This is a genomic window from Exiguobacterium sp. s48, assembly GCF_018617395.1.
GTDB lineage: Bacteria > Bacillota > Bacilli > Exiguobacteriales > Exiguobacteriaceae > Exiguobacterium.
The window spans coordinates 115,344-172,719 of the sequence record NZ_JACSKC010000002.1 but is presented as its reverse complement, the minus strand read 5'-3'; the positions used below and the strand labels follow the sequence as shown (position 1 = coordinate 172,719).

The 57,376-nt window shown below is 46.9% G+C and carries 62 protein-coding genes (2 of these 62 only partly in view); 20 read left to right on the top strand and 42 right to left on the bottom strand.

The annotated features are described in order from the left end of the window. From aceA to KNO66_RS11225, 3 genes are all read right to left on the bottom strand, one after another. Positions 1-691 carry the 5' portion of an isocitrate lyase gene (gene aceA, locus KNO66_RS11235; RefSeq protein WP_214742557.1) on the bottom strand. The gene continues 578 nt to the left of window position 1, outside the view, so the window shows 691 of its 1,269 coding nt (coding positions 1-691); its start codon is at positions 689-691; its stop codon lies beyond the left edge, outside the window. Between the two features lie 75 nt (positions 692-766). Continuing rightward, the gene (locus tag KNO66_RS11230; protein WP_214742556.1) at positions 767-1,063 is read right to left on the bottom strand and encodes a hypothetical protein; all 297 of its coding nucleotides are present in this window, start codon (positions 1,061-1,063) and stop codon (positions 767-769) included. Continuing rightward, positions 1,060-3,243, bottom strand: coding sequence for a malate synthase G (locus tag KNO66_RS11225; protein ID WP_483299196.1), 2,184 nt, complete (start codon positions 3,241-3,243; stop codon positions 1,060-1,062). The genes KNO66_RS11230 and KNO66_RS11225 overlap by 4 nt, the downstream gene beginning before the upstream one ends. A gap of 181 nt (positions 3,244-3,424) precedes the next feature. Here KNO66_RS11225 and KNO66_RS11220 point away from each other — a divergent pair, with 181 nt between their 5' ends. Further along, positions 3,425-3,871 carry a MarR family winged helix-turn-helix transcriptional regulator gene (locus KNO66_RS11220; RefSeq protein WP_078146066.1) on the top strand — a complete coding sequence of 149 codons (447 nt, stop codon included), beginning with the start codon at positions 3,425-3,427 and terminating at the stop codon, positions 3,869-3,871. Then, a complete protein-coding gene (locus tag KNO66_RS11215; RefSeq protein ID WP_074036693.1) occupies positions 3,868-4,503 on the top strand; it encodes a nitroreductase family protein in 636 nt (211 codons plus the stop codon). Before KNO66_RS11220 ends, KNO66_RS11215 begins: the two co-directional genes overlap by 4 nt. 39 nt (positions 4,504-4,542) lie before the next feature. On the opposite strand, the gene KNO66_RS11210 is transcribed toward KNO66_RS11215, so the two are convergent. From KNO66_RS11210 to KNO66_RS11170, 9 genes are all read right to left on the bottom strand, one after another. Beyond that, positions 4,543-5,205 carry an NAD(P)H-dependent oxidoreductase gene (locus tag KNO66_RS11210; RefSeq protein ID WP_214742554.1) on the bottom strand — a complete coding sequence of 221 codons (663 nt, stop codon included), beginning with the start codon at positions 5,203-5,205 and terminating at the stop codon, positions 4,543-4,545. A gap of 16 nt (positions 5,206-5,221) precedes the next feature. Then, on the bottom strand, positions 5,222-5,833 hold the full coding sequence (locus KNO66_RS11205) for a class I SAM-dependent methyltransferase (protein WP_214742553.1): 612 nt from the start codon (positions 5,831-5,833) through the stop codon (positions 5,222-5,224). Next, positions 5,830-6,837: an ABC transporter permease gene (locus KNO66_RS11200; protein WP_214742552.1), complete on the bottom strand. Its 1,008-nt coding sequence runs from the start codon at positions 6,835-6,837 to the stop codon at positions 5,830-5,832. The genes KNO66_RS11205 and KNO66_RS11200 overlap by 4 nt, the downstream gene beginning before the upstream one ends. Next, the gene (locus tag KNO66_RS14955; RefSeq protein WP_214742551.1) at positions 6,834-7,508 is read right to left on the bottom strand and encodes an ABC transporter ATP-binding protein; all 675 of its coding nucleotides are present in this window, start codon (positions 7,506-7,508) and stop codon (positions 6,834-6,836) included. Before KNO66_RS14955 ends, KNO66_RS11200 begins: the two co-directional genes overlap by 4 nt. Positions 7,509-7,549: 41 nt before the next feature. Next, entirely contained in the window at positions 7,550-8,278 is a 729-nt protein-coding gene (locus tag KNO66_RS11190; RefSeq protein ID WP_214742550.1) for a GntR family transcriptional regulator, read from the bottom strand. Between the two features lie 79 nt (positions 8,279-8,357). Beyond that, a complete protein-coding gene (locus KNO66_RS11185) occupies positions 8,358-9,782 on the bottom strand; it encodes a glycoside hydrolase family 1 protein (RefSeq protein WP_483299195.1) in 1,425 nt (474 codons plus the stop codon). A gap of 37 nt (positions 9,783-9,819) precedes the next feature. After that, positions 9,820-11,127 carry a PTS cellobiose transporter subunit IIC gene (celB, locus tag KNO66_RS11180; protein WP_214742549.1) on the bottom strand — a complete coding sequence of 436 codons (1,308 nt, stop codon included), beginning with the start codon at positions 11,125-11,127 and terminating at the stop codon, positions 9,820-9,822. Positions 11,128-11,150: 23 nt separating this feature from the next. Then, complete coding sequence (locus KNO66_RS11175) at positions 11,151-11,495, bottom strand: PTS sugar transporter subunit IIA (RefSeq protein ID WP_353048568.1); 345 nt, start codon at positions 11,493-11,495, stop codon at positions 11,151-11,153. A gap of 5 nt (positions 11,496-11,500) precedes the next feature. Beyond that, positions 11,501-11,797 carry a PTS sugar transporter subunit IIB gene (locus KNO66_RS11170; RefSeq protein WP_015880368.1) on the bottom strand — a complete coding sequence of 99 codons (297 nt, stop codon included), beginning with the start codon at positions 11,795-11,797 and terminating at the stop codon, positions 11,501-11,503. Between the two features lie 133 nt (positions 11,798-11,930). On the opposite strand from KNO66_RS11170, the gene KNO66_RS11165 reads away from it, so the two are divergent. Continuing rightward, positions 11,931-13,718 (top strand): type I phosphomannose isomerase catalytic subunit, encoded by a 1,788-nt coding sequence (locus tag KNO66_RS11165; protein ID WP_214742547.1) that lies wholly within the window; start codon positions 11,931-11,933, stop codon positions 13,716-13,718. A 185-nt stretch (positions 13,719-13,903) separates the two neighbouring features. Beyond that, complete coding sequence (locus KNO66_RS11160; protein ID WP_015880366.1) at positions 13,904-14,341, top strand: hypothetical protein; 438 nt, start codon at positions 13,904-13,906, stop codon at positions 14,339-14,341. Positions 14,342-14,455: 114 nt separating this feature from the next. Here the strand turns inward: KNO66_RS11160 and KNO66_RS11155 are convergent, their stop codons facing one another. The 6 genes from KNO66_RS11155 to KNO66_RS11130 form a co-directional block, all read right to left on the bottom strand. Then, entirely contained in the window at positions 14,456-15,901 is a 1,446-nt protein-coding gene (locus KNO66_RS11155) for a glycoside hydrolase family 1 protein (RefSeq protein ID WP_214742546.1), read from the bottom strand. Between the two features lie 16 nt (positions 15,902-15,917). Then, positions 15,918-17,768, bottom strand: a complete 1,851-nt coding sequence (locus KNO66_RS11150) for a beta-glucoside-specific PTS transporter subunit IIABC (protein ID WP_214742545.1) — start codon at positions 17,766-17,768, stop codon at positions 15,918-15,920. A 102-nt stretch (positions 17,769-17,870) separates the two neighbouring features. Continuing rightward, positions 17,871-18,722 (bottom strand): BglG family transcription antiterminator LicT, encoded by an 852-nt coding sequence (licT, locus tag KNO66_RS11145; RefSeq protein ID WP_214742544.1) that lies wholly within the window; start codon positions 18,720-18,722, stop codon positions 17,871-17,873. A gap of 211 nt (positions 18,723-18,933) precedes the next feature. Continuing rightward, positions 18,934-19,677 carry an AAA family ATPase gene (locus KNO66_RS11140; RefSeq protein ID WP_214742701.1) on the bottom strand — a complete coding sequence of 248 codons (744 nt, stop codon included), beginning with the start codon at positions 19,675-19,677 and terminating at the stop codon, positions 18,934-18,936. Beyond that, positions 19,668-20,936: a sensor histidine kinase gene (locus KNO66_RS11135; RefSeq protein ID WP_214742543.1), complete on the bottom strand. Its 1,269-nt coding sequence runs from the start codon at positions 20,934-20,936 to the stop codon at positions 19,668-19,670. Before KNO66_RS11135 ends, KNO66_RS11140 begins: the two co-directional genes overlap by 10 nt. Then, positions 20,933-21,583, bottom strand: coding sequence for a response regulator transcription factor (locus KNO66_RS11130; RefSeq protein WP_214742542.1), 651 nt, complete (start codon positions 21,581-21,583; stop codon positions 20,933-20,935). The genes KNO66_RS11135 and KNO66_RS11130 overlap by 4 nt, the downstream gene beginning before the upstream one ends. Before the next feature lie 144 nt (positions 21,584-21,727). Here KNO66_RS11130 and KNO66_RS11125 point away from each other — a divergent pair, with 144 nt between their 5' ends. Next, positions 21,728-22,300: a hypothetical protein gene (locus KNO66_RS11125; RefSeq protein WP_214742541.1), complete on the top strand. Its 573-nt coding sequence runs from the start codon at positions 21,728-21,730 to the stop codon at positions 22,298-22,300. A 33-nt stretch (positions 22,301-22,333) separates the two neighbouring features. Here KNO66_RS11125 and KNO66_RS11120 read toward each other — a convergent pair whose 3' ends face one another. Both KNO66_RS11120 and KNO66_RS11115 read right to left on the bottom strand, forming a co-directional pair. After that, positions 22,334-23,041, bottom strand: coding sequence for a hypothetical protein (locus KNO66_RS11120; protein ID WP_214742540.1), 708 nt, complete (start codon positions 23,039-23,041; stop codon positions 22,334-22,336). A gap of 63 nt (positions 23,042-23,104) precedes the next feature. Further along, positions 23,105-25,021, bottom strand: coding sequence for an endonuclease MutS2 (locus tag KNO66_RS11115; RefSeq protein ID WP_214742539.1), 1,917 nt, complete (start codon positions 25,019-25,021; stop codon positions 23,105-23,107). Between the two features lie 458 nt (positions 25,022-25,479). Here KNO66_RS11115 and KNO66_RS11110 point away from each other — a divergent pair, with 458 nt between their 5' ends. Genes KNO66_RS11110 through nagE form a run of 3 tightly spaced genes read left to right on the top strand, consistent with a single transcriptional unit; the run spans position 25,480 to position 28,324 of the window. Beyond that, positions 25,480-25,968: a PTS sugar transporter subunit IIA gene (locus tag KNO66_RS11110; protein ID WP_214742538.1), complete on the top strand. Its 489-nt coding sequence runs from the start codon at positions 25,480-25,482 to the stop codon at positions 25,966-25,968. A 20-nt stretch (positions 25,969-25,988) separates the two neighbouring features. Continuing rightward, positions 25,989-26,831, top strand: a complete 843-nt coding sequence (locus KNO66_RS11105) for a PRD domain-containing protein (RefSeq protein WP_251128131.1) — start codon at positions 25,989-25,991, stop codon at positions 26,829-26,831. Positions 26,832-26,833: 2 nt separating this feature from the next. Further along, on the top strand, positions 26,834-28,324 hold the full coding sequence (gene nagE, locus KNO66_RS11100; RefSeq protein WP_214742537.1) for an N-acetylglucosamine-specific PTS transporter subunit IIBC: 1,491 nt from the start codon (positions 26,834-26,836) through the stop codon (positions 28,322-28,324). A gap of 15 nt (positions 28,325-28,339) precedes the next feature. Here the strand turns inward: nagE and KNO66_RS11095 are convergent, their stop codons facing one another. From KNO66_RS11095 to KNO66_RS11085, 3 genes are all read right to left on the bottom strand, one after another. Further along, positions 28,340-28,543 carry a hypothetical protein gene (locus tag KNO66_RS11095; RefSeq protein WP_214742536.1) on the bottom strand — a complete coding sequence of 68 codons (204 nt, stop codon included), beginning with the start codon at positions 28,541-28,543 and terminating at the stop codon, positions 28,340-28,342. A 69-nt stretch (positions 28,544-28,612) separates the two neighbouring features. Next, positions 28,613-29,500 carry a zinc metalloprotease HtpX gene (gene htpX / locus KNO66_RS11090; protein WP_214742699.1) on the bottom strand — a complete coding sequence of 296 codons (888 nt, stop codon included), beginning with the start codon at positions 29,498-29,500 and terminating at the stop codon, positions 28,613-28,615. Between the two features lie 18 nt (positions 29,501-29,518). Further along, positions 29,519-30,070, bottom strand: a complete 552-nt coding sequence (locus KNO66_RS11085; protein WP_353047833.1) for a LemA family protein — start codon at positions 30,068-30,070, stop codon at positions 29,519-29,521. A 125-nt stretch (positions 30,071-30,195) separates the two neighbouring features. Between KNO66_RS11085 and KNO66_RS11080 the strand changes: the two genes are divergently transcribed. Further along, positions 30,196-31,380: an amidohydrolase gene (locus KNO66_RS11080; protein WP_214742535.1), complete on the top strand. Its 1,185-nt coding sequence runs from the start codon at positions 30,196-30,198 to the stop codon at positions 31,378-31,380. Positions 31,381-31,389: 9 nt separating this feature from the next. Here KNO66_RS11080 and KNO66_RS11075 read toward each other — a convergent pair whose 3' ends face one another. The 7 genes from KNO66_RS11075 to KNO66_RS11045 form a co-directional block, all read right to left on the bottom strand. After that, positions 31,390-32,694 carry a hemolysin family protein gene (locus tag KNO66_RS11075; RefSeq protein WP_353048567.1) on the bottom strand — a complete coding sequence of 435 codons (1,305 nt, stop codon included), beginning with the start codon at positions 32,692-32,694 and terminating at the stop codon, positions 31,390-31,392. Positions 32,695-32,808: 114 nt separating this feature from the next. Then, complete coding sequence (locus KNO66_RS11070) at positions 32,809-33,282, bottom strand: DMT family transporter (RefSeq protein WP_214742533.1); 474 nt, start codon at positions 33,280-33,282, stop codon at positions 32,809-32,811. A gap of 11 nt (positions 33,283-33,293) precedes the next feature. Continuing rightward, on the bottom strand, positions 33,294-33,968 hold the full coding sequence (locus KNO66_RS11065; RefSeq protein WP_214742532.1) for a Crp/Fnr family transcriptional regulator: 675 nt from the start codon (positions 33,966-33,968) through the stop codon (positions 33,294-33,296). A gap of 14 nt (positions 33,969-33,982) precedes the next feature. Continuing rightward, positions 33,983-34,408 carry a DMT family transporter gene (locus tag KNO66_RS11060; RefSeq protein WP_214742531.1) on the bottom strand — a complete coding sequence of 142 codons (426 nt, stop codon included), beginning with the start codon at positions 34,406-34,408 and terminating at the stop codon, positions 33,983-33,985. Between the two features lie 107 nt (positions 34,409-34,515). Beyond that, positions 34,516-35,175 (bottom strand): type 1 glutamine amidotransferase domain-containing protein, encoded by a 660-nt coding sequence (locus KNO66_RS11055; protein WP_214742530.1) that lies wholly within the window; start codon positions 35,173-35,175, stop codon positions 34,516-34,518. Between the two features lie 309 nt (positions 35,176-35,484). Continuing rightward, the gene (locus KNO66_RS11050) at positions 35,485-35,952 is read right to left on the bottom strand and encodes a hypothetical protein (protein WP_214742529.1); all 468 of its coding nucleotides are present in this window, start codon (positions 35,950-35,952) and stop codon (positions 35,485-35,487) included. A gap of 55 nt (positions 35,953-36,007) precedes the next feature. After that, positions 36,008-36,226, bottom strand: a complete 219-nt coding sequence (locus KNO66_RS11045; RefSeq protein WP_074036747.1) for a hypothetical protein — start codon at positions 36,224-36,226, stop codon at positions 36,008-36,010. A 173-nt stretch (positions 36,227-36,399) separates the two neighbouring features. On the opposite strand from KNO66_RS11045, the gene KNO66_RS11040 reads away from it, so the two are divergent. Next, complete coding sequence (locus KNO66_RS11040; RefSeq protein WP_214742528.1) at positions 36,400-37,239, top strand: M15 family metallopeptidase; 840 nt, start codon at positions 36,400-36,402, stop codon at positions 37,237-37,239. 76 nt (positions 37,240-37,315) lie between these two features. Then, complete coding sequence (locus tag KNO66_RS11035) at positions 37,316-37,654, top strand: antibiotic biosynthesis monooxygenase (RefSeq protein WP_214742527.1); 339 nt, start codon at positions 37,316-37,318, stop codon at positions 37,652-37,654. On the opposite strand, the gene KNO66_RS11030 is transcribed toward KNO66_RS11035, so the two are convergent. Continuing rightward, complete coding sequence (locus KNO66_RS11030; protein ID WP_214742526.1) at positions 37,634-38,335, bottom strand: CBS domain-containing protein; 702 nt, start codon at positions 38,333-38,335, stop codon at positions 37,634-37,636. The two genes, KNO66_RS11035 and KNO66_RS11030, sit on opposite strands and share 21 nt — an antisense overlap. 114 nt (positions 38,336-38,449) lie before the next feature. Between KNO66_RS11030 and KNO66_RS11025 the strand changes: the two genes are divergently transcribed. After that, a complete protein-coding gene (locus tag KNO66_RS11025) occupies positions 38,450-39,181 on the top strand; it encodes an AzlC family ABC transporter permease (protein ID WP_214742525.1) in 732 nt (243 codons plus the stop codon). Next, on the top strand, positions 39,178-39,477 hold the full coding sequence (locus KNO66_RS11020) for an AzlD domain-containing protein (protein WP_214742524.1): 300 nt from the start codon (positions 39,178-39,180) through the stop codon (positions 39,475-39,477). The genes KNO66_RS11025 and KNO66_RS11020 overlap by 4 nt, the downstream gene beginning before the upstream one ends. Positions 39,478-39,510: 33 nt before the next feature. On the opposite strand, the gene KNO66_RS11015 is transcribed toward KNO66_RS11020, so the two are convergent. Beyond that, positions 39,511-40,989 carry an HD-GYP domain-containing protein gene (locus KNO66_RS11015; RefSeq protein WP_214742523.1) on the bottom strand — a complete coding sequence of 493 codons (1,479 nt, stop codon included), beginning with the start codon at positions 40,987-40,989 and terminating at the stop codon, positions 39,511-39,513. 103 nt (positions 40,990-41,092) lie between these two features. Further along, on the bottom strand, positions 41,093-42,844 hold the full coding sequence (locus KNO66_RS11010; protein WP_214742522.1) for a mechanosensitive ion channel: 1,752 nt from the start codon (positions 42,842-42,844) through the stop codon (positions 41,093-41,095). Positions 42,845-43,064: 220 nt separating this feature from the next. On the opposite strand from KNO66_RS11010, the gene mgsA reads away from it, so the two are divergent. The 4 genes from mgsA to KNO66_RS10990 all read left to right on the top strand — a co-directional run bounded on the left by mgsA (position 43,065) and on the right by KNO66_RS10990 (position 45,628). Continuing rightward, entirely contained in the window at positions 43,065-43,478 is a 414-nt protein-coding gene (gene mgsA, locus KNO66_RS11005; RefSeq protein ID WP_214742521.1) for a methylglyoxal synthase, read from the top strand. 44 nt (positions 43,479-43,522) lie between these two features. Next, the gene (locus KNO66_RS11000; protein ID WP_214742520.1) at positions 43,523-44,383 is read left to right on the top strand and encodes a hypothetical protein; all 861 of its coding nucleotides are present in this window, start codon (positions 43,523-43,525) and stop codon (positions 44,381-44,383) included. A gap of 111 nt (positions 44,384-44,494) precedes the next feature. After that, positions 44,495-45,010, top strand: coding sequence for a YflT domain-containing protein (locus KNO66_RS10995; RefSeq protein ID WP_214742519.1), 516 nt, complete (start codon positions 44,495-44,497; stop codon positions 45,008-45,010). Positions 45,011-45,022: 12 nt separating this feature from the next. Next, positions 45,023-45,628, top strand: coding sequence for a YflT domain-containing protein (locus KNO66_RS10990; protein ID WP_214742518.1), 606 nt, complete (start codon positions 45,023-45,025; stop codon positions 45,626-45,628). 35 nt (positions 45,629-45,663) lie between these two features. Here KNO66_RS10990 and KNO66_RS10985 read toward each other — a convergent pair whose 3' ends face one another. The 3 genes from KNO66_RS10985 to KNO66_RS10975 are packed head-to-tail and all read right to left on the bottom strand — an operon-like array spanning position 45,664 to position 48,949. Beyond that, on the bottom strand, positions 45,664-46,626 hold the full coding sequence (locus tag KNO66_RS10985; RefSeq protein WP_214742517.1) for a 2-hydroxyacid dehydrogenase: 963 nt from the start codon (positions 46,624-46,626) through the stop codon (positions 45,664-45,666). Between the two features lie 48 nt (positions 46,627-46,674). Further along, a complete protein-coding gene (locus KNO66_RS10980; protein ID WP_214742516.1) occupies positions 46,675-47,817 on the bottom strand; it encodes a YcjF family protein in 1,143 nt (380 codons plus the stop codon). A gap of 13 nt (positions 47,818-47,830) precedes the next feature. Continuing rightward, entirely contained in the window at positions 47,831-48,949 is a 1,119-nt protein-coding gene (locus KNO66_RS10975) for a GTPase (RefSeq protein WP_214742515.1), read from the bottom strand. Between the two features lie 80 nt (positions 48,950-49,029). Between KNO66_RS10975 and KNO66_RS10970 the strand changes: the two genes are divergently transcribed. Continuing rightward, a complete protein-coding gene (locus KNO66_RS10970; RefSeq protein WP_214742514.1) occupies positions 49,030-49,419 on the top strand; it encodes a VOC family protein in 390 nt (129 codons plus the stop codon). Positions 49,420-49,512: 93 nt separating this feature from the next. Beyond that, a complete protein-coding gene (locus KNO66_RS10965; protein WP_214742513.1) occupies positions 49,513-50,313 on the top strand; it encodes a formate/nitrite transporter family protein in 801 nt (266 codons plus the stop codon). A gap of 50 nt (positions 50,314-50,363) precedes the next feature. On the opposite strand, the gene KNO66_RS10960 is transcribed toward KNO66_RS10965, so the two are convergent. The 6 genes from KNO66_RS10960 to KNO66_RS10935 form a co-directional block, all read right to left on the bottom strand. Next, positions 50,364-51,836: an alanine/glycine:cation symporter family protein gene (locus tag KNO66_RS10960; protein WP_214742512.1), complete on the bottom strand. Its 1,473-nt coding sequence runs from the start codon at positions 51,834-51,836 to the stop codon at positions 50,364-50,366. A 267-nt stretch (positions 51,837-52,103) separates the two neighbouring features. After that, positions 52,104-52,271, bottom strand: a complete 168-nt coding sequence (locus tag KNO66_RS10955) for a hypothetical protein (RefSeq protein WP_015880321.1) — start codon at positions 52,269-52,271, stop codon at positions 52,104-52,106. Position 52,272: 1 nt separating this feature from the next. Next, positions 52,273-52,476 (bottom strand): YwbE family protein, encoded by a 204-nt coding sequence (locus tag KNO66_RS10950; protein WP_015880320.1) that lies wholly within the window; start codon positions 52,474-52,476, stop codon positions 52,273-52,275. 57 nt (positions 52,477-52,533) lie between these two features. After that, complete coding sequence (locus KNO66_RS10945) at positions 52,534-52,872, bottom strand: hypothetical protein (protein ID WP_214742511.1); 339 nt, start codon at positions 52,870-52,872, stop codon at positions 52,534-52,536. Between the two features lie 54 nt (positions 52,873-52,926). Next, positions 52,927-54,582, bottom strand: a complete 1,656-nt coding sequence (locus KNO66_RS10940) for a glycoside hydrolase family 13 protein (RefSeq protein WP_214742698.1) — start codon at positions 54,580-54,582, stop codon at positions 52,927-52,929. 132 nt (positions 54,583-54,714) lie between these two features. After that, on the bottom strand, positions 54,715-55,476 hold the full coding sequence (locus KNO66_RS10935; protein ID WP_214742510.1) for an alpha/beta hydrolase: 762 nt from the start codon (positions 55,474-55,476) through the stop codon (positions 54,715-54,717). A 373-nt stretch (positions 55,477-55,849) separates the two neighbouring features. Between KNO66_RS10935 and KNO66_RS10930 the strand changes: the two genes are divergently transcribed. Further along, positions 55,850-57,376: the start of a lamin tail domain-containing protein gene (locus tag KNO66_RS10930; RefSeq protein WP_214742509.1), read on the top strand. 1,980 nt of this gene lie beyond the right edge of the window; only the first 1,527 of its 3,507 coding nucleotides appear in the window; it begins with the start codon at positions 55,850-55,852; its stop codon lies off the right edge, out of view.

The following is a 57,376-nucleotide window of genomic DNA, read 5'->3' as shown; positions in this document are numbered from 1 at the left end:
TTGTGATCAAGTTCGCTGCGTGCGCATCTGTCCGCGCTACGATGATTGTCGGGACGCCCATGACGTCTGCCGCGAGTCGAGCCGAAATCAAGTTTTTCACAGCCGTCTGCGTCGGGAGTAATACCTTTCCACCAAGGTGACCACATTTCTTCTCAGACGAGAGCTGGTCTTCGAGGTGAACACCGGCAGCTCCTGCTTCGATCATCGCCTTCGTCAATTCGAATACGTTGAGCACCCCACCGAACCCTGCTTCCATATCCGCGACAATCGGTGCGAACCAATGCGTATCGCCTTTTCCTTCTGCCGTTTGAATTTGGTCGGCACGTTGAAGTGCCTGATTGATTCGTTTGACGACACTCGGCACCGAGTTGGCCGGATATAGACTCTGGTCCGGATACATATGACCTGACAGGTTCGCATCCGCCGCTACTTGCCAACCACTCAAGTAGATGGCTTCGAGTCCTGCTTTTACTTGCTGAATCGCCTGGTTCCCTGTCAATGCACCAAGTGCATGGACGTAGTCACGCTCGTGCATCAATTGCCACAAGCGTTCCGCTCCTTTTGTCGCAAGCGTTTGTTCAATCACGATAGACCCTCGTAATTTCATGACGTCTTCTACAGAGTACGGACGTTCTACACCTTCAAATCGTTCTGACTGCCAGCTGTTCAATAATTCTTCGCGTTGTTTCATCAATAAACCCTCCTGTATTATATTAATTTTGATAAATTTAATTTGTTATATAACAGATATTACAAACGAAATGACTTAATCGAGGTAAGCACAGCATTCCAATGCTGCCTTAAACGTCGAATGCTCCATCCCGCAACAACGACAGACGTTCTCTTCGTCCCGATCTTCCGGCTTGCGGAATACGACGACTTCATCGATCGGCTCTTTCATGATTTGAAGTGAACCGTCTGTCCGGTCCAAAACGAGGCGCATCAAGTCGTTACCATATACGAATGCTGTATTCGCAAGTGATGCAGTCGATTTTCCAGATACGATGCGGCGGACGACCCAACGTTCAATCAACTGTTCGCTTTCCATTTTTTTCGTTGTCATGATAAGGTTCCTCCTTTTAAATTGAACTCCACAGTTTGTCGTTTCATAAATTCACGGCGGCGGCGATGTAAGATTGGTTCCGTATACCCGTTCGGCTGTTTCAACCCATGAAACACGAGTTCGTGGGCAGCTTGATAGGCGATCGACTGATCGACGTTCGGCGTCATTGGTCGATAATTCGGATCTGACTCGTTTTGTTCGTCGACGACTCGTGCCATCCGATAAAGCGTGACCTCCACTTGATCCGCTGAACAAATGCCGTGATGTAACCAGTTGGCCACGTGTTGGCTCGAAATCCGGAGTGTCGCCCGGTCTTCCATCAGTCCGATATGGTGAATATCTGGCACTTTCGAACAACCGACGCCTTGCTCGACCCAACGAACAACGTATCCGAGCAACCCTTGCAAGTTATTCTCAAGCTCTTCTTTAATCTCTTCTTGCGAATAGATACGCGTCGCGAGCGGGATATCAAGGAGCTGTTGCCGCTCATGTTTCAAATGAGGCTGCTTGATCAATTCTCGCTGTACATTAAAAGCATCGAGTTGATGATAGTGCATCGCATGGAGCGTCGCTGCTGTCGGTGAAGGCACCCATGCCGTCGTTGCCCCGGAGCGTACGTGTGCCATTTTTTCACGCATCATGTCCTGCATCCGGTCGGGCATCGCCCACATCCCTTTTCCGATTTGTGCTTGATGATGGAATCCGCTCTCGAGACCGGTTGATACATTCAACCGTTCATATGCAGCGAGCCAAGGTGACGTCTTCATTTCTCCCTTCCGACGCATCGGTCCGAGTGTCATCGAGGAATGAATCTCGTCTCCCGTCCGGTCAAGGAAGCCCGTATTGATGAAGACGACTCGATCTTTTACTTGCGCGATGCAATTTTTCAAATTGAGCGACGTTCGTCTCTCTTCATCCATCACGCCGACTTTCAACGTATAGCGAGGAAGGTCCAGTAGATCTTCTACGGCGTCAAACAAGTCATTGGTGAATGCTACTTCTTCAGACCCGTGCATTTTCGGCTTGACGATATAGATCGACCCTTCCCGAGAGTTGAGACGACGATGGAGATGGCGACTTGCGATCAATGAAGTGAAGATGGTATCAACGATCCCTTCTGGCACCTCACGCCCTTCTGCATCAAGGATCAAATCCGTCGTCATCAAGTGTCCGACGTTCCGAATGAATAGAAGTGCGCGTCCTGGGAGCACGACTTCCGCCCCACCTTTTCCAATCAAACGCTTATCTTCGTTTAAACGTCGAGAGAGTCGCTTCCCATTCTTTTGGAATGAGGCTTCAAGCGTCCCATTCATTAGACCGAGCCAATTGCGATACAAATGAACTTTGTCTTCCGCGCAAACGGCTGCGACCGAGTCCTCACAATCCACGATTGCGGATAGGGCTGATTCGAGCTCGATGTCCATCAGTCCAGCAGGATCGACTTTGCCGACCGGATGTTCTCGGTCGAATTGAAGTTCCACATGTAAGGCATGGTGTCTGAGCATCAATGTCTTCAACTCGTTTGGTTCCCCGGTGTAACCGACGAAGAAATCATCTGCGAATGAATGCTCGTCGTCTCCAATCACCGCATAGGCGACATCGTCACGAACGACGTATCGTGTCACTTCCTCGTGCGATCCTGACGGCAGCGGGAACGTGTCATCCAAAAACTGTTTCGCCAACCGAACGACTTCCTTACCGCGAACGGGATTATATACTCGTCCCTTTTCCATACCGTCTGTCTCGTCAATCATGTCCGTCCCATAAAGGGCATCGTAGAGACTTCCCCATCTGGCATTGGCGGCGTTGAGTGCATATCTGGCATTATCTAACGGGACAACGAGTTGTGGTCCAGCTTGATGCGCGATTTCATGATCGACATGCGACACATCGATGTGAAAATCTTCGACGACCGGTTCGATATAGCCGATTGACGTTAAAAATGTCTCATATTCGATTGGATCGACTTCCTCTTGACGACTGTACCACTCCTGTAACAATCGCTCGTATGTCGTCCGTTGCTCTAGAAGTGTCTGATTCACTGGAATGAAACGCTCTAGAAGCGATTCGACGCCTTCCCAAAAAACGTTGATTTCATGGGGATCAAGAACGTTTTTATTCACAAGTTCAATCAGTTTCTCATGAATATGATACGTATTTAGTCGTTCATAGTGTTCCAAGCGTTCACATCCTCCTTTAATCATTGTTATATATCAGTTGATTACAATATAGTCTATTATATAACAGTTTGACAACCCATTTCTTAAAACTTTTTATTTGAAATCTCGTCACGATGGGTTTACTATACATTGTGTGACCCATCAATAATTGAGTCATCAATGATTTGAGGAGGCGATGTGCATGCGAGATTCTTGCTCGCTTCGTGATCAAATTCTCTATCACATCATCACCGTACAAAAAGAATTGGGGCAATTATTCGACTCGGAAATGGACGGACTCAGCTTGAGTCGCTACGACATTTTAAGCAACCTGTATCACGTCGGTCCATTGCGGCAACGTGAATTGCAGCAACGTGTCGATGTCGATCACGCCGCCATCACCCGACACCTGAAACAATTAGAGACACAAGGACTCATCACGCGGAGACGCTGCGAACAAGACAACCGTGTCATCTATGTCGAGTTGACAGACGATGGTCGTGAACAAATTGCACATTGGACTGAGCAAAAAGAGTGCTTAACGGACCGACTTTTTGTCAACATGAAGGTAGAGGATCAACAACAGTTACTAGCATCACTCACGATGTTACAAGATACTATTGACCATGAAAGGAAGACTACAATATGAACACTGCTACACAAAAAGACTTTATGGAGATTGTCAAAGGACGCCGTTCGATTCGTGTATACGATGAGAACGTCAAAATCTCAAAAGAAGAAATGACACAAATTCTTGAAGAAGCGACAACAGCTCCTTCATCACTTAACTTACAACCATGGCGCTTCGTCGTCATCGATAGCGCAGAAGGAAAAGAAACACTCCTTCCACTCGCAAGCTTCAACAAACGCCAAGTGGAAACATCTTCAGCTGTCATCGCCCTCTTTGCTGACTACCAAATGGCAGATTACACAGAAGAGATTTTTGATACAGCGGTAGAGCGCGGTATGATGCCGGCTGAAGTCCGCGACCGTCAAGTCGACATGATCAAAGGCATCTTCAAAGATGCACCGAAAGAAATGGTCAAAGACAGCATCATGCTCGATTCAGGTCTTGTTGCGATGCAACTCATGCTCGTCGCACGTGCGCACGGGTATGACACAAACCCAATCGGCGGATACGACAAAGCGAACATCGCTGAAGCGTTCGGTCTCGACAAAGAACGTTACCTTCCAGTCATGCTTCTCTCAATCGGGAAAGCAGCAGAAGAAGGGTATCCATCAGTCCGCTTCCCAGTCGACCGCATCACAGACTGGAAATAATTCAAAAGAGTCAATCGCCGAGGCGATTGACTCTTTTTTTCATCCGATATATTTGACGACTTCGTTAAAGTCACGACGTGTTTTCGGTGCGAAATCGCGCGCTCGATACCCAAATGCAACCATGACTGAAAGTGACCATTCGCCTCGTTCCATCACGCCTTCTGAGATGAGCAACTCATCGATTTCCTCTTGATTGAACCCTTCGATCGGGCATGAATCAATCTCGATTTGTGCGGCAGCCGTCATCATATTTCCGAGCGGGATATATGTCTGACGCTTGATCCATTCTTGGAAGACACGCTCATCACCTAAGAGACGGTAGTCGTTCTCCTGGAACTCTTGTACCCGTTTCACGCGCTGTGCGTATTCTTCTTCCGTACGGCCCTGTACACCCGTCACGATATGACGAATATAGTCCGCATCATAACGCATGGCTTTAGGGGTTCTTGCGAGGATCAACACGAAGTGACTGGCAGTCAGTGCCTGACCTTGCGCTCCCCATGCATGATCTTTAATTTTTTGGAGTAAATCTTCCCGACGCACCACGACAAATTGCCATGGCTCGAATCCGAACGAACTCGGCGAAAGACGTCCCGTCTCTAAAATGAACTCCATGTCCTCTTCTTTGATTTTACGATCCGCATCGAACGCTTTCGTCGCTTGACGCCAACGATACGCTTCTAAAATGTCTTTCTTTTTCATCGTGCTCACTCCTCCATTACCAAGATGACTCCATCATATCAAACCGATAAATCAAAAATCGCTCATGAAGATTCTTTAGCGGCAATCGCACCGTTTGTACGTACTGAAAAGGCGTATTGTCGTTCAAATAATGGAGATACTCATCCGCCGGATAATATAAAATCACATCGACCGGACGAGGGACCGTTTCAACAGATTCGATGATGTTGGCGATCACTTGACGGAAGACGTTCACCGAGAACGGATTAAAGAAGTAGAATCGATTCGCATCCGATGGAATCGTGAATTCTTCCGCGAGTCCCTGTTCCAATTGAACACTTCCCCGATTACGATGTTTCTTCGTATAGCTCATCCAATTTTGAAGTGCCTCCTCATGAAATCCACCGTCCATCTCGACACCGATTGCCCGCACGCGAAACGTATATGCTAAATAGAACGGCAGACGTCCTTTTCCCGAACCGAAATCCACGATGGTATCTGTGGACTCTAACGGAAACGCATCCCGAAGCAAATCGAGTGCCTCGTAAGGAGTCGGCTCATAACGGTGATATTCGGCTGAGGACGGGAATCCTTGCTGTGGTTTGGCCGTCTCGATTTGTAACAGTTGTTCATATTGCTGTTCGTTCATGATGAACCTCTTTCTTGAATAGATTGGAAGAATGGATGCCGCTCCATTTCTCTCGTGAACGACGTCTGTTCCTGATAGGCGACATATAACAGATAAATCGGAACCACTAGTTTGAACCAGCTCGGGAGAAGAATCACGCTCGTTCCCCCGAGTGGAATGAGTCGAAACCATAGATTCCGATGACTCGGCGTTCTAAAGTACATAAGGAGCGCCGTCGTTCGTCTGACGGTGCCGAAGCGGTTCGGTCTCGGTCGATACAGGGGACGTTTCCGTTCACTCGTCTTCTCGATGGCTCCTGACGTCGTCAGCAGGACACGGTCGAATGAGGCACGCTCACGTTCCCCGATTTCAATCTCGCGACCGATATTCGGATGTTTCGACACCCATCCTTCCCCTACATATAACGCAAATGTGACCATCATGCTTCCGATCAACACACTGAGTAACATCGAATCAATCAATAACGCATACACACCTACAAAAGCAAGGAGTATAATCAATAATCGCTTCATGAGATGGGCGTGTCGGAGACGAAATTGATACTGAATCCATGCATGGCACCAACCGAGTAGAAATAGTGCAGCCCCAAACGCGAGTATCTCGCCCACACTCCTGCCCTTTATGTATAGAATCGGTGCAAGCAACAGTAGATAACATCCATATTGAACCAGGTGTTGAGTCATCTGATATACGACGGAATACCATTTCAACTGTCGAATGAAATGACGATCAGCTACAAGGATGAGATCGGCACGCTCAATCCAGACAAACATGCGATCTTGCCACATGAACCATCCAATCAGAAGTGCCCAAAGAAAATAAGGGATGTCACCTAACCAGGGGAAGCTCCCTTCCCAGACTTGCCAGTAGGAATAACCTGCCCATATGAGAAGAGGAAGGACACCGTATAAAAAAATCGCCCAGTCGACAATCAATCGGATCGTCTTCCACTGTTGTTTTATATAACGGGAGACACGTATCCAAAACAATCGTTTCGCAATCATCGGAGCGCCACATCTTCCATCATATCGAACAACGTCATCCCCTCTGTGTCGAGCGCTTCACGAATCTCCGCTTTCGTCCCACTCGCCAGGAGTTGCCCGTCATCAATCCATACGAAACGATCACACAATCGCTCGGCCGTATCAAGAACGTGTGTGACTAATAAGACACTTGCCCCCCTCGTACGCTCCGCTTCTAACAGTCGAAGTAACTGAATGGTCGTCGTCGCATCCAATCCGATAAATGGTTCATCGACAATCAATACATGCGCTTCTTGAATGAGCGCCAATAAAATCATCGCCTTCTGTTTCATCCCTTTTGAATAAGAGGAGAGATACCGGTCGGTCACATGATCGAGTCGGAAAAGCTTTAGCAACTCCTCCGTTTTTTCTGTTGAATCGATTCCCGTTAATTCTTGGACGAGTGCGATATGTTCAGACAGCGTCAAATAATCATAGTAGACCGGTTGCTCCGGGATGTACGCATAGCGTTCCATCTCGATCGTTCCCTTCATCCAAGGAATCGTTCCGGTAAGACAGGCGATGGTGGTCGTTTTTCCCGCACCATTCGACCCAATCACCCCTAAAATCTCACCTGCCCGTACATCAAACGAGATGTCTTGAATGATAGGTTCGTTTATTTCGTATCCTGCTTGTTCAATTCTCACATCCACGATGGGTCCTCCTTACGAAAAAGTCGCCATCGCGGCGACTTTTACTTCACAATATTGACCGATGAAAACACAAATTTATCGTATCGGTGACGAGCAAACGAATACTCGAACGGTTTCCCGTTACTTAAATAGACGACTTGCTCGACTTCGATAATCGGTTCAGTGATATCATTCTTCAAGTAAGCCTGATCGTACTCATCCGGTTTATCTGCTCGAATCACTTTATGCGAGCTTGTAATCGTATAGCCTAAATCTTCTTGAATATACGCGTACACGGACTGTTCTAAAATTTCACGTGTGATTCCTGTAATGAGGTTAGCAACCATGTACGTCAATTCGATGACATACGGTTCCTCGTCTACGTAACGCACACGACGTATTTCATAGACTGGTTCTGTCAGCTCAATCATGAGATGATTGGCGACTTCCTGACTCGGAAACTTCACCTCAAAATTGAGGACTTCACTTCGTAACGAGCGATCTCCGATTACTTGAGTCAGCCCTCTCGTTTCTTTACTAATCACGTTGATACGATCTTTTTGGAAGCTCGACTGTAAAACGAATGTTCCTTTACCACGTTTACGATAGATTAGCCCTTCCATGACGAGAATCTCAAGCGCACGTTTCATCGTCATTCGGCTCACCCCAAACTCTTGGGCCAAATGGATTTCATCAGGTAATGCATGTTCTAACGGATAAACGTGTTCAATAATTCTTTTACGAATTTCATCAGCAATGGTTTCATATTTCGGTTTTTTCTTAGTAGACATATAGCACCTCATGTATAGACATATATGTACAATATATCAAAAAAAGCTGACAAAGAGTAGTCTTTGTCAGCTTACTTCATTATTCTGTAAAACCATTAGCGTCAATCAACTGTTTAAACCAGTGCCCTGATTTTTTTACAGTACGTTGTTGCGTATCTAAGTCAATACCTACAAATCCATAGCGATTTTTATAAGCATTGCTCCATGACCAATTGTCCATGAACGTCCAAAGATGATAGCCTCTCACGTTCGAACCCTCTTCAATCGCTTGATGCATCCATTTCAAATGTTCGCGAATGAAATCAATTCGATAATCGTCTTGGACACTTCCGTTCTCGTCACGATAACGCTCTTCACCCTCAACACCCATTCCATTCTCTGAAATGAAGCAAGGAATATTACCATAGTTTTCTTTTAGATTGATTAAAATATCATAGATTCCTTTTTCGTAAATTTCCCATCCACGATATGGATTCATTTTACGTCCAGGCATCTCATAAAAATCAAATAAGTTTTCCGGTAAGAATGGTGCGTCCGGATTCGGCAGTGATGCTTTTGCTTTCACGCGACGCGGCTGGTAATAGTTGATGCCAAGCAGGTCGACTGTATGTTCTCGAATGAGTTCAAGATCGTCTGTTTCCATCTGTGGCATCGCATCTTCAGACTTCAGCACTTCTACTAGTTCTTGAGGGAACGTGCCTAAAACAGATGGATCGAGGAACGAGCGATTGAACATCGCATCAGCAATACGCGCTGCGCTCAAATCAGCTGGGTGCTGGCTTCTCGGATATGAGGGTGTCAGATTTAAGATGATCCCGATTTGCCCTGATTGTCCCATGTCACGATACGCTTCGATTGCCATCGCACTCGATAAGATCGAGTGGTACGCTACTTGGACAGCTCGCTTGAAATCAACAACATTTGGATAATGAAAGTCATATAAATATCCACCCTCTACCGGTACAATCGGTTCATTATGCGTGAACCATTTCTCGACGCGGTCACCAAACAACTCAAAGCATGTCTTCGCAAAGGTGACATATGCCTCCACGACTTCCCGTGACTCCCAACCTCCTTGATCCTGAAGCGCCATCGGCATATCAAAGTGATACAGATTGATGAACGGTTCGATACCATGATCGATTAAGCAATTGATGACATTGTTATAAAATGTGACCGCCTCTTCATTTACTTCCCCGACACCTTGTGGAAAAAGACGTGACCATGAAATGGAGAAACGGAACGTATTATGTCCGAGTTCTTTCATCAATGCGATATCTTCTTCATACAAATGATAGAAGTTTGAGGCTTCTGTTGCGCTCACGCCATTGAAAAAGCGGTTCGGCTCTTGCATGTACCAGTAGTCCCAGATGTTCAATCCTTTTCCACCTTCAAAAGCAGCACCTTCCATCTGTGTAGCAGAAGAAGCCGTTCCCCACCAAAAGTCTGTCGGAAATTGATAGGTCTTTTGCTCTCTCATACGTGTTTGGGTCGGGTTCGTCATTATTTATCTCTCCCTTATTTCTATTTTCTCTATTTGTTTACACTGCTTCTTGTTGATCTGTTGATTCTTCTAATTCTTTTTTCAAATTCATTCGGTCGATAAATTTCAAGAACGGGAACCAAATCGCCAAAATGATGAAGAAGTTCACGATTTGAAGAAGACCTCCTGCAAGCGAGTTCGTCGCCATGACACCACTCAAGAACATCGGGACAGTCCATGGAACCGCGACACCCGTTGGTGGTGGGACTAAGCCTGTCGACATCGCGAAGTATGTGACCGTCACCGTCACGAGCGGTGCGACAATCCAAGGAATCATGATGAGCGGGTTCATGACGATTGGAAGTCCGAAGATGACCGGTTCGTTTACGTTAAATAGTCCAGGTCCGATGGATAGTTTCCCGATTTGTTTCAACTGTTTCGATTTCAAGAACAACAAGATGGCCACGACGACAGCAAGCGTAGATCCGGAACCACCAAGCCCTACTGTGTAAATTTCAATGAACTGTTTACTGATAATGTTCGAAACATCTCCAGTCGAGGTATAAGCCGTCAAGTTTTCCACAGATAATGTGTTCCAAATCGGGTCCATCACCGAGTTGACGATGACCTGACCGTGGAGTCCGAAGAACCAAAATAGCTGAACGAAGAAGATTGCAATCAATGTTGGAATGAGACCATTTCCTAATGTCACAAGCGGTTGCTGAACAACGTTGAAAATGACGTCATGAAGATTCGTATTGAATAAGTTCGTCACGATGATGTTGAAAGTTAAAAATACAGTCAAGGTTAATAATGCAGGAACAAGTGCTGAGAATGATTTCGCAACAGCTGGCGGTACCCCATCCGGCATCTTGATCGTCCAGTTCTTTTGAACGACAAATCGATAAATCTCACCGGACAGGAATCCTGTAATCATCGCAAGGAACATCCCTTTTGCTCCAAGGCGATCCAATGGAAGGACATTCCCGACTGCCTCTGACATGCCGTCCACTTCAATCAAGAACGGCGTTAAGAGAAGGAATGACACGAGCGAAATCGCTCCTCCGAACACAGCCTCGACTTGATAACTTTTCGATAGATAATACCCGATACCGAAGACGACAAAGATAGACATAATCCCCATCGTTGCAGATGGTGCGTTTCCGAGTGATGTTTTAAATACACTGAGTGTACTTTCGGACATGAAACGGTCGAGGAACGGCAGGTTTGCAATGACGACGATGATTGACCCAAACATGGTAATTGGGAAAGCGAGCATGAATGCATCTCGCAATACTTGTAAATAGCGACTGTTGTTTAAATAGGTCGCCATCGGCATGAGCAGTTTACTGATCATGTTGAACATTTTATTGTCCTGTGACATATGATTCACCCTTCTTGATTAGGATTTACAATCTTTTGTTCGACCATTTCGACCAAACCCGCTGTCAAATCAAGCATCGTTTGTGTAGACATTAAATGGTCCTCTGCATGAAGAAGTAATAACGAGACTTCTGTTTTTTCTCCATTCGCTTCTCTCTGAATTTGTGAAAAGTGTGTTTGATGTGCTTCTTTTAATTGTTCGCGTGCCTCGCCAATCTTTTCTTCGAACGTTTCATAAGAACTCGTTTTATACAGTTGAATCGCTTCCTGAATCGTACTTCTCGCATTGCCACTGTGCAAAATCATCATGAACGCCATTTGTTCCAAAGTTAACTCATCTACCTGTTCCACGTTGTTCACCCCATTAATTTCATGGCTTGCTCGTATGCAGCTTTTCCGTTCGCCGTGCCGTACGCCATCATATCGATTACTTCAATCGGCGTTGATGTTTGCGCTTTCAATTTATCCAATAGGAAACGCATTTGTGGACCAATCAAAATCACATCTGCCTCGTCCATCTCGGTTACAACCTGGTCTTGACCAACTGCCCAAATCTTCGCCTCATCCCCGATTGATGTGGCGTGATCCTTCATCTTCGTCACGAGTAAACTCGTCGACATCCCTGAACTACACGCTAATAAGATTTTCTTCATGTGTCCTCACTCCTTATTTGAAATCGTTTACATATTTTATTATACACATGATTTATTTCATGTCTATACTTGATTTAAACTTTGTTTAGTTTTTAAATTCATAAGTGTATATTAAACAATAGGAGGATGGAATATGAGCGCTATTCTTTTACAACCACACTATCAACACCGACTTTGGGGAGGGGAGCGTCTGAAGCGATTTGGTTTCGAATACAATGACCCTTCGATTGGTGAAGCCTGGACGGCTTCTGCATTAGAAAAAGGCAGTTCAGCAGTTGCTTCTGGACCTTACATTGGCCTTTCTTTGCATGAACTCTATCAACAACATCCAGAGTTGTTTCAAATTAGCTCGGATGTGTTTCCGCTATTAATTAAATGGATTGATGCAAACGATGATTTGTCTATTCAAGTTCATCCGAATGATTTGTTGGCAAACCGACTCGAAAATGAACCATATGGAAAAAATGAATGTTGGTACATTCTCGATGCTCCGGCAGATGCGACACTCATTTACGGTCACTCCTATACCACCTTGGAAAATTTCAACAAAGCGCTTGAAACAGGCGATTTGGAAAACGGCTTGATACGAAAACCGATTCATGCCGGTGATTTTTTCTATGTCCCAGCTGGAACGGTGCATGCGTTGACAAAAGGGGTATGCGTACTGGAAATTCAACAAAGTTCGGACACAACCTATCGTCTATACGATTACGAGCGAGTAGATGTGACGACCGGTCGTCCTCGTGAGCTTCACGTAGAGAAGGGAGTCCTCGCTTCTTTCGTCCCTCACCTTGGCTATAGCGAACCAATCCGTCAACTCGATCACTTTCGAACACGTTTGACGAAGAATCCATTCTTCTTCGTGGAAAAATGGCACGTTACAGTGAAAGAAAAGATTTCGACCGACACGTTTCGGTTACTATCTGTCGTGCAAGGAACATTAATCATTGATGAGATGGAAGTACCTACGGGAGGTACACTCCTTCTCCCGGCCAATGAGTCGTTCTTGATTGAGGGAGAAGCGACTTGTTTAGTGACTGGTGTTCCTTCCGATGAGAAGCAAGTCGTCCGAATCGGGATCGATTTAGGAGGGACGAACACTCGGATTGCGGCTGTTTCACTCAATGGTGAAGTACTAAAACAACTTACGTTTAACACGCAGCCTCACCTTCCTTTTGAAGAGGCATTACAATCTATCGAGACTGCGATTCATCAATTCAATGTTGAATTCGATATCCAGCATGTCGGGCTTGTGGCACCCGGTCCACTCGATTTGAAACAGGGAATGTTTTTAACTCCTCCAAATCTTCCGAATTGGCACAATCAAAAAATCGTTGAGCCTTTAACACAGCGTCTCGGCTATTCTGTCACCCTTGAAAACGACGCGAATGCGGCAGCTCTCGCAGAAGCCAAATTTGGGGCAGGGAAAGGATTCGATTCTGTTTTTTATGTAACAGTCAGCACAGGGATTGGTGGCGGATATGTCTATAAACATCAAGTCATTCGAGGGGCGAACGGCAGTGCCGGTGAAATCGGAAATATGATTATCCGTTCGAACGGACCAGCTCACCCTGTACTGAATCGAGGCTCTCTCGAATCACTCGCTAGTGGTACGGCGCTCATGAATCGCGCAAGCGAAAAGGGGTATACAAACGTCCCTTCGCTATTATTAGATGATGAGTACCGCCATCACTTCGTCGAGGAACTGGCCAGCGGACTAGCTAATATCATTCATACCGTCGATCCTGATGTGATTGTATTAGAGGGCGGCGTCATGATGTCGGCCTCATTATTTTGGAACGAATTACAACAAGCAGTTTCGAATAAAATGTATCCACATGCTAGTGGAAAAACGTGTCTATGCCTCACTCAATTGTCAGGAGATGCGGGCGTGATTGGCGCTGCCTTTGTCGAAGCATAATGAAATTTGAAAAACGGACGTTCATCGTGAATGTCCGTTTTTTCGTATACATAAATGAGAAATAAATCAACATTATACTTTACGAATCATTTGCGATTTCTTTTCTAGATTGAGTTAGATTCGTTTACTTTAGCGTGGTAACGTGAAATGATAATCATAACAACTCTTTAAAGCGAGGTGACGGTGTGTCTACCACAGAGCACGAACAAGCGACATCTATTTTGCATCACCTCTTTACCGCCTCTTCTTTTGTCGGAATCGATTTCGGTTCTGGCCCGAACCATCATCTTCTCTATTTCAGTCGTCAAGGACTGGAATCTTGGATCTCCATCGAGGGACCATGGCATGTCCATGCGACGCAAAGTACGTTTGACGAAGGTGAACAACTCGAACAGCTCATGCGCTTAAGACGAGAGCGCATCCATCACGTACGACTCGGTGACGAACACCCCCATCTCGAACTGGAATTTGAATCAGGTTCTCTCCTATTCATCAACGGATATCAAGAGCATTTTGAATGCTGGCAAGCGGGAGACGCACGACCACTTGGTGGAGACGCCTATCTTTTGGTCGCGATGCCGCAAGGGGAGCTCGCTGTATTTGCTGATGGGGACGACGAATGAGCACGTGGATGGAGATTCTCTTGTACATGTTGATTGCCGGGGGCGTTAGCCTTGCGATCATCTTATTGCGAAAAATCACGAAAACATGAAAAAAGGCGGCCGCGGCCGCCTTTTTCATTTGACTGATTCTTCTTCATACAAGCTTGCGCCTTGTGAACGAATCACCTCTTGATACCAGAAGAACGACTCTTTCCGTTTTCGCTCTAACGTACCGGTACCGTCGTCATGGCGATCTACATAGATGAAACCATAACGTTTGCTATACTCGCCTGTCGAGGCACTTACTAAATCGATACAACCCCAACTCGTGTACCCCATCACTTCGACTCCATCGTCGATTGCATCCATCATCCCTTTCAAGTGATCACGTAAGTAATCGATGCGATAGTGATCATGAATCGTTCCGTCCGACTCAACTTTGTCATATGCGCCTAGCCCATTCTCAACGATAAATAACGGAAGCTCATAACGCTCATATAATTTGTTTAAGATGACACGTAGTCCCGTCGGATCAATTTCCCATCCCCAGTCGCTCGCTTGTAAATATGGATTCTTCACCCCGCTCATGATATTTCCTTCCGCTTCATCCTGACCTTTTTCAGCCTTTTCAGTGCGCGACATATAGTAACTGAGTGAGAAGAAATCAACTGTATTCTCTTTCAGGATTTCAAGGTCTCCATCTTCCATATGGAGCTCAATTCCGTTATCTCGGAAGAATCGTTTCGCAAAGCTTGGATATTTCCCACGTACATGGACGTCCCCGCAGAAGAAGTTCATCATTCGTTCAGCATCGTGTGCATACCAAACATCGTCCGGGTTTGAGCTGTATGGATAAACCGGAGCTGCAATCAGCATACATCCGATTTGCATCGATGGGTCGATTTCACGGGCCGCTTTTGTCGCAAGTGCACTTGCGACCAGTTGGTGATGAAGTCCCTGGTACGTAAGTTGTAATGTGTTCTCTTCTTCTCGAACCGCAATTCCGAGACTGAGCATCGGCATGAATTGCGCTCCGTTGATTTCGTTGAACGTCAACCAGTATTTGACCTTTCCTTGATATCGTTCAAACAAGACACGACTGTATCGTTCGAAATATGTGACGAGACGGCGATCACGCCACCCTCCATAATGCTTTGCAAGATGTAAGGGCATCTCGTAGTGAGAGATGGTCACGAGTGGTTCAATGCCTTGGGCGACTAATTCATCGATGACACGATCATAAAATTGAAGTCCTTCCTCGTTCGGTTCTATTTCATCCCCATTTGGGAATATTCGTGACCACGCGATTGACATGCGGAACGTCTTGAATCCCATTTCCTTAAAGAGAGCGATATCTTCTTTATAACGATGATAGAAGTCAATTCCTTCATGGTTCGGATATGAATGTTCATCATGTAACTCAAAATCAAAGGCTGGATCATGAATAATTTTCATTCGCTGTTTCCCACCTGGCATGACGTCAGCAATCGAAAGTCCTTTTCCACCTTCTTGATAACCGCCTTCTAACTGATTGGCCGCAGTGGCCCCGCCCCATAGAAAATCACTTGATACTTGTTTCATATTGTCTCCTCCTTTGTTATACAATGACGCGCAATACGCCATGATTGGCTTCAACCACACCTGTGTAAACCGGTAAGACATCGAGATAGTGTTCGGTATTTGTCACGATAATCGGGGTGATGGTGTCATATCCCTCACGAGCGATGGCATCTATATCGAATCGGACGAGCAATTCACCTTCTGTCACTTTCTGCCCATCCGTAACGACCGTTTCAAAATACTGTCCTCTTAGCTTGACCGTATCTAATCCAATGTGAATCAATACTTCTACACCTGTATCAGATCGAAGACCGATTGCATGCTTCGATGGATAGACTGTGACGATTTCTCCATCAAACGGTGCATATACCGCACCTTCTGACGGCATAATCGCAATCCCTTTCCCCATCGCCCCGCTTGAGAACACTTCATCACGAACCGTTTCAAGCGACACGACTTCTCCTTTCAATGGAGCCGATACAGGAAAACCGACTTGTTCAGAGATTGATTGTGCGACCACTTTTTCTGTCGACTCGACCGTCGCTTCTTCTTTGTGGAAGACCATCGTCAAGACGAGCGCGACTAACGTCGCAACCGTCATTCCGATAAATGCGCCATAAAAGGCTAAATCGACTCCCGTTGGAGGAATCATGACCGGAATGCTGAAGATTCCGAGTCCTCCCATCGCATAAGCCGCCGTGCCGAACAAACCTCCTACGACACCACCAGCCGCTCCACCCACAACCCCAAACACAAATGGTTTTTTACGCGGAAGCGTCAAGCCATAGATAGCCGGTTCCGTGATTCCAAAGACACCCGCAATGGTGGAGGAAGTCCCTAAACCTTTCACTTTTGGATTTTTCGCCTTTAACGTGATTGCTAAAACAGCACCGACCTGACCAAATGTGGCCATCAACACTCCGACAACAATCGTATCCGTACCGACAACCGATAAGTTATTGATGATGATTGGCACAAGTCCCCAATGCAAACCGAACATGACGAGCACTTGCCAGAACGCACCGATGAATGCGATTGCGATGGTCGGACTTAAGTCATATAAGAATGAGTATCCGTTCGCCAACCCTTGACTCGCATACGTCGCAACCGGTCCAATTGCTAAAAACGTCAACGGGACAACGAGTAACAACGCCATCATCGGTGTTGTGAAGTTTCGTACAGCTTCATGCGTATGACGGTTAAAGAATGTTTCGACTTTTGAAGAAACGTATGTCGCCAAGATAATCGGAATGACCGAAGACGCATAACTCATCAAGACGACTGGTACATTGAGAAACGTTAATGACTCACCTGCTCCTTGAATCGCGACAATCGAAGGATAAACGAGCGCGCCACCGATAATCATCCCAATATACGGATTCCCACCAAATTTCTTCGCAGCTGAATGCCCCAAAATCACGGGGAGGAAGTAAAATAGCGCGTCTGCTGCGGCGTTTAAGACGACATACGTCCCCATCTCTTGCGTTAATAATCCGAGCGCGACGAGAATCGCAAGCAATCCTTTCAACAAACCACTACCTGCCATCGGTCCGAGGATTGGCGTAAAGATTCCGGCAATCACGTCAATCAGTCGGTTAAACACCCCTGTTTTTTCTTCATCGTCGGTCGAAGATGTCTGGAAACCACCAACGTCAACAACCTCTTTGTAGACGTACGGTACATTGTTTCCGATGACGACTTGAAACTGTCCGCCACTTTGAACGACCGTGATGATGCCATCTTGTTCCTTCAGCGTAGTCGCATTAGCCTTTGATTCATCTTTTAATTTGAAACGTAATCGTGTCGCACAGTGAAAGACGCTTTTAACGTTCTCCTTGCCACCGACATGTTGCACAATCGTTTCTGCCAGTTGTTTGTATTGGTCCATTTTGTTCACTCCTCATCATTTTGAATAAAAAGAAAAACCTAAATCACCACACAACAGGTTGTGTAGTCATTTAGGTTTGGCCTGCATCATCAGTAACCATCCTTAGGATCGTCGTTCTTTCATTAAGTTTTCGATGTGAATCATCATGTATAATCGTTCGTCCATCGACACGTCATAACGATATTTCGTCGCGATCAATCCAGCGATTTTTTCGACGCATTCAAACGCTTCCGGATATCGCTGTTTTACCATGAGAAATAAGGTTTCGTCACCCGTGGACTTGACCTTTTCTCCCGACGCGAGGCGCTGCACAAAATATTTTAAGTGGGTCAGGAATCGAGAATAGGCGTATGATTCTTCGTCCAATTCAATTTGAAAATGATACGTAATAATCGTTAAAATGGCTTGGGTAGCCCTTGTCATTTCCGTGACGAGATGCAAGTTTTCGGCTTTGACACCCGACATTGTCGCATTGACGAGGTGTAAGGCGATCGCAACGGCCTCGTCCTCATCTAACGTGACCTCATGTTGCTCATTAATCAGTTTCACTGCTTCTTTTCCAATGGCGAACTCTGGCGCATAAAACCGTTTCACTTCCCAAACGAGAGGATTTCGAATCTGGATTCCATCCCGATACCGACTGAGTGCAAAATGAAGGTGATCCGCTAGTGTCACATAGAGCGAATCATGGATTGGTTGATTCAATCGTTGTTCGGCCAACTTGACAATCTGTTTCACGGTCTCCATCTCAGCTGTCGGCATTTCATTTAAAAAGTGCACGAAACGTTCATAACTCTCTTTACTCTCGAGCGTAAAGATTTTTTCGATTCGCGTCTGATCAATCGCATCGCCCGGTCGTTTTTGAAACGCAATTCCACGTCCCATCACGACTTGTTCTTGACCGTTCGCATCAATCGCTACAACGTTATTATTGAACACTTTTGAAATCTGCATGGTCTCCTCACCTCACTCTCATTCCACTGAACTGAAAAGAAAAAAACCTAAATTCACACCAGTATCCAATATGGAGTCGTGGCGTCAATTTAGGTTTTGCCTGCATCACCAGTAACAATCCCAAAGTGGATTTTCTTCTTTTCGATATAAGCATACTCCCTAGAAATCTTGACGTCAACACAAAAAGTAAACCGCTTACATCGTGACCGTTTTACTCTTCAAATAAGATTCGCTGCATCCGCTCTGGCGCATCCAAATAGTCTCGCATCACACGTACATGTTCGAGGTCGTCAAACGACGTCGGAGTAAGTCCCGTCTCCACTTGTAAAATCATCGCACCTGGATACGACATCAAGATCGGTGAGTGGCTCGCGATGATGAATTGACTGCCGGACTGGACAAGTTCATGCATGCGTGCGAGCATCGTCAGTTGACGCATCGGTGACAATGCGGCCTCCGGCTCATCTAAAATATAAAGACCTGACCCACGGAATCGATGCAACATGAGGGAAAGAAACGCTTCCCCGTGAGACTGTTCGTGAAGGGAACGTCCTCCGTATGCTTCATAGAACCGCTCCATGTCAGGTCCAAGTTTCGCCATCTCATCTACGTAACTCGACAACTGATATGCCGTCTCCGCACGTAAGAAAAATCCGTCTTTCGGACGATACGGTCCTCGAATCGGGCGTAGCGCTTCATACAAAGAACTATGCGTTGACTCCGTTTCGAATTGGAAGGAAGGTGCTCCGCCTTCTGGGTTGAATCCAGCCGCGACCGCCATCCCCTCAATCAACGTCGACTTTCCACTCCCGTTCTCTCCAACGAGAAACGTGACCGGATGATGAAACGTCAGTTCATCGAGTGTCTGAAAGATGGGTAACGAGTACGGATAACCCGTTGATTGGATGCGGTCTTTCTCTAACCGCACCCCTCGTAAAAATAAAGTCATGTCCATCCGATCCAAAACGTCGCCCCCTTATCTGAATCGACTCCATATGAAAGTCCTTGTGCATCAAGAAGTAGTTTCGTGATGGCGAGACCTAAACCATGTCCGTTAGAGCGGTCCCCTTTCACATACATACCCCAAATGGAAGATTGGACGGCAGGGTCAATCCCTTCCCCTTCGTCTATCACGTCTAGTCGATTCGGTGTCAGTTTGATGGTAATGCGTCCCCCAATCGGGCTCGCCTCATACGCATTTCTCAAGAAGTTCGAAAGAACCCGTTCCATCGCTAGTCGATCGGCTTGTATCGTCACAGGTTCTAATTGTAAATCGAGCGTCACGTCTTTTTGTCGGAACCACTCGGACATGCGTGGCGTCAATCGACGAACCAATTCATCGAGTTGAATCGATTCCATTTCAAGCGGAATGGAACCTGCGGACAATTTGGAGTATTCAAGCATCTGATTGACGAGTCGGTCGATTCGGTCGACTTCCTCGGTAATACTTTTTCCGGTCGCTTCAATCTCTTTGTCGTTTACAACGCCAAGCTCTAATAGTTCCGCCTCATTTCGAACGATGGCGAGCGGTGTACGCACATCATGCGTCACGCCAGAGATGAACGATTTTTGAAGCGCTTCTTTTTCTTGAAGTGATGCGTTCATTTGTCCGATGGTAACAGTCAAATCCCCAATCTCATCGTTCGTCACATTCGGTAGAGTGATGTCGTGTCGTCCCTCCATAATTGATGCGGTCGCTTGTTTCAACTCGACGAGCGGTCGCGTGAGTCGACGACTCATCCAAAACGTGACAGCGATGGCGACCAGCAGGGCCAGAATAAATCCGCCCGCTAAGATGAGGTAGATTTGTTGGAATTGTGGATTCGAGAACGGAACGGGGCTATAGGTCACAATTTGAATGTCCCCTTCTTCTTGTAAATATGTCAAAAAGCGAGTTCCGTTCACACTCACTTCATCTTGAATCGCTAAATCATTCGGATTAAGGGTGACGAGCGGCATGCGATGCATCCGTCCACCTCGTTCGAACTCAATACGCTGCCCGTTTTGGAATATCAGCACGTCAAGCTGCCCCGGGATTCCACGCCCCTCTTGAATGGCTTCATACACAATCGCCGCCTCTCGCTCCAATTGTGTGTATGTTTCCTCTTCTGCGAAACGTCCGATTAAGAGAGAGGTGAGACCAAATGTTAAAAGGGCCATCACGGCAAGCGGTAGAATGGCCGTCCAAAGTAACTTCTTCATTAATCGATTCATGACAGTCCCTCTAATCGATAACCGACCCGGTGAACTGTCTTCAGCCGCTCTTTTAATGTTGGTGATTTATCACGCAATTGTTTAATATGCGTGTCGACCGTACGTGTATCTCCGACAAATGCGTAATCCCACACATCATCGAGCAAACGGTTTCGGTCTAACGCCTCCCCGACATGCTTCCAAAGATATAACAGCAATTCATACTCCTTGTTCGTCAAACGAAGAGGATGACCATTTTCTTGCACCATTCTCGATTTGATGTCGATGGTGAGTGCGCCGAACTGAATCACATCTATCTGTTTGACGAGACGCTTTAACCGAATCTCCAACTCTTTCAGGACGATCGGTTTGACCAAGTAGTCATCCGCTCCAAGTTCCAATCCAAATACACGATCATCTGCCTCACCACGAGCCGTCGTCAGGATAATTGCAGGAGCAGGCTGTTGCGCTTTTAACGTTGGAATCAAGGTCCATCCTTCTCCATCAGGAAGACGGACGTCGAGTAAAACTGCATCAAAGCGCTGGTGTAACTGTCGCTTCGCTTCTCCAAGGGTCATCGCCACGGTCACATCAAACCCTGCATATGTTAAAAAGCGGGACATGCCGTCCGCAAGTTTCTGTTCATCTTCCACAACGAGTATGTTCATCTCATATCGCCTCCACATCCATTATATCGTACCCATCAATCGTCCCACCGTTTCCCAAAGACAATTTGCAGAAATCTTGCAACTCCCTCACAACTTCCGAAGCCTTCAGTTCTACACTTGAAGTATCAAAAGGAGGAGATACACATGAAATCAAAAAAACTAGCAATCGCCTTAGCCGGTCTTTTGGCTGTATCAGGCACTGGCGTATATGCCGCGACGAATGACACGACAACGGACGAAACGACAACGACAGAATCCACACAATGTGATCGTGGTGAAAAAGGACCCGGTATGTTCGGGGACCGAGAAGCGGGTCATGCCGCTCTCATCGAAGCGCTCGGTTTAACGGAAGAAGAAGTGGATGCGGCTCGTGAAAACGGGCAATCTCTCCCTGAACTCGCAGAAGAAAAAGGAATTTCCATTGAAGCGTTCATCGACGCCATCATGACGTCGCATGAAGAAAAACTCGCGACTGCTGTGGAGGAAGGAAATTTAACGCAAGAAGAAGCGGATCAAATCCTTGCTGACCATGAAGAGCGTTTTGCCGATGTGACAAGTTACGATGACTTAGAAGATGCTCGCGGTATGCGTGGTGGACGTGAAGGTGGTCGCCATGGACATGGGCACGGTCCACATCATGACGATTCATCTTCTTCAGATGAGGATGCTTCAACAGAGAGCGACAGCAACGTAGAAAATCAAAGCAACAGCTTATAAGTCAAAAGGCAGTCACTCGAGGTGGCTGCCTTTTCATATGACGAGTAACAACAACGCATAACCTAATAACCCAACCAAAAATGCACCGAAACTACTTTCTCGTTCAGCAGGTAACTCCTCTTTCATGACATTCAAGATGACACCTCCTGCTAAAAAAGCGACAACAATCGATAATCCGAGATCATTCACTTCCGCAAAGGTGCCAACTGCCCATCCGATGAGTACAGCAAGTGATAAAAAGATTCGGCCACGCTGATCATAGAGTTGCTGATGATGCTGACGTAACCCTTGATCAACCGTTACAAAGTGTATCCCGAGTGCCACAAAATAGAGGAACATCGTCCCATTCGATTGGAACTCACTTTCTGCGAGCACATAACCGATGCTAAACGTATAAAGCGTGAAGGAACCGATGTGAATCCAAAACACATACGGTTTTTGTTTACGCTTATTGGCCGTTGCGAATCGTTCGAGCCCATAAAAGACAGCCAGTCCTAACATACTGATGATCAAGATATGGTTCTCGAGGGAAGCGAAGATATTATTTCCAATCTCTCCTTCGAGTTCGCGTTGATACTCATTCAACTCGGGCAACAGATGAAGAAACACATAAGCAACGGCAATTCCACCTGCTATCGATAAAAAACGGCTTCTCGGCACTTCATGCACATGAATGAGCTTTCCCGAAAAAAAGTGAATCACCGCAAAACCGAGTGCAAACCAAAAGCTTAAGTCGAACACATAAGTCCCTCCCACATTAAGATTTCTCTCTATGTGCTCTTACCCGTTCGCTGTATGCTACATTCACTTTCGATTCGATTGCTCTTGTTTCTTTCTTTCCCGAATCTCTTTCTCCACTCGTCGTAACGCTTTTTTCGATCCGCGTGCAAAGTCGTGAGCTTCCTTACGTTCTTGATACGTCGTGAACAACGTATCCAATTCATAATCAGCCGGATAGAGTTCCGTCGCGCGCGCCTCCAACCGGACACGGCGACTCGGTAACTCTACATAATCGTCGTTCACGAACACTCGGACATGCCGACGAGATGCATCGAACGCATAGACAAGCCCGACTTGATTCGTCTCTAACAACCGGACACGGTCACCTTTTTCAAAGCGTTCCGCCTCTTCAAGCGGTACCGCTTCGATTTCGCGTGTGATTTTAGAATCATCGACTTTCGTAGTGTCATACGTTTTCTCGTTCATGTAACGGGATGCTTGTTTCAGAATCGCTTCCGGTAACTTCATCTTACGGGCGATAAAGAGGGCGTTGCTGTCGCCAGACTGCCCCATGAGCAGTCGGTATTTCGGTTCGAGCGTTTCCGGGTCGAACTGCATCGCAGCGTTCATGAAATCCGGGTGGGATTCAGAATACGATTTGATTTCTCCGTAATGCGTCGACGCCACAACGATCGCGCCCCGTTTATATGCCGCTTCTAAAATGGCAATCGCAAGAGCGGCCCCTTCGTTCGGTTCCGTCCCGCTTCCGATTTCATCGAATAACAAGAGCGACCGTTTTCCAGCGGTCTGCATGATACTCGCTACGTTGTACATGTGTGCAGAGAACGTACTGAGTGCCGATTCCAAGTCTTGATTATCTCCGATATCGACGAACACCTCATCAAATGTCGAAATGACTGTATCGGTGTGCGCCGGGATATGCAGTCCTGTCATCGTCATCAGACTAAGGAGTCCAATCGTTTTCAAGACGACCGTCTTCCCGCCGGCGTTCGGTCCGGTGATGATCAAGCCACGATAGTCTGTACCGATGGCAAAATCAAGTGGCACAGCGCTTTCTAAGAGCGGATGGCGTACTCGTTTCAATCGGATGTGACCGGTCGCATTGACGTGTGGTGTCACGCCATCGATTGACTGACTGTACTTCCCTTTGGCGAAGACCATATCGTACTGGGCGATGACGTCGAGCGTCGATTCGATGTCAGGAAGAACTTCTGTCACCGCTCCCGTCAACGTCGCTAGTACTTGATACACCTCTACCGCTTCTTCCGTACGCTTGACGACGAGTTCAGCATTTAACTTCGCAATCGCTTCCGGTTCGATAAAGACCGTCGTCCCTCGATTCGATGTATCCACAATCGTCCCTGCCACTTTATGCTTATAAGAAGCTTTGATTGGAATGGTGAAGCGGTCCTGTTTTTTCGTGACAAATCCGTCTTGGATCATCTCGCGATTGGCCGCGCTCTTTAAAAACTTGGTCAATCGTTCCTCGATTCGTCCTTCTAAAATGTCGACTTGCTTACGAATCCGCTTCAACTCTTTCGATGCTTCATCGACGATCTGTCCGGCTCGAATCGCTTGTGTGATGTCTTCTTCTAATGTCCGCCATTCGCCCATACCGGCAGCATAAGCCGAAAGAAGCGGTGCAAAGAATTCATGTTCGAGCATGAATCGCTTCAACTTGCGCGCCCCTCGTAAAAACTCGGCGACCGCTTCGAGCTCATTTGCTTCGAGTTGGATGCCTCGTTGTAGTTTCCCGATGATCGTTTCCATATCAGATACCCCGATGAATGGAACATGTGACGTCGCATCTAGAATCGCGCGGGCTTCAGACGTTTCCTGTAGACGTTTCTTCACCGTCGCAATATGGCTTGTCGGACGTTGCTGTCTGAGTAATCGTCTTCCGAATCCGCTGATGCAGAATCGCTCTACTTTCGTCATCAATTCGTTGTATTGTAATTTTTCAAATGTTTGTTCGTTCATGTGTCTCTCTCCTCAAATCGTAGAATCGAGATACCGCGCAAACAAAAAAGCGTCGGTCGATGACGACCAACGCAAAAAGACAGACGGGTGTCTGGCAGTTTTTGATGGGCGGTATCTGTAACGGAACATGACGGCATGACAAAAAGACGTGTCATCCGACATTTTTCAGTTCGTTAGGCAGATACAACCTCACTCATCAACATGCAACACCTTTCTTCAATAGATTCGCCCTTACTATACAACAGATTCACCACCTTGTAAAATTTTAGAGAACGCTTTCAAAAAAAGACTTGTGTCTCAAACCGACACATGTTATGTTGAACGTGAAGAAACGAATAGCGATCACATGTGACTGATTCGATCAGGCATGGGGTAAGACGTACGGTGCATGCCACCCGTCTATACTCCATGCCTGTTTTGTTTTTCGGCGTTTTGTTTCAAGAAAGGATGTAGTAGATATGCTATGGAATAAGTTAATGAACCGACACAAACCGACACTGCACTCACCAATGGAAGGAGACGTCATTCCACTCGAACAAGTAGCGGACCCGGTCTTCAGTGAAAAAATGATGGGGGATGGCATTGCCATCACACCAACAGACGGCGCCGTCGTCTCACCGGCTGATGGGGAGATTGTACAAATCGCTCCGACCAAGCACGCCATCGGCATTCGGACCGAGGATGGGGCTGAGATTTTGATACACGTCGGTCTCGATACCGTTGAACTCGAAGGTCGCCCGTTTGATCTTCAAGTAGTTGTGGGTGACCACGTCAAAACGGGACAGCTGTTACTCACAGCAGACTTGGCGCAAATTCATCAGGCTGGTAAAGACACGGTCACGCCAATGGTCGTGACGAATGGTAGCGCACTCGCTCATCATTATGCCTTCACGTTCACGAAAGAAGCTGTTCCGGGCAAGACGGTTGTCGCCCGAGTGGAAGCGTGACTCCGGAATAAGGAGGACACATGATTAAAATCAAAAAGATTCTAAACAACAATGCGGTCATCGTCTCAGACGAGGGTGAAGAAAAGATTGCGATTGGGCCAGGCGTCGCATTTAAAAAAGCGAAAAACGACATCGTGAATCCCCACAAAATTGAAAAACTATTCATCATGCCAGAGAATGACAAGTTCCAACAGTTGTTGAGCAGGATTCCTGTTGAACACTTTACCGTTTCCGAGGATATTATCTCGTATGCGGAAAAGCGTCTCGAGACATCGTTCAATGAACACATCCACATCGTCTTGACCGACCATATCTCGTTTGCCATCGAGCGGGAAATGGATGGCATCTCGTTACGCAACAAACTGTTGAATGAGATTAAAATCCTCTATCGGAATGAGTACGAAATTGGACTATGGGCAATCGAACATATTGCTGAAAAACTGAACGTTCAAATGCCGAAAGACGAAGCCGCGTTCATCGCGCTTCATATCCATACGATGAAAGTGAAAGGAGGTGATTTACGCAAGACGGTCAAACAGACAACGATTGTCCGCGACATGATTCAATCGATTTCACGACGACTCGATGTATCCATTGAAGAAGATGACTTATCCTACCAACGATTATTAACTCATTTACGATTCGTCATGGATCGGGTCAACCATTACGATCATCACACGATTGATGAAGACATGCTTCGCATGATTCAGACGAAATTCACGTCTGCCTATGCGTGCGCATCTGATGTCGCGAAAGAAATGGAAGAGACATATGGCGTCGTCTTGCCCGAGTCAGAACTTGGTTATATTACGCTCCACATTCAACGTCTACAAGATCAACACCATCAAAAAGGAGGAAATTAACAATGATGAACTTTTTCCAACGTCTCGGACGTTCCCTCATGTTACCGGTCGCCGTACTTCCGGCTGCTGCCATTCTCATGGGGATTGGTTATTGGATTGACCCAGTCGGCTGGGGATCTGAAAACATTGCCGCTGCATTCTTAATTAAAGCAGGGGCCGCTATTATCGATAACATTCCAATTCTTTTCGCAGTCGGGGTTGCGCTCGGAATGGCTAAGAACCGCGACGGTTCAGCAGCACTCAGTGGGCTCGTTGCCTTCTTGACGGTCACAACGCTTCTCTCTGCAGGAACGGTTGCGTTATTCCAAGGAATTGACGTCGAAGCCGTTAACCCGGCATTCGGCAAAATCGGGAACGCATTCGTCGGGATTTTATCTGGTCTCGTCGCCGCTTCCATGTACAATCGCTTCAGTCAAGTCAAACTACCGGATGCTCTCGCCTTCTTTAGTGGGAAGCGTCTCGTACCAATCATGACAGCCTTCTCGATGATTCTCGTATCGGTCGCCCTTTACTTCATCTGGCCGGTCGTCTATACAGGTCTCGTCGGATTCGGAGAATCGATTTCAAAACTCGGCGCATTCGGTGCTGGACTTTACGGATTCTTTAACCGTCTCTTGATTCCAACTGGTCTCCACCACGCCCTCAACTCGGTATTTTGGTTCGACGTCGCAGGAATCAACGACATCGGAAACTTCTGGTCAGGTCAAGGTGAAAAAGGTGTGACGGGGATGTACCAAGCAGGTTACTTCCCAATCATGATGTTCGGTCTTCCGGCCGCAGCACTCGCGATGTACCATACAGCGAAAACAAAACGGAAGAAACAAGCGGCTTCGCTTCTTCTCGCAGCGGCATTCGCTTCATTCTTCACAGGGGTAACAGAACCACTCGAGTTCTCATTCATGTTCCTCGCACCTGTTCTTTACCTTGTCCACGCCGTCCTTACAGGAATTTCGCTCTTCGTTGCGGCAACGTTCCAATGGACAGCCGGCTTCGGATTTAGCGCAGGCTTGGTCGACTTTATCTTAAGCTCACGCTTGCCGCTTGCGAACCAACCGTACATGCTCATCGTTCAAGGTCTTGTGTTCGCAGTCATCTACTACGCCATCTTCCGCTTCATGATTGTGAAACTCAACTTGGCGACGCCAGGTCGTGAACCAGATGAAGTTGTCGATGCGGTTGCAAGTGAGACAGCAGACGGTGAAACGAAAGTGGCTCCAGTCGCATCTGCTTCAGGTAGCGAATACTCAGCGATGGCAAATATGATTTATGACGGTCTTGGCGGTGACAGCAACGTCACAGGCATCGAGTCTTGCATCACACGCCTACGCGTCGATGTGAAGGACATGGATACAGTCAACCAAGATCAAATCAAGAAAGCGGGTATCCCAGGAATCAAAGTCGTCAGTCCAAACCACATTCAAGTCATTGTCGGTACAAACGTCCAGTTCGTCCTCGATGAGATTGAAAAAATCCGTAGCCACCGTGTCGGATAAACGTCGAAAGCCACCTCATTCAGGTGGCTTTTCTTGTTTGGCTGCATATTGTTGATAGAATTGAATGAAATAGTAGAGGAAAATCCACGGCAAGATGTATTGCGTAAGCCACATGATGACACGCATCAATTGCCAAATTGGATTATTGAATATCGAACCCGATAAGAAAATGACGACACAGAAGATCAGACCATACCCTATGTATTTCTTTTTACTCAACTTACCCACCTCCTTATTTTCCTAATTCAGTGTAACATAAAGAGCCTACCGCAACGGATAGGCTCTTATTTACATTTGACGAAGTCGGGAAATACGCTCGACCGGATCCGGGTGCGTCGAGAACAGACCGCTCACTTTCTTCTTAAGTGGGTCGGAGAAGTAAAGTGGTGCGGAGGCACTCGACGCTTGCTCGACCGGCGTCTCGACGTTGGCAATCTTCTCAAGCGCTGAAGCGAGAGCGTCCGGGTTACGGGTCAGTTCCGCCCCACTCGCATCTGCCAAGAACTCACGATTCCGTGAAATCGCCATATTGATGAGCATGGCGATAAGCGGTGCTAATACTAACAAGACGAGTCCGATAATCAAAAAGATGGGATTCTGATTCTGGTCACGTCGCCCACCACCAATACTTCGGAAAAAGAGCATGCGCGACCCAATATCGCTCATGATGGCGATGACTGACACGAGTGCGAGCGTGACCGTCGAGAGTCGTACATCATAATTTTTAATGTGTGCGACCTCATGCGCAATCACCCCTTCTACTTCTTCTCGTGAGAGTCGGTCTAGTAGCCCTGTCGTGACGGCGACGGCTGCCTTTTCCGGTTTTAACCCGGTCGCGAAAGCATTCGGCGACGGGTCGTTGATGACAAAGATACGAGGCATCGGTACTCGCGCGACCATTGCCATGTTTTCGACCGTATGCCATAAAAAACGATGCTCTTCCACCGAAGTCACTTCTTGCGCCCGATTCATCTTCATGACGATGTTCGTGCTCGACATGATCACGATGCCGACATAAAACAACGAGAAGACGGGTGTGAAAATCAATCCTGGGAGTGCGTCCCCATAATTGACATAGGAAATGGCCGCTCCGACAAGAAGGACAAACAAGACAAATCCTGTGACGATGAAGACCGTCTTGATTTTATTCTTACGAATCTGTTCATAGAGGAGCATAGTTGCCACCTCGATTCATCAAAACGAGACGCGAACGTTTTCGCGCTCTTCGGCACGAGCCTCGAGCATATCGCGCTTTTCGAAATGATGAACGGAAGCGATGATGTTCGTCGGGACCGATTCGATTTTCGTATTATATTTCATGACCGTATTGTTATAGAGTTGGCGCGAGTACGCCACCTTATTTTCCGTCTGTGTCAATTCTTCCTGTAACATCTTAAAGTTCTCGTTCGCCTTCAAATCCGGGTACGCTTCACGAAGCGCGAACAAATTTTTTAATGCTCCGCTCAGTTGATCGTTCACCGCCATCTGATCCTGACGATTCGACTTTTCTCCGAGCTGATTTCTAAGCTCGACGACCTTCGCAAGCGTTTCTTGTTCGTGTTTCGCATAGCCCTTTACCGTTTCAACCAGGTTTGGAATCAAATCATACCGCCGCTTCAATTGCACATCGATTTGAGCCCATGCCTCATCGACCCAATTTCGATATTTGACGAGCCCGTTGTACATTGAAAAATAGATGAGTACGAGCACGACAACCGCTACAATCGCAATAATCCACCCCATGATAGCACCTCATTTCTTCAGTTTCTCCTGTATTAATTCCCTTTACTCGTATAAGATAAGCTTAACTTTCATAAAAAACTGTAAATGAATTCAATTCTTGACGCGAGGGTCACAAAGGAGTGTACGCAATGGTTGTCACGAATGCCGAAATACGTTTGACTGAGTTGTTCGAAGAGATGGTGTCGCTAAGACGTCATTTTCATCAGTATCCAGAACTATCTTTCCAAGAAGTCGAGACACCGAAGATGATCGCTTCTTATCTCCGTGAACTTGGAATCGAAGTACGTGAGCACGTTGGCGGTAATGGGGTCGTCGGTCGAATCAAAGGCGGGGATGGTCCGACCATTGCGTTACGTGCTGATTTTGATGCGCTTCCCATTCAAGATCTGAAGGACGTTCCCTATCGTTCAAAAGTGAACGGTGTGATGCATGCTTGTGGACATGATGCCCATACGGCGACACTCCTCGTTCTTGCAAAAGTACTGACCGAGATGCCTCTTCCTGGAGATGTCGTATTGATTCATCAATTTGCTGAGGAATTGGCTCCAGGTGGTGCCAAACCGATGATTGAAGACGGTTGTCTCGACAACGTGGATTATATATACGGTGCGCACATCTGGACGCCACTCCCGTTCGGAACGATCGGTGTAAAAGCTGGACCTGTCATGGCTGCGGCTGATCGCTTTGAATTGACTATTACAGGAAAGGGCGGACACGGCGCGATTCCTCAACATACGGTCGATGCCCTTATGGTCGCTGTGAACGTGGCGAACCATCTCCAACAGGTGGTCAGCCGCCGAGTCGACCCGCTTGAACCTGCCGTGTTGACCATCGGGACGCTCCACTCCGGACAAGCGTTCAACGTCATTGCCGAAGAAGCGAGATTATCTGGTACCGTGCGTACATTCACTCGGGAGATACAAGAAAAAATCATCTCTGATATGGAACGGATCATCCGTTCCGTCTGTGAGGCGAGTGATGCCGATTATGAATTGGAGTATATAAAAGGATATCCGGCTGTCATCAATCATATGAGGGAAACAGAACTCGTTCGCGAGAGCGCACTTGACGTCGTCGGCGCAGACGGTGTTATTGAGATGGCACCGCTCATGGTCGGAGAAGACTTTGCGTATTATATGGAACACGTTCCAGGTAGTTTTTTCTTCACAGGGGCAGGAAATCCCGAGCTCTCCGCAATCTTCCCTCATCATCATCCTCGCTTCGATGTGGATGAACGGGCGATGTTGCACACGGCTCACGTCATGTTAGGCGCGTTACAACGAACATGGATGACATACGAAAAAGAGGGCTGATGCGATGCATCAGTCCTCTTCTGTGATTGGTTCTTGTAGCTCTGAGACAAGAACCTGGTCGACACGCTTCCCGTCCATATCTACGACTTCGAAGCGAAGTCCGTACGCTTCAACCACATCGCCCCGTTTCGGAAAATCGCCCAGTGCATAAATGACGAGTCCGGCGAGCGTATGATAGGAGTTACGCCCTTCGTCGAATCGGTCGTCCCGAATCTCGAACGTTCGTTTCAAATCCTCGATTCCGAGCAATCCGTCCGCTAAATATGATCCATCTTCACGACGAACCACTTCCGGTGTATCTTCTTCAATCATGACTTCTCCGACGATTTCTTCTAAAATATCGAACAATGTGACCATGCCGAGGAATCCACCATATTCATCTAAGACGAATGCAATTTCGACACCATTTTTCTGCATCATCTGAAGCACTTGACTCGCCTCTCGCTGTTTTGGGACGATGAGCGGCTGTTTGATGCGCTTCAAAATCTGTGACGGCTCACGCAACGTCGGTAACGTCAAAATGTCACGTACATCGATGTACCCGACAAAATCGTCAAGCGAATCACGGCCGACCGGCAACTTGTTATGTTTACTTTCATAGATCGACTTCTTCATATCGTCCATGTCATCTTCTAAGTCGACCCATTCGAGCGTCGTCCGTGGTTGCATGAGCTCATAAATCAATTGATCATGAAACGCAAAGACCCGTTCAACTTGCCGAACTTCTTCATGGGCAAACTGTCCTTGCTGTGCGCCTTCAAACAAGAGTTGTTTGATCTCGAGTTCGGTCTCCCCACTCGTCTGTTCCGCCTTCAATCCAAGTAGCTTGAATAAGAAAAGCGTCGATTTCGATAAAATCCAAATGAACGGGCGCATCACCTTACTGAATAGATCGAGCGAGGGAATAATCGCCATCGTGACTTTTTCAGGCGAGACGAGCGCGATCCGTTTCGGGACCAATTCACCAATAATCAAGGATAGATATGTGATGATGGTAACAACGGCCACGTAAGCAACGGTTCCGGCATATTGCGTACTCATTCCGGCTTGTTCAAACGCCGATGCGAGCGGTGCCGAGAAGCGCGCGCCCCCGTAGGCCCCGTTAATAATCCCAATCAATGTGATTCCGACTTGAACGGTCGACAACAAATCTGTCGGGTCTTTCGAATAATGAAGCGCAATCTTTGCACTTCGCTTCCCTCGATTTGCTTCAACCTCAAGTTTTGCAGGTTTCGATGAGATGAGCGCAATTTCTGTCATCGCAAAAATCCCGTTCAACACAATCAAAAACAAAACAATCAACAAATCAATCACTATGGAAGAATCCACTTTTTTCATCACCTCAGCTATTTTTAAACCATACTGCTTCATTTTAACAAAAAATCGTTACCAACCTGTACCCGTTTTGCTCGAAAAAATAGCCACTCCTTATGAAGTGGCTTCGTTGACAGCTTGTTTGGCGATGGCTGCCGTCTGAGACTGTTTAAAGAGAATCACTCCGACGAGCAGGACCGTAAGCCCAACGACTTGTCCAGCTGATAACGTGATTTGAGGCATCCCGAAGGCGCCGTACAAATCGACGACTATTGCCCAAATGAGTTGTGACACGAGAATGAGTGACACGGACAAAGTCGGTCCAAGTAGCTGGATGCTTCGCATGACACAGTACACGACACCGACCCCAAGCAAACCACCGAGCCAATAGATCGGCGACAAGTCACGTAATCCAGCAAGATTTCCTCCAAATAATACTAACGGGATGATGGATCCGACCAAACCAACGATAAAGACCAATACCGTGGTGGCCCAAGCCCCTAAATTTGTATTCATTTTCGCGTTGACCGCCGCCTGTACGCTAATAAATGCCCCAGCCACTGCCGAACAGATGATCCCAAAAATCATATAACCCCTCCTCACTCATAAAACATGCCGTTCGCACGTTCCTTTAATCGCTCACTGTTTAAGATGATCACTTCTTTTCTCGTTCGTTTGACCAATCCTTCATCGACGAATGCCTGTAGCGTTCGGTTCAAGTGACGATAACTCGTCCCAAGCCATTCTGCGACTTCTTTTCGTTTCAGTTGACTCATCTCCGCTTGAAACAGTTCATTCCCGGATTCACTGAGAGAAATCAAGTAACCGGCCAACCGCTCTTCAAGAGTCGACATGAGATGGTTGGATGAAGCGTTCGCCTCAATGAATAATTTTTCGGATACGCCTCGTAACAGATGCTCCGTGAATTCGACCGTTCGATTATATCGTCGAAGCGCCTCGAACGGGATACGCAGACACGTAACGGGACCGACCGCTTCAACCGTATGCAAGACGTTACGCCCGCTCGCATACTCGATATCCCCAATCAGCGTAGGAGCTGCTTTTAGCCGTAATAATCGAAGCTTCCCTTCTTCACTGAGCGTATAAATTTTGACACGCCCTTCAAGGACGACGAATAAAGATTCAATATGCTGATCGTTCGAACATAACATGGTCCCGGACGCATATGTCACCAAAGACGAGGACTCAAGCGTTTCATTCGAAAATAGATGATTCCACTGCAATCGTGTCAGTGCATCCATAACATTCATCATGTAAAGTGAACTCCTTAAGAAAATGTATAAATTCCGATGCCAACGACCATCAAGACGAGTCCCATGACCTGTCCCGTGTTCATCGGTTTCCGTTTGACCCCAAACCAGCCATTCAAATCGATGATAAAGGCTCCTATCAATTGCGCTACAAGCAATACACAGATGGCCCATGTGACCCCTAGTTGTTGAATCGCCGTCAATTCGCCGAATACAACGAATACGCCGAACAATCCTCCTAAACTATAATACCAAGGTACACGCTTGAAGGCTGTCATGTCCGCATCCCGCTTGAAGAAATAAATTGCAAGTGCCAATAAAAGTCCAACGAAGTGAACGATGGTGACCGACATCCATGCCCCGACCGCATCTCCTAATTTCGCATTAAAGATTCCTTGGAGGGCGATGAACGTCCCAGATAAGATGGCAAATAAAATTCCCATGTCATTCCCCTTTCTCTCCGTATGACTTTACGAAAAGGAAGAGGACTTGAATAGGACATATGTCCAAAACAAAAAGCAACTTCGACATTCGAAGTTGCTTCACTCAATTATCCGAGTAATTTGACAAGCTCTTTCCCGACTGCTTCAGAAGACTGCGGGTTTTGTCCTGTGACGAGTCGCTCATCAACCGCCACGTTCACCGCCCAGTTGTCAGCTCCTTTGAACTGCCCACCTTGATTGCGTAGTCCCGTTTCAAGTAAGAACGGTACGGCAGAATCGAGCTGCATTTCTTTTTCTTCTGCATCAGTGAACCCAGTCACTTGTTTATCCTTAACGAGTGGCTCATCATTGCTGAGCTTCACATTCACCAAACCAATTGGTCCATGGCAAACTGCTCCAACAATATTCCCACTCTCATATACGTCACGAACGACACGTTGTAACGTTTCATTTCCTGGGAAATCAACGACTGTTCCATGACCACCTGGTAAAAAGACAGCATCGTATGATTCGTCTGCCACTTGATCGAGTCGGGCCGTATCTTTGAGCAACTCACGAGTATTTAAAATCTCTTCGGACAAATCATCTTCTAAACTATTCGCATCGATTGGCACGTCTCCACCTTCGATACTTGCGACCGTCACCTTGTATCCTTCTTTTTCGAATAACAAGTAAGGTACGGCAAACTCCTCAAGCCAAAGTCCCGTTGCATGACCGTTTGATAATTGATTCGCTGACGTTGTGACAATCAGTACATGTTTCGACATACTCAATTCCTCCTTAAAAAATCAACATACGATTCTACTGTTCCCGATTCATCACCCGTTAAACCCGCTGACCTGTGATTGAGCGATGAGCTGCTTCTTTTTTTAACCTGGTGATTTATTCATCCTACTCTCTTTTAAGAGGCTGACTATACTAAGAACGAATCAATATTCAGTTTTATGAAGGAGACGTTCAGTATGACGAAACGAATGAACGACTGGGGATTTCTCATCGTCGTCGGCATCATCCTCCTCTTGCTTTTGTTCGGCCAGATCCAACTTCTGATGCACTAAAAAACAGCAGGAGAACGCTCATTCGGGTTCTTCTTGCTGCTTTTGAAATGGCATGAATGAAAGTAAGATACCAATCCCCATACAGCTAACGGTCAAAAAGAAGAACGTCAACTGATTCATGTAAATGATATTTGTGAATTGATTCCATCCTTCTGCGAAAGACTCATTCGTGGATACCCGAATTCCTTCTCGAAGTGACGCCGCTTGCGATTGATTCGTTACCCAGGCAATCCCAGCCATGATGAGACTACCGATTGCTAGTCCAATCTTTCCAAATAGTCGAACAGAAGCGACAACTCGAAGCGTTAACCGGACAGTGATCCACATGAATAGAAGAACAAATGGCCACCCAATCAAGAGCACAATCCAATATACATTCCCCTCACTCGGTGCTTCTGAATAAGGTTGCGTCATCACTTCGCCAAGTTTAAAGATCCCGAACGTGATCAACGTCACGATGAACCATGCTTTTATTAATTTTTCCATCTCAACACCTCGTCCTTAGTATAGCAAAAACACCGTATGCGTCTGCATACAGTGTTTAGTCTTTTGGTCGGACGACATAGTAAATCAAAATGACAAGCCATGTCCAAACTCCTGTGAAAATCCCGATAATCCCGACGATGAAAAAGCCAAGTGGAATCATCGATTTCGTCCGGTTATAGTCCTTCCACATATTCGATAGCCCTTTAATATTAAAGTATAAAAAGGCAAAGAATAGGACGAGCAACAACAGTGGTAATCCAAATAAGACTTCCATTCGCTCACTCCTTTCTACGTTCTCATTCGTTATCTTTATTGTAACGGATTCCGTGCCCACCTTCATCGGGCCCTAGCCGTATCCTCTTCCCACCTGCAGATGGATAAAACATGTGCAGTCTCTCAGAAAACAGGGAAAAGGAGAATTATCCAATCCTTGAGGAGGCGTTCGCTATGAAGTCCCTGCGTGTCTTGATTATTTGTTTGCTATTGTTCCAAGTATCGCCGGTGATAGCGGCGTCCTCATCTCCACAACCAGGTTACACGATTAAAACGACATATTTATACGGTCGGGCCATGCAGTCTTCTCCCGTCCTCAAAACGTTACGCACGAACGTCCCGGTTCGCTACGCGACCTATAACCGAAGTTGGTCGAACGTCTATATCGGGAATACAAAGTACTTCACTCCCTCTGCCAATCTGAAAGCTGGTATTCCGAAGATGCCATCTGCCGATCGTTTACGACTGGTCAACAAGTCACATGGGCTTCCTTCAACTTATCGTTCCCCTCAACTCGTCACATTAACCATCCCAACCGTTTATCAAAAGGGAAGTGAACGTACTCTGATGACGGCAGAGGCTGCTTATGCTTTGGCGAAATTGTACTACGCCGGTCGAAAACAAGGGTATACGCTATATGCCCTGAGCGCTTATCGATCATATGCGACCCAAAAGTCACTCTATACCTACTACGTCAACACACGTGGAGTCTCTTATGCCTCAAAATATGTAGCCATCCCCGGACACAGCGAACATCAAACAGGTCTAGCCGTCGACATGACCAGTCAACGAATGCGCTTAGGATTATACGCATCCTTCGATCAATCACCGGAAGGGAAGTGGATGATACAAAACGCACATTCCTATGGCTTCATCATTCGTTATCCAAAAGGAAAAGAGAAGATTACGGGATACAACTATGAACCATGGCACTTACGGTATGTCGGTGTGAACGAAGCAACGACCATGAAACAAAACAACTGGACGTTTGAAGAGTGGTGGAATAAACATTGAATGAGCATCCTTTTTCAGGCAATTCCCCGTTCACGTTATAATGAAGTCATCTTATTCATTTAGGGGGAACTGCGGAATGTGGATTGTCATGAATAAACTAGATGTTGAAAAAGGAAAAACCGACGTGGTCAAAGCGCGTTTTGAGACAACGAAAGGAATCGAAGCGATGGACGGCTTTGTTCGCATGCAAGTGTTGACGGATACGTCTGATGCAGCGATGGACCATGTCGTCATCATGACCACGTGGCGTGACGCGGCAAGTTTTGAAAACTGGCGCGACAGCAACGCCTACAAACATGCCCATAAGAAACGTGATGACGGGACGTCAGAAGTGAAGCCGATTGTTCTCGGTAATACGGTTACCCAATACGAGGTCGCCATTGAACATCTCGCCTCAACGGAGCGCGTTCAATAAATCTTGAGGACGGATGATGCCAAGTAGTGGCTCGTCTGGATTTCCGGTCTCTGTGATGAGCAGGGCATCGTATCGTGCGCCCTCTTTCATTTGAGTGAAGCAGTGCTGCGCCTCGATGACCGTCGCATCCTTGCGAATGAATCGATATCGGTGCATGTGTGGATCGTGGTGGAGCACGTGTTTCACCCGAACGCCTTTGAGTGACAAGTTGGTCCCGTCGATTGTCTCGGCTAACCAACTCGTCACTCCTTTTTTCGTCAATAGCCCACGCCACGAACCATTTTCGTGATATACCGGGAATTGCGAATAATTTTTATCTCGAATCTCCCGGAGTACTTCCGTCAAGAAATCTTCTGACTGAAACGTCACCACCGATTTCGCAAACGTAGGGATGACGAGACGTGGATGAAGCAACTCTCTCTCCACTTCCAATATTAATTCCACGAGCGATTCGTGTGGTTCGGCAATAATAAAATCCGGTTCCCGTCGTTCGTGAACGATTGCATTTCGCAACTGACTCATTTGATGTAAATCTTCTTTATAGCAATCGATGATTGGATTTTGTTTTGCGAGACGATTCACCATGTTGCTAAAACTGAAATGTTGGCCATCTCCCATCTCTCGACTCAAGTAATCCTCGATTCGATGATAGGACGCCAAAAATTCTTCCGCACGACTCATGTCATCAACCTCCTTAACGATACATGTATACCCTCTTTTTTGTCGTTTGAGCAGGAAACCAATCTTTCATCCCGAATGACATAGAAATCATCTTGATCATCGAGGAGGGCTGTTATGGTAACTTCTATACAATCTACACCTTCTAGTTCCCCGCGCCCCACTTTTCGGGCAGGATTACGCGCAGGGATTCCCGTCGCCATCGGATATATCCCGATTGCCATCGCGTTCGGTCTTTTGGCACAATCGTTTCATCTACCAAACGTCATCACCTTATCGATGTCCTTTTTAATCTTTGCCGGTGCGAGTCAATTCATTACCGTACAATTGTTGATGACTGGTTCGATGTATTGGGAGATTATCTTGACCACGTTCATTCTAAACTCTCGTCATTTTTTGATGTCCGCCTCCCTGTCCCAACGAATTGAGAGTACGTCTCGAAAACTATTGGCTGCTATCGCGTTCGGTGTGACGGATGAGACGTTTAGTATCGCCTCGACTCGGAAGGAAGCTAGCTCCGGTATGTTCGTACTCGGGTTGAACACGGTTGCCTTTCTCGCATGGAATGTCGGGACATGGATCGGGGTCTTTCTCGCCTTCGGTCTTCCGAGTTCGTTACAGGCGAGTATGGGAATTGCATTGTATGCGATGTTCATCGGGTTACTCGTCCCATCATTAACGACCCGTCCCGTCTTTGTCGTAGCGAGTTTAGCCGTTAGCATTCAAGCGATGCTCCAGTGGTGGATTACACCGTTTTTCCCGATATCAGACGGAATCCGAATCATCATCGCAACTGTTTTAGCGGCAGGAATCGGTGCTTTGGTATTTAAGGAGGAAGAAGCTACATGATGTCGCTATTTCTACTCGTTTTAGGTCTTGCCCTCGTCACATATCTTCCGCGACTCGTTCCACTACTTTGGTTAAAATCCTTAGTGTTGCCGCCGTACGTGAAACGATTTCTCGCTTTTGTTCCTTACGCCGTGTTAGCCAGCTTGATTTTTCCAGGAGTCTTATCGTCTACACCTACCTTCTCCTCTGCCTTGTTCGGCGGGATGGTTGCCGCCAGTTTGGCACTCCTCCGGGTCAATCTCGTCGTTGTCGTCATGGGTGCTGTCTTTGGGGTATATATCTTTCAAACGATATGATAAAGGAGCGGCACACAAGGTGCCGCTCCTTTTTTATGCCGATATGTCCTGACGGCGAAGTCGGATGAATACGTCTACAAATTCGGCATCCCATTGCGTTCCACGACCGTTCTCTAAAATAGAAAGCGCCTTTGCCATCGGCATTCCAGAGCGATAAGGTCGATCAGACGTCATGGCGTCATACGCATCGGCAATGGCCATGATTCTTCCGAATAACGGAATATCGACCTCACTTAAACGATCCGGATATCCTTTCCCATCAATCCGTTCATGATGCGACCGAACCCCTGCTAAAATCGGTTGAAGGGATGCCGGTAAATGAATTTGACTCAGTATATGAATGCCAATCGTCGGATGTTCCTGAATTTTCGCAAACTCTTCATCTGTCAACTTCCCTTCCTTCAACAACACATCATCTCGTATCCCAATTTTTCCGATATCGTGAAGAAGTGCCGATTTGTTGAGTAAATCAACTTGTGCATGAGGTAAGCCAATAGCACGTGCTAGTTCAACCGAGTACATCGCCACACGTTCTGAATGACCGGCCGTGTATGGGTCACGTGCATCGAGGGTTGCCGCAAATAAAATGAAAAGGCTGTCTAAAAGTTGCGCATTCTCTTGTTCCCGAGCGTTCACCGTCTCGACCATTTGGTTGAAGCCCCCGATCAATTGAGCGAACTCATCTAAATAGGGATTTTCGATTTTTTGGAGTTGTCCTGATTCCATCTGTTCGATTCCTGACGTCAAGAGACCAATCGGACGTTTGATATTGTCATAGAGCAAGAAACTGCATAGCACCGCAATCCCGACGATAATGACAAGAATCACGAACGCCCAATTCCAATACGTATCCGTCCGATTCGAAGTCGACAATTGCACACTTGATGCTAACATGAACAACATGATGGGAAAGACACCCGTAATGAGCATGCTGATCAATAATTTAGTTCGGACACTGAATGACCGATATGTTGCATGGATAGGCTGATGATACAGTTCGAAGTGCCTTTCTTTCATGTATATAAGTAACGGCTCAACCGAACGTACTGTCAAAAAGTACTCAATCAAGGCATGTAACACCGCAATCATGACGGCGCCAATGGCAGCGAGACCAATCAAACGATACGGTAAATCAATCCAGCCATTATAAATACAGACGGTCGTCAAACCAATTGACGGGATGGATAATCCAAACAAATGTGGACCTAAAATCCGTTGCATCGTCAAAATAGGAAATCGACTCGCTTGTTCGAATGCCGACGTCAATTCGTCAATCGATGGGGACTCAGTCATAAAAAGCTGTCGTATCGGTCGAATATGGCGATGGTATAAGAGCAGTTCTGAAGAAATCATAATCATTCCCGACCCCAACATGATGCCTAACAGTAGTAAAATCTCTCGAATGGAAAGGTCAAGCGTCTGAAAAATAAAGACACCACCCACTCCAAAGACGGCTAATCCTGAGCCGATGATATAGTTAATCACGAGCGTCCGTTGAAAACGTTCAAACACTTCCCTCACCCCTACACTCTTTTCTTTTACTATCGACCAAACTGACGTCCGAGTTGAACATAAAAAAACGGATCTCCTTGTGGGAGATCCGTTTAAGAATCACTTATGGGCGTAACGGACCATCGTTATCATCAAGTGATCGATTGTCCTGATCCGGAGTGATGTTCTCGTGGAATGGATTCGGTTCTGGTCCCTCCACATGATCAACCGTCGGATTTTGAACATCTCGCTTCATCTCATGCTTCGATTGTTCCGCTTCTTGTTTCGATTGTTCCATACCTTGTTTCGCTTGTTGTTTCGCAGCTTCCGCTTCGCGGCTCATCTGTTCTTTTTCCTGCTCGAGCCCTTCTTTTGACACTTCTGTGTCGTCAATGCGTTGCTCTGCCTTTTTCAAGTAGCGCGCTGCCGTCTCACGACCACCAAGACCAAAGGCAAGACCGAAGGCGAGGGCGACGGCTCCAAGAATAAGAAGGAATGCTGTATTGACAATCATCGGTGCGATGCCGAGCTGACTGATAGCCATGAAGAAGACGAGTCCGAGAATCGCATATTTCGCTACGTAGCGAAGCGCACTAGGTTGTCCTGCTCCATCGACAAGGACACTACCAACCAAGCGTTCGGCCATGTTGGCTAACCAGAAGCCAACTGCCAAGATGATGAGTGCCGCAATGACCATTGGCAAGTAAGCAAAGATGGCTGTCGCCAGGGACGCCATAAATTCGAGATTCGCGACCTGAAGTGCTTCGGATACGAAGAGCAAGATCACGATGACTTGTACAATGACACCGACCACTTGGGCGATTGACATCGAAGACGCACGTTCCCCGAAGCCCATTTTTTGAGCCAACGAATTGACACCTAGGTTCTCAAGGAGCGATACGACGACACCTTTCAACCATCTTGCGACGAACACCCCTACGAGGACGAGTACGATTGCAACGAGAATGTCTGGAATCATGACCAGTACATCATTGAGCATCGCAATGGCCGGTTCCGAGATGCCTCGAATATCGAGCGCCTCAAGAGCTGAAATCGTGACCGGAATCATGATGAAGATGAAGACGATTGTACCGATCGCCTTCGCAAGACTTGATCCTTTCACATAATCAGACAGATGGAATCGCTCTGCCAAGCGATCTAGCCCTGCTGCTTCGAGGAACTTCGTCAAAATGTCGCGGACAATCTTCGCGACGACATAACCGATTGCAAAAATAAGAGCTGCTGCGACAAGTTTCGGAATGAATCCGAGGAAGCTGTTCAACAAGTCTTCGAATGGTCCACTGACCCCACGAAGCCCGAGTGCATCAAGTACAGCAGGTAACGCCAATAAGAGAACGAGATAGAAGACGATGTTCGCGACCGTATCAACCCATTTCGTTTGGTTGACACTTGTCGATTCTTGACCTGTCTTCTCCATCAATTTGCTTAAATTTAAGCGATGTCCCGCCATTTGAATCCCTTTTTTCAAAAGGGTAGCGATGACCCAAGCAACGAGTAAAATCAAGCCTGCTTTGATCACACCGATAATCAATCCGGAGAATCCTTCATAAATCTGACTGAACGGCTCTGTGATTGCAGGAACGTTCATAAATTCAAAGATGATTAGGAATGCGAGGAGTAACACCCCGAAGAACACCACTTTTCCAATAATGCGTTCGGGCGTCCATTTTTCTCCTTTTTCCCCATCCTTTTTGATACCGGCCCGCTCATCGAGTCGTGCCTTCTTCAATGCTTTTCGCGTCACGTTTTCCAATACTTTTGCCAAAATATAACCGACTACGAGAATGACAATTGCCAACAAAAGATCTGGTAGCCATGACATGAACGAATTGAAGTTATATGTCGTATTGTTCATCCAACTTTCCCCCTTTACCGAATTAAATTATGAATTCAACTTACAGTGTTATTCATTACATACCTATATTTCAAAACCATCAAACATGATTGAAAATAACTCTTTCTGAATCATTATTACGATTCGCTGGAATTGGGTACGTAAGTTAAGAGAGAAATCGTGTCAAACGACGCGAGATATGATACGAATAACAAGAGAAGTCAAAATAGGAGGAATCGCTATGAATATCGCTTTAGTGGCTCATGACAAAAAGAAAGATGATTTGATTGTGCTAATTAAAACGTATACGCATATTCTAGAAAAGCATCAGCTATTCGCAACGGGCACGACGGGAAAACGAATTTCAGAAGCAACCGGGTTGCCTGTTCATTGCTTTCGCTCAGGACCACTCGGTGGAGATCAAGAGATTGGAGCGGCCGTCGCTCGCGGTGAAATGGATATGATTATTTTCTTCCGCGACCCATTGACTGCCCAACCTCATGAACCGGATGTGAGCGCATTGATGCGGCTTTGTGACGTGTATTCCATCCCGCTCTCGACAAACATGGGAGGGAGCGAGATTTTGATTCGAAGCATCGAGCAAGGTGACTTTGAGTCACTAAAACTTTCCCATAATGACGAACCCCCTGCTTGATTATGACAAACCAAGAAAGGAGAGGAATCTCCCTGGAACCGAATATGATTCACGACCCGAACGTTCAACAGTTTTTTAATGCCGTACGTCAGCGTTTGATTGAACTCCTTGGAAATGAGGCAGAGGCAGACCGCCATCTACTGGCACTCGCTGGATACATCCGACACGCAGAGAAAAGCGGTCAGTCTTTAGATAGTCTTTTAAATCAAGACCCTCAAGAATACGCCCGTTTTCTCATTGAGCAACCGGAGACAAATGAAGAATATCGTCGACGCTATCACGTGTTGATTGATGCCTCGGATGAATTAAAACCACATGAAAAGGTGCAAGCCAACCGAGACTTTGATTGGGCTGTCAATCAATTGGATGAAGCGAAGTTGTCGTTAAAAGAAATCGAGGTACGTGACCTCGCCTTCCTCGCCTACACAAAAATTCAAGCGCTCAAGTCATCGCGCAGGATTTGGAACCGTTTCGGCTGGTTGCTCGGAATGATTTTAGCGTTCGCTTATGCCAACTTACTACTCGTCATCGATGATATCTTTAGTGGACGTCTATTCAGTGCTCCGATGTCGACATATCCGGTCGACTATTTAGCCTTCCTGTTGCCCGTCCTCGTAACAGGCGCCATCTTCGGTTTATTGACTCGCTTTCGCCACCACATTCAGACGCTCGGACGACGAATCGTGTTCGCCTTACTCATCGTCGTCGTCTACATCTCGTCCATCTTTTGGATTCAGCCACTCTTGATGACACTTGGTTGGTCATTCGTTATTCAATTGACGCCACTTTACGCGCTCATTTTACTGACAATCAGTGGTTTTATGGCGATTTGGACGCTACTCGAATATGTCTGGAAGAGCACACGGTGTTCACTCGGAGACGATACACTGATGCTTTATTATTAATCGCGCCACTCCTCAGCGGAGATGGCGTTTTTTGTTTCGATTATGGTAAGAACGGAAATTACTCCTATTGTGACGCTTGTTTTAGATTGGAAATTCTAAAGGGGGAATTCGATGTCAGATCGAAAAATGATTGGCCTGTTTCAGACCGAACCGGAAGTCATGCACAAAGTCGAAGAATTGAAGGCTGCAGGGGAAGCCGAAAAAAATATGCATGTCGTCGCCAAGCGGGACGGGGAAATTTCTGCATTACGTGACCATACAGATGTGAATGCCGAATCCGGTATCCGCGACGTCAATTTACTCGACCGTGTCAAAGCCTTTCTACATGGGAGTGACCGGATACGAGACGAACTTCGTAATATGGGACTGAACGATGCAGAGGCAGAGCAATATTATAACGCCATTGATGAAGGGCAAATTTTACTCTACATCGATCGACACTCATACGACCGCTACCCGAACATGTATAAAAAAGACAGTGAGCTCGACCATGATAAAGGGGAAAAAGCGGACGGGATCGCCTTTGATGCAAAACCGTTCAACGACCATGACGAGAATCCACGAGGTACGAAAGATGACCCGATTGTACGCGGTCATTCTGGCTTAGAAGACCACCGACGATTATAAGGAGGAACGACTATGAATGAGAAACGATTCATCAGTATGCATGAGACACAGGATGCAGCAATCGGCAAGATTGAAGAATTGCGCGCCAAAGGCTATGAGGATTCACATATTTATGTCGTCACGAAACATGAAGACAACGTCTCTATTTTAAGACGTGATACCGATGTCCATACGGAAGCGACCCACCATGCGAGTTGGTTCGATAAGGTCCGTGCTTTCCTGAGTGGTCATGAGGACGTTTATGCCGGTCTACGTAACATGGGACTTAGCGATGATGAAGTGAAGCGCCACTATGACGATGTGGAAGCCGGGAAAATTCTCGTTTACGTGGACGAAGATTTCGAACGTCGTCATCATGAAGGTGTGACGGTTGATGCGAAACCGTATCAAGACGCATCGTCCACCCATCTCGGTAGTCACACAGATGACGGGTTAGAAATCGACTCAAAACCTTACCATGAGGCCCAGACCGTCGACCCGAGTCACCCTGTGGATCCGGAACAAGACAAGCTAGATGAAGAAACGAAGAGAGCAGACCGTGAGGAAAAACTACGGGGACTCGACGATCGCGCGTATCGTAACGATGTCGAAGACCCAGACAATATCCGACGCTTCTAATGAAGAAGAGCCTGACGCCATGCGTCAGGCTCTTGTTACGTCAATCGATTCTTCGGTTCTTTCCCTTCGAGCACATTCGTGATAGCATCTCGGTTCAATGCCATCATCGCCAAACGTGTTCGAATCGAGGCACTTCCGATATGAGGCAACGTCGTCACATTCGAAAGCGTCAACAGCGGATGATCAAGGTTGACCGGTTCTTTCGTGAACACGTCGAGTCCCGCTCCCCAAATCTTTTTCGCCTCGAGCGCTTCATACAAGGCTTGTTCGTCAATGATCTCTCCACGAGCGACATTGATGAAAATCGAGGTTTCTTTCATTTTGGCAAACTCTTCGGCTCCGAGCATACCACGCGTTTCATCTGTGAGCGGTGCGAGAACGACGACGAAATCAGATTGCGCCAATAGTTCATCGAGTTCTGCATAAGTGAATCCGTACATCGACTCGGACTCATGGCGTCGTGTCCGGTTATGGTATAGAACTTCCATGTCAAATCCGCGTGCCCGACGTGCGACAGCTTCACCAATTCGACCCATCCCGATGATACCCAATTTTGCTTGATAGAGATCCATCCCAACGTAACCCATCGGTAGCCAAGATTTCCACTCACCAGCGCGCAAATCACGTTCCGCCTCTCCGAGACGTCGTGCCGTCATCATCATGAGCCCAAACGTCAAATCTGCGGTCGTTTCCGTCAAGACATCCGGTGTGTTCGTGACGATGACACCATGCTCTTTCGCTGCGTTCAAATCGATATTGTTATATCCGACCGCCAAGTTCGAGACGACCTCTAAATGCGTGGCACGCTCAAACACGTCACGGTCAATCGTATCACTGAGCATCGTCCAAAGCGCATGCGCAGATGACGCTTCCTCTAGTAGCACCTCCCGTGGCACACTTTCCCCCTCATGCTCCCACATATGCACATCGTATCGATCACGAAGCGGTTCGACTGCCTCTTCCGGCAAGCGACGCGTAATATAGATTCGTTTTTTCATCTTTCTCCCCCTCTCTACACTTACCTGTAGTCTACCAAACAGGAGACGTTAAGAGGGTCGATCCGACTTCGGAGTCTGCTTCAAAAACTGTTCAAACAATGACCCGAACTCTTGATTTAACAATTGTTCAATCGTTTTCGAAGAGTCTAGCGCGTTCCGATAAGCGATTTCGTTAATGGCGAGCCCGATTGCCCACGTGATTCCTGATGCGACGGTCGCGTTGATGACACCGGCTGCCGCGTTAGCTCCCGGGAAAAATTTCATGACATTTAACAGTAACGTCTTCGACAAGGTACGACCGATTTGTGGAATAATCGTGCTTCCAATGAGTGTCTTCAGTAAATCGTCACTCGCTTTGACACCCCAATAGCGAAACAGATGGACGCTCATCGTCACCTGAATCGGCGTCAATGCAACGGCATCTGCAAAGGGGAGGGGCACTGCAGCGGCCGTCCCCGCGCTGGCCACATAGCCTGAAATAATTCGATTCGCCTTCTTACGCTTTAACTTGAGCATCGCTTCACTCTCGGCGTGAATCTCCATCAAAAGCCCTTCCTGCAAAGAAGCATCTAGTTGTTCAACCGACCATACGATCAATCGTTCCCAATCCACGTATTGTCGCAATGCTTCATCGTTCAATATTTCCGAAGAAATGCTGACTTGGAATATGGCCTCTTCGGGAACGAGTCCATTCAGTTCATTTCGTAGTGCCGTCAGTTCATCTAAATCAACCTGGTCAATTTGTGTGAATAAGACAGCGACTGCGGTTGATTCACGCAGGCGGCGAATCAGGGTCTTGTCTAGTGGCGTGACACGTTTGGTTGCAGCATTGATGGTATACCAAACGAGATGGATTCGTTCCGATGCCTCTTGCCGGGATGCTCTTTCCACGAATCCTATGACTTCTTCTTCGTAATGTTGTTGTCTAGCACTTCCGATTTCATAGCCTTCACTATCGAATAAGGTGACTGCAATATCATCACTCTTATATTGATGAATACCTCGTGTGACGGGTTCCCCGGCTGCCACTTTCGTCAAATCACGTCCAAACACATAGTTCACGACAGAGCTCTTCCCTGCTCCTGTCGCCCCTGCAATCAAGATATTTGGCTTTTTGACGTTGCCACGTAGTCGCTCAAGCTCCGCCTTTACATCATAATCCTTAAAATTAAATCGTTTCGTCGATTCCATTCAAGTCTCCCCCTTATGAGTTGAGCGTGCGACCAAGTTGACGCATCTCGCGCTCAAAACCACGTCGAATCTCTTCTTCAATCGTTTGTCTTACGGATGCGTATTGCTGTTCAATCGCTTTTTTAATTCCTCGCTCTGCCGTCCGACGCTTGAATGCCCAGTAGATGAAATGTACCCCAGGAATCATTCCAAGTACCATCTTCCGAACGGTTTTTCCAAATGAATAGTCAAACCCAAGTTCGACACGTCTTGATTTAAACAATCGGTCTGCCTGCTCACCGACTAAAGGATAACGTTGCATGAGTTGAATATAGTGGCGTACCCCTTCTGCCATCGCCTCTTCCGTCGTCACGGCAGCCTGTTCGAGTGTTTTTTCTAAATCTTTTTCAATCTTTCGGGCTTTCCAGCTAATCATCACTTGGGGAGTCAGCATACGAATGGTTTCCGCTGAAGCGACACTACGAACTCGCCATTCCTCCAATTCCTCTAATAAATGGTTGGTCAGATTTATAGGAAGCTTGCGTTCAATGTCTCTCCATAAATTTGTCCGATTCCGCCTCCAGACAGTCTCATATCCACTCACCGGGACGCGCTTACCCGTCAGTAACTTCTTTTCGACGCTATTGACTCGAATGATATTCTCTTCTTCGATGGGAAGCTCACGTAACAATACCTGTTCCATCGCCTCCGCTTTTTGTACACTCATCGGGTCGTCTTCGTTAAAGTTGGTCAGTATGAGCGTGACGTTGCTCCCACGTTCATATAACGGCTTTAAAATCGCCTCGAGCTCATATGCCTCGACACGTCCCGACTGTACGGATAGTAAATAGTAGATGGTGTGAAACCATTCTGCGATATCGAGCGCCCCTTCACGCTCATGAACGATGGATAGAATCGCGCGGTGCCATTCCTCTGACCGGTCCGCTTCAAGTCCCCATGTATCAAAGAAACGAAATAAAATACCTCGTTCTAAATCGTAATACTCGTATTCGTGAAGCCCTTCTGCCGTGACCGGACTTCCGGCACGCGATTCGGCGACGTCATGTCCGTAAATATAGTTGATGAACGCACTCTTTCCAACGCCGGTCTTTCCAGCGATTAAAATATTCGAGACGAGCCCTGTCCGATCCATATGCTTCCTCCCCCATACGTTGTATAGTTCAATTATACCGAACGGACCGTTTTCAAACGTCCATCGAAAGGATGATTCTCATGCTTCACCATGTTGAGCTTTATGTTTCGAATCTACATAAGAGTGTAGGTGCCTGGGAATGGCTTCTCTGTGAACAACTTGGATACACAATCTACCAATCTTGGCCGGAAGGACGGAGTTATCGTTACGGAGATACATATCTTGTGTTCGTTCAAACGAAAGAGGATCATCTTACGCCACCCTATCACCGGAAGAAAACCGGTTTGAACCACTTGGCGTTTCATGCATCCTCGCTCGCACAACTAGAAGAAATCCGACGACAGCTCACGGCTCGTGGTTTTCACGAACTGTATGCGGACCGCTTTCCTCACGCAGGTGGCTCGAACTATACAGCACTATTTTTTGAGGACCCGGACCGCATCAAAGTCGAACTCGTGGCGACAATGTGAACGGTTTCATAAGAACTTTTCAAAAGTTTGTGAAAACAATTGCAAACTCGACGTCAACCTCCTAGACTGAAAGGGTCTAAGGAGGTCTTTTTCATGGAAAAACCAGTCATCGATTATATGGAAGAAGCCGCGTTTAAAAAATCGTCACTGCTTCAGCATTCATTTCCCCAATATATGTTGCGATCCATCATCGCCGGTTTTTTGATTGGGATTGGCGTTGTCTTTTCATTTACTGTCGGAAATATGTTCATCGACACACCTGGTACGATGCTCATCGCCGGTGCCAGTTTCTCAGTCGCGCTCGTCTTCATCGTTTGGATGGGAGGAGAATTATTCACGAGTAACACGATGTATCTCTACACCGGTGCAAAACGAGGACGTGTCGCTTGGCTCGACCTCGTCAAAATATGGGGACTCAGTTGGGTTGGTAACCTGATTGGTGCCGTCATTCTGTCCCTGCTCGTCATCGGTGCTCACAGTATGGGTGACGTGACGAGTGACCACTTGCTTGCCGTCGTCGCCTCAAAAAAAATCGGTGGGGATGCCCTCGCCATATTCTTAAAAGGAATCTTATGTAACGTGCTCGTTTGTTTGGCCATCTTCATGCCATTAAAATCAAACAACGACGTCGCAAAGATCATGCTGACGATGATCCCAGTCGTTGTATTCTTTGCCGCCGGATTCGAGCACTCGATTGCGAACATGGGCGTCTTCGCCCTTGCGCTCCACTATGTACCGTCGGACCTCATCACCTTCAGCGGTGCCCTTTATAATTTGTTCTTCGCCACACTCGGAAATATTGTCGGTGGTGCCTTATTCGTCGCCGGAAGTTACTTATATTTGAACAAATCAGAGACGGATCAAGCCGTCAAACCGATGCGTCATCACGCATAAAAAGACAGGGACCCCGATTAGCAGGGTCCCTGTTTGTTTCGTTTCAAAAATTAAGATTTTGAAGAGTCGGCAGCGGCTGCTTGAACAGTACCTTGTGCCACTTCGTCTTCTTCCACGTCCCAGCACTCTGTGTTCTCGATACCGAGTTTACGAGCCGAGAAGCGTGGGTTGAGACCTTGAGCACGTTGCTCCTCGTAGTCTTTAAGAACTTTGAAGGCAACGCCACCGAGCAATGTGATGGCCGCGATGTTGATCAATGTCATCCCTGCCATGAAGAGGTCAGCGAGACTCCAAACGAATCCGAGGCTTGCAACCGCTCCGATGAAGACGAATGCCATTGTCGCAAGACGGAATCCGAGAACTGCACCTTTACTCTTCTTAATGAATTCGATGTTCGTTTCACCGTAGTAGTAGCTTCCTGCAATCGAGCTGAAGGCGAACAAGAAGACGCTGACAGCGATGAAGGCTGGAGCAAGTGCCCCGATTTGTTCAGTCAATGCGTTTTGAAGAAGGACAATCCCTTCACCATTCCCAGCAGCGTAGCTGTCCGAGAGAAGGATGATTGCTGCAGTTGCTGTACATACGATCAACGTATCCAAGAATACACCGAGTGATTGAAGGAAACCTTGTTTCGCAGGGTGCGATACTTCAGCTGCTGCTGCTGCGTTTGGTGCAGAACCCATACCTGCTTCGTTCGAGAAGAGTCCACGACGGACACCCATCGAAATCGCAGCACCGATTGAACCACCGACTGCTTCGTTCAAACCAAATGCGCTTTGGAAAATCATAGCGAAGACGCCTGGAAGTTCAGCGAAGTTCACAACGACAACGTAGAGTGCGATGGCAAGGTAGAGAACAGCCATGACCGGTACGACGATTGCCGAGAAGTTCGCGACACGTTGCACACCACCAAAGATGACAAGACCAGTAAGAACGACCAAGATTGCTCCACCGATTGCTGCATCGATTCCGAATGCATTATCGAATGCTGCAGCGATTGTGTTCGATTGAACAGAGTTGAAGATGAGTCCGAATGTGACAGCAATGAGAACCGCGAATACGATTCCAAGTGCACGGTTGTTTAAACCTTTTTCGATGTAGTAAGCCGGACCACCGCGGTACGCGACATCGTCTTTCACTTTGTATACTTGAGCGAGCGTGCTTTCAATCATGGCTGTCGCACCACCGAGAAGGGCGACGATCCACATCCAGAAGACCGCTCCCGGTCCACCAAGTGTGACCGCTACCGTGACCCCGGCAAGGTTACCTGTACCGATTCGAGTCGCGGCACCGATAAAGAATGATTTCATTGAAGAAATACTCTTACCATCTTTCGCTGGCGTCACGTCCGATTTATCTGTAATCGTCCGGAACATTTCTTTTAAGTAACGGAATTGCATAAATCGTGTTCTGATCGTGAAGTAGATCCCAGCTCCAACGAGCACGGCGATCAATACGTACGACCATAAGATGTTGTTCAAAAAGTCGACGCTTCCCTGTAGCAAACCTTGAATCGCTTCCATGAATAAGTTCCTCCCTGTTGTGTAAATCTGAAGTTGAGATTTTTTATGATGTCTTAGTTCTGAATTATACAAAGATTCTGACAATTAGCAATAATTTTTTTGTAGGTAATTTCACTCTTATTTCACATTAGACAAGCTAGATTCCTTATTTATAAACATTTAAAGCGCTTACATAAAAATGTTTAGAAATATTAAATCATGATTATATTTCATAATAATGAAACGAACATTCAAAAAAACAGCCACTCTATTCGAGTAGCTGCACGTTTAAATACCAGTACGTTTCTTCTGGTTATTCGGTTTTTTCGTCAATTGGCTCGTCAACGGCTTCTGTTTTGTACCGTGTAAACCTGTCGGAACCTTTGTTTGGTTTTGCTTCTTTTCTGCCAGCTTTTGTTTCATCGCTTCTTGAAAAGATAATTTTTTCTCGCTCATCTTACTCACCTCCAGCTTCGATCACTTTCACACGACCGACCTGTCCATCGCTCAAACGCACTTTGATTCCGTGCGGATGACGTGGCGAGTTCGTCAATATATCTTGAACGACGCCTTTCGTCAACTTCCCGCTTCGTTGATCTTGTTTCAAAACGATTTGGACGTGGAGTCCTGGGCGAATGTCAGCACGTTTCGTTCCATCCATACCCGACACCCCTTTCCATTTAGTCAATCTCTATCATATGCTCTTTTCCCTCATTTGTCACAGCCTATTCCAAATGCCGATTTGTCGTATTGGGTCCGTTATGTAACTTTGATCGGTCTGCAATGTCTGCATCGAAAGGGGCTCGCGAAACTCAATACGTACTCCTCGACGTGAAAAGAAGATGTCGATGATCTCGTTTTCGTCTACATCGCAAAGTGTCGCTGTTCCTTGAAGAGCATGAAAAGCTTCCGCGAATGCTTCCCCGAAACGGAGATATGCTGTCACGGATGTCACGATACGGCTTTCCCCAATCTTTAACGTCACATGTTTGCGATTGGCACTCACAATCACGATCTGTACCGTATCGTTTCCATTCGAAAATTCAATCGTATGCATCCACACTCCACCTCTCATTCAAAAGAGGTACCCTCCTCAGAAGGTACCTCTCTATCATAAACGATATAACCGTGCTGCAAATGGTCGAAGCATGAACGTTTCCGTATCAATCATTTCCGGGTCAATCTCATTCGTCATGACAAGCGTAGCACCTGCAATTTCCGAAATCGTCACTTCTGCCGGATTGGCGGTCAAGTTGACGACCACGAAGAAACGGTTATTCTCAAACGTACGTTCATAGACGAAGGCTTGCTTATGCTCGGGCAAGACGTCGCGATAACGACCATACGTGAACGTCTCCTCAGCTCGACGAAGACGGATCATCTCCTTATAGAACGACAGGATGGAGTGTTGATCGTTCTGTTGCGCCTCGACGTTGAGCGTCTCATACTCTTCATGAATCGGCATCCATGGGGTCGTCGTCGAGAAGCCGGCATATGGTGAGGCATCCCACTGGATCGGTGTCCGGACGTTATCACGAGATGTCCCCCACACTTGTTGCATCGAGTCGATTTCACTCATCCCGTTCGCGATCCGTTCGAAGTACTCGTTTTTTGTCGCGACATCATCATAGTCATGAATGGACGGGAGCGGCACATTCTTCATCCCGATCTCTTGCCCTTGGTAAATAAATGGCGTCCCGTGCATGAAGAAGTACATCATCCCAAGCGCCGTGGCACTTTCACGCCAATAATGATGCTCATCCCCGACGAGCGAGACAGCTCGCACCATGTCATGGTTTTCAATGTATAAAGCATTCCATCCTGTCTCACGTAATCCTTGTTGCCACTTATCGAAGATTCGCTTCAACTCAACGACATCGAGCGGTGCAAGACGTGACCGTCGCATGATATCGACATGATCAAAATGAAAGGCCATGTTCATCGCACCATTCTCTGGTCCCATCCATTGGTCGGCTTCTTCCGGTTCAATGCCGTTCGTCTCCCCAACGGTCATAATGTCGTATTTAGAGAACGTTTCTCGCTTCATCTCTTGTAGATATTCATGAATTCCATCAATGTTCGAATACATCGAAAAGGCCGTAACGATCGGCTTTCCATCCGGAGAAGGGAGCATCGTCTCCGTCGGCATCTTTTTAATATGACTGATTGCATCGACACGGAATCCGTCGACCCCTTTGTCGAGCCACCAGTTGATCATGTCATAGACAGCCGTTCGAACGTCATGATTCTCCCAATTCAAATCGGGTTGCTTTTTCGAGAAGACGTGCAAGTAATATTGGTCGGTCGGTTCGTCATATTCCCAAGCGGAACCGCCAAAGATACTGGCCCAGTTGCTCGGCGGCATCCCATCTTTCCCGTCTCGCCAAATGTACCAATCCCGTTTTGGATTGTCTTTCGAACTTTTCGATTCAAGGAACCATGGATGTTCGTCCGACGTATGGTTGACGACGAGGTCGAGCAATAGCTTCATCCCCCGTGCATGCACGGCCTCTAGAAAGGCATCGAAATCTTCCATCGTTCCGAACTCATCCATAATGTCTTGATAGTCACTAATATCATATCCGTTATCATCGTTCGGTGATTTGTACATCGGACAAATCCAAATGACATCAATTCCAAGGTCTTCTAAGTAATCGAGCTTTTCAATGATTCCACGAAGGTCACCGATTCCATCCCCATTCGAATCGTTAAAACTCCGTGGATAAATTTGATAGGCGATGGCCTCTTTCCACCATACACGACTGATTTCTGTTTGTTTCGTTTGGCTGAACAACGTCTCCATACGGCACCGTGCCTCCTACAATAAGGTATGATTCACATCTACCATAGCACTAGTGCAAGCGTTTGCAAAGAATCAGTCCACAAAAAAATGCAGTTTTTACACTGCACTTCGATGGCGCGCCCCAACCTGTTCACAGAAGGTCGTGATCAGCTTCGACAAATGCTTCCAATCATGGTCCATCGTCGCGACGTGATACGAGTTCGGAAGCACCGCGTATTTTTTTGTTCCTTGTAACTGATCAAACAGCCACATGGAGTCGGAAGGTGGAACCACGTTGTCGACAGCAGAATGGATGACATACGTCGGCACATCAACCGCTCCGACGTGCGGTCGCACCTCGTCAATCAGTGAAAGCAATTCCCGAATCGCCCTAGTCGGCACACGGTCATAGACAATCTCATATACATCTTCTGCCAAGATGTCAGGCGCGTCTTCATCGATAAATCGACAGTCGGTATCCGCCGCATGACACGCATATCCTGGTACCGATAACGCAGCGTTGATCGTTACAACCGCATCCGCCTTTCCTTCAAGTGCCGTCTTGAGTGCCAACGTTCCACCCATGGACTGACCGACGACAATGATTGTCTGACAAGATTCACGCAATCTCTCAATTCCTTCAATCACACTTTTATACCAACATCGATGCGTTGAGCATCGAAAGTCTTCTGGGTCTGTTCCGTGTCCCTTTAAGCGAGGAGCATAGACCGTAAACCCTTGCTTCATCAGCTCAATTCCAACGTCTTGTACACTCTGAGGTGTTCCGTTAAAGCCGTGGCAAAGCAAAATACCAATTTCGTTTCCTTCATAATAAAACGCACCTGCTCCAGGAATGACTGGGTAGTTGACTGCTTTCATTAGTGCCTCCTTTTAATTCACACTTAACCGATACAATTAATTCGTATTAGAAGAGTGTAAAAGTTATCGAGACAACCGTCAAGTTCTTCCGACCACATTCACCTTGTAATCAAAATGTAATCATAACTTCGTATTTAGTGGATTGAGTTCTGACGTCTGCTTGGTTATGTTTAACATGTAGTAAAAAACTTGGGAAATGAACGTGCCATTTTTGACAATACACGAATAATTTTTCAAGAGATTCGTCACAAGAAAAGTAATGTAAGCGCTATCATGTCGTTTTTTTGAAAAAAGAGGATATAAATTCACTTATTTATGACGACATGAGTTGGGGAAATCGGATTAGACCATTACATCTAAGGGAGACTTACACATGGGGAAACCAACACAATCATTTAAGGCAGTCACTGGCCTCGCCTTATCAGCTGGACTCATCGTCAGCAGTGTGACACCGATTGCGGCAAACGTACACGCTGAGACATTAAACGCATCAGACCTTTTCATTTCGGAGTACGTAGAAGGATCAAGCAACAACAAGGCCATCGAGTTGTTCAACGGAACGAACGCGACAATCGACCTTTCTGCTTACAAAATTGAACTGTATTCAAACGGAGGTACGACGGCCGGCAACACATTGAATTTGACGGGCACACTCGCACCAGGGGCTACATATGTCATTGTGAACGGTAGTGCATCGGACGCATTGAAAGCAAAATCGAATACGGTGAGCGCCGTGACGAACTTCAACGGGGATGACACGATCATCTTGAAAAAAGGAGACACGGTTCTTGATGTCTTCGGTCAACTTGGATTCGATCCAGGAACAAAATGGGGAACGACCGTTGCGACTGCTGACCAATCGCTCATTCGTAAAGACACGATTACAAAGGGAGACAGTGATGGCAGTGATGCCTTCGACCCGGCTGTGGAATGGACATCGACACCACAAGACACGTTCGATAACCTCGGAAAACATACATTCCAAGGTGTCGAATACGGAGACGGCGGTACAACGGAACCTCCTGCACCGATCACACCGATTTCAATTGCTGATGCACGAACAAAAGCAGAAAATGAAACGGTCACAGTCAAAGGAGTCGTTACGGCTAAATTGGCGAACACGATTTCGATTCAGGATGCGACAGGTGGTCTTTCCATCCGTCCGACGTCTCTTGCCGTCAACGTTGGGGACGAGGTCGTCGTCACAGGCGTCGTCGGTTCATATCGTGAACTTCTTCAATTAAACAGCGCTGTCGTTGTTTCAAAACAAGCAGCGACGCTCCCGACTGCCCAAGTCGTCACAGGGGAACAAATCAACGAAGACGTTGAATCAGAACTCGTCACCGTTCAAAACGTCACGCTCACAGGTAGCGGCCAAAACTTGACAGCAACCGACGGAACAAAGGAGTTCATCGTTCGTGATGAACGAGGCATTCTTGATTTGCAAACGGACGTGAACTATTCATCGATCACAGGAATCGTTCAACAGTTTGACGATACGTACCAGATCATCCCACGCGACCCATCGGACACGGTCATCGATACGTCTGTTCTTCGTCCCGCCGTCGCAAAACCAGGTGCCGGTACATTCGTCGGAGCACAAGACGTCACGCTCTCGACAACGACAGCAGACGCTGAGATCTTCTATACGCTCGACGGCTCTGACCCGAAAGAGAACGGACTTCGATATGCGAACCCAATCCACATCGAAAACTCGACGACGTTGAAAACGGTCGTGAAAACAGGAGACACATTTAGCGCCGTCTCCACGTTCTCTTATAAAATCACAGATAAAATCCGTATTCATGACATCCAAGGAGCGAACCATGCATCTCCGATGAACGGACAGACGGTTGAAGGCGTAGAAGGAATCGTCACATCGACGTTCGTCTCGAGCGGG

Excerpts from the sequence above, each read along its gene's own strand:
- KNO66_RS11230 (WP_214742556.1), bottom strand. The coding sequence starts at position 1,063 with ATGACAACGAAAAAAATGGAAAGCGAACAGTTGATTGAACGTTGGGTC.
- KNO66_RS11220 (WP_078146066.1), top strand. The coding sequence starts at position 3,425 with ATGCGAGATTCTTGCTCGCTTCGTGATCAAATTCTCTATCACATCATC.
- KNO66_RS11215 (WP_074036693.1), top strand. The coding sequence starts at position 3,868 with ATGAACACTGCTACACAAAAAGACTTTATGGAGATTGTCAAAGGACGC.
- KNO66_RS11210 (WP_214742554.1), bottom strand. The coding sequence starts at position 5,205 with ATGAAAAAGAAAGACATTTTAGAAGCGTATCGTTGGCGTCAAGCGACG.
- KNO66_RS11205 (WP_214742553.1), bottom strand. The coding sequence starts at position 5,833 with ATGAACGAACAGCAATATGAACAACTGTTACAAATCGAGACGGCCAAA.
- KNO66_RS11200 (WP_214742552.1), bottom strand. The coding sequence starts at position 6,837 with ATGATTGCGAAACGATTGTTTTGGATACGTGTCTCCCGTTATATAAAA.
- KNO66_RS11190 (WP_214742550.1), bottom strand. The coding sequence starts at position 8,278 with ATGTCTACTAAGAAAAAACCGAAATATGAAACCATTGCTGATGAAATT.
- KNO66_RS11185 (WP_483299195.1), bottom strand. The coding sequence starts at position 9,782 with ATGACGAACCCGACCCAAACACGTATGAGAGAGCAAAAGACCTATCAA.
- celB (WP_214742549.1), bottom strand. The coding sequence starts at position 11,127 with ATGTTCAACATGATCAGTAAACTGCTCATGCCGATGGCGACCTATTTA.
- KNO66_RS11170 (WP_015880368.1), bottom strand. The coding sequence starts at position 11,797 with ATGAAGAAAATCTTATTAGCGTGTAGTTCAGGGATGTCGACGAGTTTA.
- KNO66_RS11165 (WP_214742547.1), top strand. The coding sequence starts at position 11,931 with ATGAGCGCTATTCTTTTACAACCACACTATCAACACCGACTTTGGGGA.
- KNO66_RS11155 (WP_214742546.1), bottom strand. The coding sequence starts at position 15,901 with ATGAAACAAGTATCAAGTGATTTTCTATGGGGCGGGGCCACTGCGGCC.
- KNO66_RS11150 (WP_214742545.1), bottom strand. The coding sequence starts at position 17,768 with ATGGACCAATACAAACAACTGGCAGAAACGATTGTGCAACATGTCGGT.
- licT (WP_214742544.1), bottom strand. The coding sequence starts at position 18,722 with ATGCAGATTTCAAAAGTGTTCAATAATAACGTTGTAGCGATTGATGCG.
- KNO66_RS11140 (WP_214742701.1), bottom strand. The coding sequence starts at position 19,677 with ATGGACATGACTTTATTTTTACGAGGGGTGCGGTTAGAGAAAGACCGC.
- KNO66_RS11135 (WP_214742543.1), bottom strand. The coding sequence starts at position 20,936 with ATGAATCGATTAATGAAGAAGTTACTTTGGACGGCCATTCTACCGCTT.
- KNO66_RS11130 (WP_214742542.1), bottom strand. The coding sequence starts at position 21,583 with ATGAACATACTCGTTGTGGAAGATGAACAGAAACTTGCGGACGGCATG.
- KNO66_RS11125 (WP_214742541.1), top strand. The coding sequence starts at position 21,728 with ATGAAATCAAAAAAACTAGCAATCGCCTTAGCCGGTCTTTTGGCTGTA.
- KNO66_RS11115 (WP_214742539.1), bottom strand. The coding sequence starts at position 25,021 with ATGAACGAACAAACATTTGAAAAATTACAATACAACGAATTGATGACG.
- KNO66_RS11110 (WP_214742538.1), top strand. The coding sequence starts at position 25,480 with ATGCTATGGAATAAGTTAATGAACCGACACAAACCGACACTGCACTCA.
- KNO66_RS11105 (WP_251128131.1), top strand. The coding sequence starts at position 25,989 with ATGATTAAAATCAAAAAGATTCTAAACAACAATGCGGTCATCGTCTCA.
- nagE (WP_214742537.1), top strand. The coding sequence starts at position 26,834 with ATGATGAACTTTTTCCAACGTCTCGGACGTTCCCTCATGTTACCGGTC.
- htpX (WP_214742699.1), bottom strand. The coding sequence starts at position 29,500 with ATGCTCCTCTATGAACAGATTCGTAAGAATAAAATCAAGACGGTCTTC.
- KNO66_RS11080 (WP_214742535.1), top strand. The coding sequence starts at position 30,196 with ATGGTTGTCACGAATGCCGAAATACGTTTGACTGAGTTGTTCGAAGAG.
- KNO66_RS11070 (WP_214742533.1), bottom strand. The coding sequence starts at position 33,282 with ATGATTTTTGGGATCATCTGTTCGGCAGTGGCTGGGGCATTTATTAGC.
- KNO66_RS11065 (WP_214742532.1), bottom strand. The coding sequence starts at position 33,968 with ATGATGAATGTTATGGATGCACTGACACGATTGCAGTGGAATCATCTA.
- KNO66_RS11060 (WP_214742531.1), bottom strand. The coding sequence starts at position 34,408 with ATGGGAATTTTATTTGCCATCTTATCTGGGACGTTCATCGCCCTCCAA.
- KNO66_RS11055 (WP_214742530.1), bottom strand. The coding sequence starts at position 35,175 with ATGTCGAAACATGTACTGATTGTCACAACGTCAGCGAATCAATTATCA.
- KNO66_RS11050 (WP_214742529.1), bottom strand. The coding sequence starts at position 35,952 with ATGGAAAAATTAATAAAAGCATGGTTCATCGTGACGTTGATCACGTTC.
- KNO66_RS11045 (WP_074036747.1), bottom strand. The coding sequence starts at position 36,226 with ATGGAAGTCTTATTTGGATTACCACTGTTGTTGCTCGTCCTATTCTTT.
- KNO66_RS11040 (WP_214742528.1), top strand. The coding sequence starts at position 36,400 with ATGAAGTCCCTGCGTGTCTTGATTATTTGTTTGCTATTGTTCCAAGTA.
- KNO66_RS11035 (WP_214742527.1), top strand. The coding sequence starts at position 37,316 with ATGTGGATTGTCATGAATAAACTAGATGTTGAAAAAGGAAAAACCGAC.
- KNO66_RS11030 (WP_214742526.1), bottom strand. The coding sequence starts at position 38,335 with ATGAGTCGTGCGGAAGAATTTTTGGCGTCCTATCATCGAATCGAGGAT.
- KNO66_RS11025 (WP_214742525.1), top strand. The coding sequence starts at position 38,450 with ATGGTAACTTCTATACAATCTACACCTTCTAGTTCCCCGCGCCCCACT.
- KNO66_RS11020 (WP_214742524.1), top strand. The coding sequence starts at position 39,178 with ATGATGTCGCTATTTCTACTCGTTTTAGGTCTTGCCCTCGTCACATAT.
- KNO66_RS11010 (WP_214742522.1), bottom strand. The coding sequence starts at position 42,844 with ATGAACAATACGACATATAACTTCAATTCGTTCATGTCATGGCTACCA.
- mgsA (WP_214742521.1), top strand. The coding sequence starts at position 43,065 with ATGAATATCGCTTTAGTGGCTCATGACAAAAAGAAAGATGATTTGATT.
- KNO66_RS11000 (WP_214742520.1), top strand. The coding sequence starts at position 43,523 with ATGATTCACGACCCGAACGTTCAACAGTTTTTTAATGCCGTACGTCAG.
- KNO66_RS10995 (WP_214742519.1), top strand. The coding sequence starts at position 44,495 with ATGTCAGATCGAAAAATGATTGGCCTGTTTCAGACCGAACCGGAAGTC.
- KNO66_RS10990 (WP_214742518.1), top strand. The coding sequence starts at position 45,023 with ATGAATGAGAAACGATTCATCAGTATGCATGAGACACAGGATGCAGCA.
- KNO66_RS10985 (WP_214742517.1), bottom strand. The coding sequence starts at position 46,626 with ATGAAAAAACGAATCTATATTACGCGTCGCTTGCCGGAAGAGGCAGTC.
- KNO66_RS10980 (WP_214742516.1), bottom strand. The coding sequence starts at position 47,817 with ATGGAATCGACGAAACGATTTAATTTTAAGGATTATGATGTAAAGGCG.
- KNO66_RS10975 (WP_214742515.1), bottom strand. The coding sequence starts at position 48,949 with ATGGATCGGACAGGGCTCGTCTCGAATATTTTAATCGCTGGAAAGACC.
- KNO66_RS10970 (WP_214742514.1), top strand. The coding sequence starts at position 49,030 with ATGCTTCACCATGTTGAGCTTTATGTTTCGAATCTACATAAGAGTGTA.
- KNO66_RS10965 (WP_214742513.1), top strand. The coding sequence starts at position 49,513 with ATGGAAAAACCAGTCATCGATTATATGGAAGAAGCCGCGTTTAAAAAA.
- KNO66_RS10960 (WP_214742512.1), bottom strand. The coding sequence starts at position 51,836 with ATGGAAGCGATTCAAGGTTTGCTACAGGGAAGCGTCGACTTTTTGAAC.
- KNO66_RS10955 (WP_015880321.1), bottom strand. The coding sequence starts at position 52,271 with ATGAGCGAGAAAAAATTATCTTTTCAAGAAGCGATGAAACAAAAGCTG.
- KNO66_RS10950 (WP_015880320.1), bottom strand. The coding sequence starts at position 52,476 with ATGGATGGAACGAAACGTGCTGACATTCGCCCAGGACTCCACGTCCAA.
- KNO66_RS10945 (WP_214742511.1), bottom strand. The coding sequence starts at position 52,872 with ATGCATACGATTGAATTTTCGAATGGAAACGATACGGTACAGATCGTG.
- KNO66_RS10935 (WP_214742510.1), bottom strand. The coding sequence starts at position 55,476 with ATGAAAGCAGTCAACTACCCAGTCATTCCTGGAGCAGGTGCGTTTTAT.